General features: G+C 59.0%; 54 protein-coding genes (1 of these 54 running past the window's edge). 29 read left to right on the forward strand and 25 right to left on the reverse strand.

The window, feature by feature from the left end:
• The first annotated feature begins 162 nt into the window (after window positions 1–162).
• Window positions 163–723 (forward strand): DinB family protein, encoded by a 561-nt coding sequence (locus tag HUU60_08385; protein ID NUL82721.1) that lies wholly within the window; start codon window positions 163–165, stop codon window positions 721–723.
• On the opposite strand, the gene HUU60_08390 is transcribed toward HUU60_08385, so the two are convergent.
• Entirely contained in the window at window positions 692–1258 is a 567-nt protein-coding gene (locus tag HUU60_08390; GenBank protein NUL82722.1) for an SRPBCC domain-containing protein, read from the reverse strand. The two genes, HUU60_08385 and HUU60_08390, sit on opposite strands and share 32 nt — an antisense overlap.
• 50 nt (window positions 1259–1308) lie before the next feature.
• On the opposite strand from HUU60_08390, the gene HUU60_08395 reads away from it, so the two are divergent.
• The 3 genes from HUU60_08395 (at window position 1309) to HUU60_08405 (ending at window position 5462) form a co-directional block, all read left to right on the forward strand.
• Window positions 1309–3450: a hypothetical protein gene (locus tag HUU60_08395; GenBank protein ID NUL82723.1), complete on the forward strand. Its 2142-nt coding sequence runs from the start codon at window positions 1309–1311 to the stop codon at window positions 3448–3450.
• Window positions 3451–3693: 243 nt separating this feature from the next.
• Window positions 3694–4515, forward strand: a complete 822-nt coding sequence (locus tag HUU60_08400; protein NUL82724.1) for a hypothetical protein — start codon at window positions 3694–3696, stop codon at window positions 4513–4515.
• A 2-nt stretch (window positions 4516–4517) separates the two neighbouring features.
• Window positions 4518–5462 (forward strand): quinate 5-dehydrogenase, encoded by a 945-nt coding sequence (locus HUU60_08405; protein ID NUL82725.1) that lies wholly within the window; start codon window positions 4518–4520, stop codon window positions 5460–5462.
• Here HUU60_08405 and HUU60_08410 read toward each other — a convergent pair.
• Window positions 5419–6315, reverse strand: a complete 897-nt coding sequence (locus HUU60_08410) for an NYN domain-containing protein (protein NUL82726.1) — start codon at window positions 6313–6315, stop codon at window positions 5419–5421. The genes HUU60_08405 and HUU60_08410 overlap by 44 nt on opposite strands.
• Before the next feature lie 44 nt (window positions 6316–6359).
• Between HUU60_08410 and HUU60_08415 the strand changes: the two genes are divergently transcribed.
• The 5 genes from HUU60_08415 to HUU60_08435 are packed head-to-tail and all read left to right on the forward strand — an operon-like array spanning window position 6360 to window position 11569.
• Complete coding sequence (locus tag HUU60_08415; protein ID NUL82727.1) at window positions 6360–7193, forward strand: 6-carboxytetrahydropterin synthase; 834 nt, start codon at window positions 6360–6362, stop codon at window positions 7191–7193.
• Entirely contained in the window at window positions 7190–7870 is a 681-nt protein-coding gene (locus HUU60_08420; protein ID NUL82728.1) for an SDR family oxidoreductase, read from the forward strand. Before HUU60_08415 ends, HUU60_08420 begins: the two co-directional genes overlap by 4 nt.
• 1 nt (window position 7871) lies before the next feature.
• Window positions 7872–9044 (forward strand): tryptophan synthase subunit beta, encoded by a 1173-nt coding sequence (gene trpB, locus HUU60_08425; GenBank protein ID NUL82729.1) that lies wholly within the window; start codon window positions 7872–7874, stop codon window positions 9042–9044.
• Window positions 9041–9988 carry an alcohol dehydrogenase catalytic domain-containing protein gene (locus HUU60_08430; protein ID NUL82730.1) on the forward strand — a complete coding sequence of 316 codons (948 nt, stop codon included), beginning with the start codon at window positions 9041–9043 and terminating at the stop codon, window positions 9986–9988. The genes trpB and HUU60_08430 overlap by 4 nt, the downstream gene beginning before the upstream one ends.
• 24 nt (window positions 9989–10012) lie before the next feature.
• Complete coding sequence (locus HUU60_08435; protein NUL82731.1) at window positions 10013–11569, forward strand: 4-coumarate--CoA ligase family protein; 1557 nt, start codon at window positions 10013–10015, stop codon at window positions 11567–11569.
• Here HUU60_08435 and HUU60_08440 read toward each other — a convergent pair.
• From HUU60_08440 to HUU60_08460, 5 genes are all read right to left on the reverse strand, one after another.
• Window positions 11566–12639, reverse strand: coding sequence for an imidazolonepropionase (locus tag HUU60_08440; protein ID NUL82732.1), 1074 nt, complete (start codon window positions 12637–12639; stop codon window positions 11566–11568). The genes HUU60_08435 and HUU60_08440 overlap by 4 nt on opposite strands.
• A gap of 1 nt (window position 12640) precedes the next feature.
• Window positions 12641–13102 carry a 5-(carboxyamino)imidazole ribonucleotide mutase gene (gene purE / locus HUU60_08445; protein NUL82733.1) on the reverse strand — a complete coding sequence of 154 codons (462 nt, stop codon included), beginning with the start codon at window positions 13100–13102 and terminating at the stop codon, window positions 12641–12643.
• 26 nt (window positions 13103–13128) lie between these two features.
• Window positions 13129–13692, reverse strand: coding sequence for a c-type cytochrome (locus tag HUU60_08450; GenBank protein NUL82734.1), 564 nt, complete (start codon window positions 13690–13692; stop codon window positions 13129–13131).
• A gap of 17 nt (window positions 13693–13709) precedes the next feature.
• A complete protein-coding gene (locus tag HUU60_08455; protein ID NUL82735.1) occupies window positions 13710–14606 on the reverse strand; it encodes a phenylalanine 4-monooxygenase in 897 nt (298 codons plus the stop codon).
• Between the two features lie 75 nt (window positions 14607–14681).
• On the reverse strand, window positions 14682–15965 hold the full coding sequence (locus HUU60_08460; protein NUL82736.1) for a thymidine phosphorylase: 1284 nt from the start codon (window positions 15963–15965) through the stop codon (window positions 14682–14684).
• 120 nt (window positions 15966–16085) lie between these two features.
• Here HUU60_08460 and HUU60_08465 point away from each other — a divergent pair, with 120 nt between their 5' ends.
• From HUU60_08465 to rpsD, 12 genes are all read left to right on the forward strand, one after another.
• Complete coding sequence (locus HUU60_08465) at window positions 16086–16448, forward strand: 50S ribosomal protein L18 (protein ID NUL82737.1); 363 nt, start codon at window positions 16086–16088, stop codon at window positions 16446–16448.
• Between the two features lie 11 nt (window positions 16449–16459).
• On the forward strand, window positions 16460–17023 hold the full coding sequence (gene rpsE / locus HUU60_08470; GenBank protein NUL82738.1) for a 30S ribosomal protein S5: 564 nt from the start codon (window positions 16460–16462) through the stop codon (window positions 17021–17023).
• Entirely contained in the window at window positions 17016–17216 is a 201-nt protein-coding gene (gene rpmD, locus HUU60_08475; GenBank protein ID NUL82739.1) for a 50S ribosomal protein L30, read from the forward strand. Before rpsE ends, rpmD begins: the two co-directional genes overlap by 8 nt.
• Entirely contained in the window at window positions 17203–17643 is a 441-nt protein-coding gene (gene rplO / locus HUU60_08480; protein ID NUL82740.1) for a 50S ribosomal protein L15, read from the forward strand. Before rpmD ends, rplO begins: the two co-directional genes overlap by 14 nt.
• Window positions 17640–18941: a preprotein translocase subunit SecY gene (secY, locus tag HUU60_08485; GenBank protein ID NUL82741.1), complete on the forward strand. Its 1302-nt coding sequence runs from the start codon at window positions 17640–17642 to the stop codon at window positions 18939–18941. The genes rplO and secY overlap by 4 nt, the downstream gene beginning before the upstream one ends.
• A gap of 1 nt (window position 18942) precedes the next feature.
• Window positions 18943–19581 carry an adenylate kinase gene (locus tag HUU60_08490; GenBank protein ID NUL82742.1) on the forward strand — a complete coding sequence of 213 codons (639 nt, stop codon included), beginning with the start codon at window positions 18943–18945 and terminating at the stop codon, window positions 19579–19581.
• The gene (map, locus tag HUU60_08495) at window positions 19578–20327 is read left to right on the forward strand and encodes a type I methionyl aminopeptidase (protein NUL82743.1); all 750 of its coding nucleotides are present in this window, start codon (window positions 19578–19580) and stop codon (window positions 20325–20327) included. The genes HUU60_08490 and map overlap by 4 nt, the downstream gene beginning before the upstream one ends.
• Before the next feature lie 23 nt (window positions 20328–20350).
• A complete protein-coding gene (gene infA / locus HUU60_08500) occupies window positions 20351–20575 on the forward strand; it encodes a translation initiation factor IF-1 (protein NUL82744.1) in 225 nt (74 codons plus the stop codon).
• 87 nt (window positions 20576–20662) lie between these two features.
• Entirely contained in the window at window positions 20663–20776 is a 114-nt protein-coding gene (gene rpmJ, locus HUU60_08505; protein ID NUL82745.1) for a 50S ribosomal protein L36, read from the forward strand.
• A gap of 14 nt (window positions 20777–20790) precedes the next feature.
• On the forward strand, window positions 20791–21171 hold the full coding sequence (gene rpsM / locus HUU60_08510; protein ID NUL82746.1) for a 30S ribosomal protein S13: 381 nt from the start codon (window positions 20791–20793) through the stop codon (window positions 21169–21171).
• Window positions 21172–21189: 18 nt separating this feature from the next.
• Entirely contained in the window at window positions 21190–21582 is a 393-nt protein-coding gene (gene rpsK, locus HUU60_08515) for a 30S ribosomal protein S11 (protein NUL82747.1), read from the forward strand.
• Between the two features lie 3 nt (window positions 21583–21585).
• Window positions 21586–22218: a 30S ribosomal protein S4 gene (gene rpsD, locus HUU60_08520; GenBank protein NUL82748.1), complete on the forward strand. Its 633-nt coding sequence runs from the start codon at window positions 21586–21588 to the stop codon at window positions 22216–22218.
• A 16-nt stretch (window positions 22219–22234) separates the two neighbouring features.
• On the opposite strand, the gene HUU60_08525 is transcribed toward rpsD, so the two are convergent.
• From HUU60_08525 to HUU60_08560, 8 genes are all read right to left on the reverse strand, one after another.
• Complete coding sequence (locus tag HUU60_08525; GenBank protein NUL82749.1) at window positions 22235–23830, reverse strand: amidohydrolase; 1596 nt, start codon at window positions 23828–23830, stop codon at window positions 22235–22237.
• A gap of 72 nt (window positions 23831–23902) precedes the next feature.
• Window positions 23903–25150, reverse strand: a complete 1248-nt coding sequence (locus HUU60_08530) for an ABC transporter ATP-binding protein (protein ID NUL82750.1) — start codon at window positions 25148–25150, stop codon at window positions 23903–23905.
• A gap of 3 nt (window positions 25151–25153) precedes the next feature.
• A complete protein-coding gene (locus HUU60_08535) occupies window positions 25154–26134 on the reverse strand; it encodes a Gfo/Idh/MocA family oxidoreductase (protein NUL82751.1) in 981 nt (326 codons plus the stop codon).
• A complete protein-coding gene (locus tag HUU60_08540) occupies window positions 26131–26895 on the reverse strand; it encodes a FliA/WhiG family RNA polymerase sigma factor (protein ID NUL82752.1) in 765 nt (254 codons plus the stop codon). Before HUU60_08540 ends, HUU60_08535 begins: the two co-directional genes overlap by 4 nt.
• Window positions 26896–26957: 62 nt before the next feature.
• Complete coding sequence (locus HUU60_08545; GenBank protein ID NUL82753.1) at window positions 26958–27140, reverse strand: hypothetical protein; 183 nt, start codon at window positions 27138–27140, stop codon at window positions 26958–26960.
• 89 nt (window positions 27141–27229) lie between these two features.
• Window positions 27230–28723, reverse strand: a complete 1494-nt coding sequence (glgA, locus tag HUU60_08550) for a glycogen synthase GlgA (protein NUL82754.1) — start codon at window positions 28721–28723, stop codon at window positions 27230–27232.
• A gap of 138 nt (window positions 28724–28861) precedes the next feature.
• Window positions 28862–29764 carry a diguanylate cyclase gene (locus HUU60_08555; protein ID NUL82755.1) on the reverse strand — a complete coding sequence of 301 codons (903 nt, stop codon included), beginning with the start codon at window positions 29762–29764 and terminating at the stop codon, window positions 28862–28864.
• 83 nt (window positions 29765–29847) lie between these two features.
• Window positions 29848–32343: a CehA/McbA family metallohydrolase gene (locus tag HUU60_08560; GenBank protein ID NUL82756.1), complete on the reverse strand. Its 2496-nt coding sequence runs from the start codon at window positions 32341–32343 to the stop codon at window positions 29848–29850.
• A 55-nt stretch (window positions 32344–32398) separates the two neighbouring features.
• On the opposite strand from HUU60_08560, the gene HUU60_08565 reads away from it, so the two are divergent.
• The 3 genes from HUU60_08565 to HUU60_08575 are packed head-to-tail and all read left to right on the forward strand — an operon-like array spanning window position 32399 to window position 35272.
• Window positions 32399–33418, forward strand: coding sequence for a zinc-binding dehydrogenase (locus HUU60_08565; protein NUL82757.1), 1020 nt, complete (start codon window positions 32399–32401; stop codon window positions 33416–33418).
• On the forward strand, window positions 33402–34505 hold the full coding sequence (locus HUU60_08570; GenBank protein NUL82758.1) for a PmoA family protein: 1104 nt from the start codon (window positions 33402–33404) through the stop codon (window positions 34503–34505). The genes HUU60_08565 and HUU60_08570 overlap by 17 nt, the downstream gene beginning before the upstream one ends.
• Window positions 34502–35272 (forward strand): DUF1295 domain-containing protein, encoded by a 771-nt coding sequence (locus HUU60_08575; GenBank protein NUL82759.1) that lies wholly within the window; start codon window positions 34502–34504, stop codon window positions 35270–35272. The genes HUU60_08570 and HUU60_08575 overlap by 4 nt, the downstream gene beginning before the upstream one ends.
• Here HUU60_08575 and HUU60_08580 read toward each other — a convergent pair whose 3' ends face one another.
• Window positions 35273–35740: a flagellar basal body-associated FliL family protein gene (locus tag HUU60_08580; GenBank protein ID NUL82760.1), complete on the reverse strand. Its 468-nt coding sequence runs from the start codon at window positions 35738–35740 to the stop codon at window positions 35273–35275. It lies immediately after the preceding gene.
• Window positions 35741–35845: 105 nt separating this feature from the next.
• Here HUU60_08580 and HUU60_08585 point away from each other — a divergent pair, with 105 nt between their 5' ends.
• The gene (locus HUU60_08585) at window positions 35846–36427 is read left to right on the forward strand and encodes a hypothetical protein (GenBank protein NUL82761.1); all 582 of its coding nucleotides are present in this window, start codon (window positions 35846–35848) and stop codon (window positions 36425–36427) included.
• On the opposite strand, the gene HUU60_08590 is transcribed toward HUU60_08585, so the two are convergent.
• On the reverse strand, window positions 36424–37584 hold the full coding sequence (locus HUU60_08590; GenBank protein NUL82762.1) for an FAD-binding oxidoreductase: 1161 nt from the start codon (window positions 37582–37584) through the stop codon (window positions 36424–36426). The two genes, HUU60_08585 and HUU60_08590, sit on opposite strands and share 4 nt — an antisense overlap.
• Window positions 37585–37588: 4 nt before the next feature.
• On the reverse strand, window positions 37589–38218 hold the full coding sequence (locus tag HUU60_08595) for a hypothetical protein (protein ID NUL82763.1): 630 nt from the start codon (window positions 38216–38218) through the stop codon (window positions 37589–37591).
• A 54-nt stretch (window positions 38219–38272) separates the two neighbouring features.
• Here HUU60_08595 and HUU60_08600 point away from each other — a divergent pair, with 54 nt between their 5' ends.
• Genes HUU60_08600 through HUU60_08610 form a run of 3 tightly spaced genes read left to right on the forward strand, consistent with a single transcriptional unit; the run spans window position 38273 to window position 40995 of the window.
• The gene (locus tag HUU60_08600) at window positions 38273–38947 is read left to right on the forward strand and encodes a (d)CMP kinase (protein NUL82764.1); all 675 of its coding nucleotides are present in this window, start codon (window positions 38273–38275) and stop codon (window positions 38945–38947) included.
• Window positions 38937–40184 carry a bifunctional folylpolyglutamate synthase/dihydrofolate synthase gene (locus tag HUU60_08605; protein NUL82765.1) on the forward strand — a complete coding sequence of 416 codons (1248 nt, stop codon included), beginning with the start codon at window positions 38937–38939 and terminating at the stop codon, window positions 40182–40184. The genes HUU60_08600 and HUU60_08605 overlap by 11 nt, the downstream gene beginning before the upstream one ends.
• A gap of 13 nt (window positions 40185–40197) precedes the next feature.
• The gene (locus HUU60_08610) at window positions 40198–40995 is read left to right on the forward strand and encodes a dihydroorotate dehydrogenase electron transfer subunit (GenBank protein ID NUL82766.1); all 798 of its coding nucleotides are present in this window, start codon (window positions 40198–40200) and stop codon (window positions 40993–40995) included.
• On the opposite strand, the gene HUU60_08615 is transcribed toward HUU60_08610, so the two are convergent.
• The 7 genes from HUU60_08615 to HUU60_08645 form a co-directional block, all read right to left on the reverse strand.
• On the reverse strand, window positions 40992–41612 hold the full coding sequence (locus tag HUU60_08615; GenBank protein NUL82767.1) for an MBL fold metallo-hydrolase: 621 nt from the start codon (window positions 41610–41612) through the stop codon (window positions 40992–40994). The two genes, HUU60_08610 and HUU60_08615, sit on opposite strands and share 4 nt — an antisense overlap.
• On the reverse strand, window positions 41609–42598 hold the full coding sequence (locus HUU60_08620; GenBank protein NUL82768.1) for a hypothetical protein: 990 nt from the start codon (window positions 42596–42598) through the stop codon (window positions 41609–41611). Before HUU60_08620 ends, HUU60_08615 begins: the two co-directional genes overlap by 4 nt.
• An 81-nt stretch (window positions 42599–42679) precedes the next feature.
• Window positions 42680–44263, reverse strand: coding sequence for a hypothetical protein (locus HUU60_08625; GenBank protein ID NUL82769.1), 1584 nt, complete (start codon window positions 44261–44263; stop codon window positions 42680–42682).
• 13 nt (window positions 44264–44276) lie between these two features.
• The gene (locus HUU60_08630; protein ID NUL82770.1) at window positions 44277–46130 is read right to left on the reverse strand and encodes a hypothetical protein; all 1854 of its coding nucleotides are present in this window, start codon (window positions 46128–46130) and stop codon (window positions 44277–44279) included.
• Window positions 46131–46205: 75 nt separating this feature from the next.
• Window positions 46206–50228 carry an Ig-like domain repeat protein gene (locus HUU60_08635; GenBank protein ID NUL82771.1) on the reverse strand — a complete coding sequence of 1341 codons (4023 nt, stop codon included), beginning with the start codon at window positions 50226–50228 and terminating at the stop codon, window positions 46206–46208.
• A 99-nt stretch (window positions 50229–50327) separates the two neighbouring features.
• Complete coding sequence (locus HUU60_08640) at window positions 50328–54431, reverse strand: S8 family serine peptidase (GenBank protein ID NUL82772.1); 4104 nt, start codon at window positions 54429–54431, stop codon at window positions 50328–50330.
• A gap of 141 nt (window positions 54432–54572) precedes the next feature.
• Entirely contained in the window at window positions 54573–57119 is a 2547-nt protein-coding gene (locus HUU60_08645; GenBank protein ID NUL82773.1) for a hypothetical protein, read from the reverse strand.
• Window positions 57120–57256: 137 nt separating this feature from the next.
• Here HUU60_08645 and HUU60_08650 point away from each other — a divergent pair, with 137 nt between their 5' ends.
• Window positions 57257–57671: the 5' end (the start) of a hypothetical protein gene (locus HUU60_08650; protein NUL82774.1), read on the forward strand. It continues 506 nt past the right edge of the window; only the first 415 of its 921 coding nucleotides appear in the window; the start codon lies at window positions 57257–57259; the stop codon falls past the right edge of the window.

Here is a 57671-nt window from a genome sequence, read left to right on the forward strand (position 1 = left end):
GTGCTGAACGCCGCCCAAGAAACCTACCCCGCAGCCGACGACCCCGAATGGGGCCAAGTCCCCCCGGACGAAGTCTGGACCCTCATCCCTCAGCACGAGGGATCGTGAACGAGGCGCATCGCGGGAAGGACAGCCTACAACTTCATCGAACTGAAGATGGCTATGGCAAAGCCCAAGAAGGTGTACGACGTCAAGCCGGTAAAGGGCATGGAGACCGAACTCGGACTTTTGGCCGCGATGTTGCAGGACGGCACTACCGAATGGCGGGGCGAATTAGGCCGCATTGGACCGAACGGCATTGTCTGGCAACCGTTTGAGAACGGCCACAGCATCGGCGCCATCTTGCTGCACATCATCGATGTCGAACTTTTCTGGCTGCGCCAGGTCGGGGCTAGCGAGGAGATCGACCCAGCGGTCTGGAAGCAACTCTTGACCTACGAGACCAATGTGGACGCTGTAAAATGGCCCAAGCCGCCTAAGAAACCGCTGAAGTGGTACTTTGACCTGCACGACCAGCATCGAAAAGAGACGCTGGCCGTGTTGAAAAATTGGCAGGACAAGCCGTCGGCCGTGAGGATGAGGCGGGAGAACGGGTTCACCTTGCGCTGGCTGTTGCACCATGTGATCGCGCACGAGGCGTATCATGGCGGGCAGGCCGTGCTTCTCGCAATTCAGTATCGCAAGGAGCAGGCTAAGCTTCGAGCATCGACTTCAGGCGGTTAAGCGCGTCGCCCCAGGCAACTCGCGCCCCGTCTGCTTCTGGCCGACCCTGCAGGCGGTCGTGGGTTACCATTACATAGGTCTTGCCGCCGCCTTTGTCCTGAAACACCACGTCCACCACGCCGCCCGGCTGACAATCGGGATGCTGCCAATCGTAGCGCAGGTCTTTGTTCTCGCGCTCGCGCTTGATCGCCCCGGGCAACGCGCCGCCCAGCCACCGTTCTTGCGCTTTGGGGTCGAGCCAAGTTTTGTAGGCCGCTGTCAGATCGCAGGCGATGGTCTTGGTAACGCAGATGCTGTAGCCCTTTGGCCGGCCGTCCTTTTCGACCCTGTTATGTCGCGCTTCGTATTCGATGTTGATGGTAGTCGCCCACCAGGCATCAACTTTGTGATTGACATAGAGATGCTCGATGATCTTTCGGCGACCGGCGTCAATGCCGACCTCTTTGTCCAAAAGGTCGAACCAGTCGTCGAGCGCACGACCGGTTTCCTCTTTGATCGCGCTCATCGGTTTGTCGGGCTGGAGTTGAATGTTCATGGGTAATTCTCCGTAAGATAATGTAGACTCTAGCACAGGGGGCGATGGAAATGAAAAGGGCGATTCTTTTGTTAGCGGCGGCGCTGACGGTTGGGCACGGCCAGCAGCCGGTTACGTTGACGGCTCGCGCAGAGCCGCTTCTCCAGATCGTCAATAAGCTTTCGGAGCAGAGCGGCGTCAAAATCTCGGTGCAGGGTCCGATCAAGGACGATCTGCTGTTGGTTCGCGTCAAAGATCAGCCAGTAGAGGCCGTACTGAAGCGTCTGGCGGAGGCGTTGCGCGCCGACTTGATCAAGGATGGGGACGGGTACCGCATCGCCTGGTCGGCCAAAAGCGCGCAGGACGAAGAGCGCGAGATTTCCGAATGGATGATGGGGCAGCTCGGTCAGTATCGCCAGGCTGGCGCGGGTCCGTTCGATACAGCGAAGTTGAAAACCGCCCTGGACGAGTTCATCAAGATAATGGAGCAGTATCGGGGCGCGGGTTCGGCGCTGATGTGGGATCAGTTTGACGAGACGGAGTTTGAGGAGACGTTTTCAGATTATCAGGCTCTCTCGCCCGAAGGCCGGGCGATTGGTTTTTGGCTGGCGAGGGCGGACATGGCCGCCATTGCGCGGATGAAGCCAGGCGATCGGATTGTTTTCAGTTCGGCTCCCACGCGGGCGCAGCGCCCTCTATCTGTAGACCGCTCCACCTTTGCCCAGTATCGCGAGCGGAAAACCGAAGATGCAAAGCAACTCAAGACTCTAGTCGAAGAGTACGAAAAGAAAGTGGCCGCGCTGCTCCCGGAGCTTAGCGACCTAATGGGCGATGCCGAGGGAGGCGCCGAGGCGGCTGCGGCCGCCGAGGAAGAACAGAAGGACGGGGACCTTGTTTGGCTGTGCATAGAAAGAACCGGTCCTTTTCAACTCAATCTTTGGTCGGTCGTTTTTAGGGAGAACGAGGGGTTCGAGCACGAGTTGGTTATGATCGAAGGGCCAAAGCGCCTCCAATCAGACGTGCAATCGATCATGGGCAAGGATCCAAAGCGCGCTATTGCGTTGGACGAAGCGACTTCCGACCTTTATACGTCCGGAGTGCAGAATCTGTACAATCGAACGACCGTCGCGCCCAAAACCGTGCAGAAATTGAGAGAGCGGCTTCTTCGGCCAGCCGATCACGAGCCGTTGAACTGGGTCGTCTCTCCGCTCCTGTTAGGGCTCGCAGAGAGCGAAGATACCCCTGTCGTGGCGCTGCTGAGCGATGAGTTGTTGGCGAATTGCGCGAGGATGAGGCCTGGCGTTGTAACGCCAATGGCCGTGCAGAGCGCGTTCGTCAAGCCGTCGCGCAGAGTGCAGTGGAAGGTGGAAGAGGGTTGGCTGTTGGGGGTCGGGGCCTATCCGAACGCTGTTCGCAACGAGCGAGCGGATCGTTCGACAAGTCAGGCCGTGTGGCTTGAGAGCTACGAGAACGGCGCGCCTGTACTGGCCGATTACCTCAAGTTGGCGAAAGGCTCACTCGACCCGCATCCCTATTACCCGTTCCAATCGTACATCGAACTGTTAGAGTTCTTTGTAGGAAGCGATGTGAACTACCACGGCCAGACGACGCCTCTCGACGCCGTTTTTGCGGCGCTCAGTCCGCAGCAATGGTTGGCGCTGCAGGCAGGCCAGCGAATTTCGATCGGGATGCTATCGCCCGACCAGCGCAGAATCCTGAATCGGTATGCCTATGGCGCTTTAACCGCCGAGCCGGAGTCTCCAGAGTTAGAAGAAATGGACGAAGTCGACACCGACTCGCCCGCATTTGAAATCACCAGTCGCTATCCCGACGGCCTGCCGCCAACCGGCTTCCTTGCGGTCGAGACAATGCCCGAGTTTCGATACGTCGTCGAAATCAAAGGAGACATCCGAAAGACCGAGTGGATCGGTGTCGGACCCGACGAACTAGAGGAACTGATAGAATCATCGTACCGATCTCTACTGAAGACCCACGAAGCCGATTCGGAGTTGGAGGACTCGCGGGTCAAGCGGCAGACGATGAATCGATACTCGGCCAAAGTCGTCTTAGATCCCGAGTTTCAATGGTCGACGGAATTTGCAGGAACAGAAGCCAAGTCCGAATGGGTCCCCTTCAAGTCTCTCCCCCAGCCGGTGCAGGCGGCGCTCAAGAAGATCAGTCGGCCACGGCCAGAGCCTGTGGAGCCGAATTGACGCCCGGTGTGCCACAATGATATTATCCTAAACGTAAGGGGGTGATATGCGGATGGACAACTACCGTAATCAGGAGGGGGCGCGGTTTTAGCCGCCCCGGAGAGGGCTGGCCATGCCTGCTTCGTCAGCGTTTAGCGACGCCTGAACTGGAAGCGGTTATGAACTCAGCTCCCTTCTAAGCTAACGATCGGGCGCCGGCTCTGCTCGGCGCCCCGATCTATCCACAGGGGGAAATCAATGAGAATGCGGCTTTGGAACCAATTCAGCCATTGGTGGGGGTTGACCAAACAACTCTCGCCCAAGGCGATCGAAGCCGAACTGAACGCAACGTTTAAGATCGCGCTGGTGGGACAGCACGATCGAACGGAATCCGTTTGGCGAGTGCTGACCGAAGGCGCAGGGGCGGACGCTCTGCGCAAAGCGGAAGATTATGTGCACCGCACCAGCATCTATGCGAACGGGGATTACGATGCGGTGATCGAGTGCGACCAACTGGAAGTGCCTCAAGACGCCATCGAGCGTCTCATCATCGACCTGCACAAAAAGGAGTTTCCTTTGATCGCCGTGGCGCGAATCTTGCCGGGGACGCGAGAGATCGTGGCCAACAAGGTGATCGAGGAGAGCTCTCAACTGAACGCCGGTATTGCAATGCTCTCGGCCGTGCCGAGCGTAGTGCCGCTGTTGGGGCTTCTAGCGCCGCCCGCCGCGCTGGCCGATATGGCGCTGCTCACCAAGAACCAGTTGATGATGGTGCTGCGCGTGGCGGCCTCGTATGGCAAGGAGGCGGATTGGAAGAAGCGATTGCCCGAGTTAGGCTCGGTGATCGGATCGGCCTTCGGCTGGCGGGCCATCGCTCGAGAGTTGGTCGGCTTTGTGCCGGGCGGCGTCGGCGTCGTGCTGAAGGGTATGGTGGCCTATGCCGGCACGAGCACTATTGGCCGAGCGGCGGCTTGGTTCTATGCCACCGGTCGCGCCCCGGGCAAGGCCGAGCGCGAGCGGCTGTACGAACAGGCATGGCGAGAAGCGCGCGAAAAGAGCAAAGAGTGGAAGGAGCCCAAACCTTAAAAATGAAGCGGATCGTCTCGGTGAGTTTGGGGTCTTCCCGCCGGGACAAACGAACCGAAGCGACGCTCCTGGGCGAGCGTTTCTTGATCGAGCGTATCGGCACAGACGGGGACTTGCGCCGATACGCTCGGATGTTTCGCGATCTGGACGGCCAGGCCGATGCGCTGGGCGTCGGCGGCGCCGACCTTTACCTTTGGATGGACGACCGTCGTTACGTCTTTCGCACGGTCCAAAGGTTGGTGAGCGGCGCGGTCAAGACGCCCGTGGTGGACGGCAGCGGCCTCAAAAACACGCTAGAGCGGGAAACCGTTCGATACCTGACGGAGACAGGCGCTATCAATCGCCAGACCAAAGTCTTGATGGTGGCGGCGGTGGATCGGTTTGGGATGGCGCAGGCGCTGGCCGAGAGCTGCGATCAGGTTGTCTACGGCGATCTGGTATTTGGGATCGGTTTCCCTTTGCCCATTCGATCGTATCGAATGCTACGGATTCTGGCGCGTTTGCTATTGCCCGTCATCACTCGGCTTCCCTTTCAGTGGTTCTATCCGACCGGGTCGAAGCAAGAGAGCCGGAAGCCTCGCGCGCCAAAATTGTTCGCAGAGGCCGACTTGATCGCTGGCGACTGGCACATCATCCGACGCTATATGCCCGACGATCTGAAAGGGAAAGTCGTGCTGACCAACACGCTGCGGAAGGCCGACATCGATCTTCTAAAGGAAGCGGGCGTCGAGAAGGCGATCGCGACAACGCCCGAGTTCGAAGGCGAATCGTTCGGCACGAACGTGATGGAAGGCGTTTTGGTCGCGCTGTTGGGCAGACGGCCGGAAGAACTGACCCCCCAAGACTATCTATCGGCTCTTGAAAAATTGAGCTGGAAGCCAACCGTTGTGAAACTTCAGACGGTTAGCCCGGATTTTGTCGCTGCACGTCCGGGTGGTTCCAGTTGATCAGAATGACCGAATAGTCGTGCGGCTCTCCCGGGCGCTTCTCGACTCGGATCGCGCCGCGATCCTCTAAATCGCTGATAGAGGCTTTTCGCTCAAAATCGGCCAGCAGCGGCGTTTCGGCGCGAAGCTCCCTTAGAAAGTTCGCCACATAGACCTCTGGATAATGCCCAAATCGGCGCATGAGGATGTCCAAGGCTTGCAGGGAGTTCTCATCGTCGATCTCTCGAGGCTTGCTGAAGTCTTCGGGCGCGGGGGGCTTGGGCGGCGTCGCCGGGCGGCTGGCGACCGCGGCCGTTGCGCGCGCCACCGGCTTCTGTTGCCGCGGAAAGTTGAACATGACCTGTTGCGACTGCGGCATCAGCGACTTGGCGTCCAGAAAATGCTCTTCGCCCACGTTGATCAGCAGGTCGCCCGAGACGTTCTTTTGAAAAGCGACGACCAGCACGGTCCGGGCGTGCTTGCGAAGGTGCTGAACGACCGGAATGTAATCGCGATCTCCGGCCAAGAAGACGAACGTGCGAATCTCCGGGCGGGTATACATCGCTTCCATCACATCGATGCAAAGGCGCATGTCGGCGGCGTTCTTGTGCTCGGTGCCCAGCACATTGTGGGTTTCGACCCCCAACAGGTAGAGCGAGCCTAAGACTTGATGGCTGAGTTTCTCGAAATCGGCGTAGGCGTGCTGAAGGATGACGCTCTCGCTGCGCTCCTCCCAAACCCATTGGCGCAGGCTGCGCACCATCTCCATCATGCAGTCGCCCGCGTCCACTCGATCGCCGATCGTGTTCTGAATGTAGTAGTAGATGTTCTCGAAATCGATGAAAACGGCGGCGTAGTTGGTCGAAGAGCTCATCGCTTCTATTATGGCCTACCGGCGCGGCTGGTAAAATTGGGCCGATGCCCCGCGCCCGAATCCATCGCAAGGCCGAGTTCGAATCGTCGCATTTCATGCGCGTTCCGACCTGGAGCGAGGCTGAAAACGAGCGCGCGTTCGGTCGCCTAACCCGCCCTCACGGACACAATTACGTGGTGGAGGCAGGGGTCGAAGGACCGATCGACAAGAAGAACTTTTGGGTTGTAAACATCAAGGATTTGGACGACGCAATGCGCGATTGGGTCGTCGAACCTTTGGATCACAAGTGCCTGAACCTAGACGTGCCGTTCTTTCGAGATAGAAATCCGACCTGCGAGAATCTGGCGCTCTATGTGTGGCAGGCGCTGGATGGGAAAGTTGGAAATTGCACACTATGCCGCACTGCCGCCAAGGAGTACGATTGGCTGGGCGCGTCTTACTTTGGAGAGATTATCGGAGGATTGCCTATGGCCCGCCTGACGAGAACCTACGAGTTCTCTGCCGTGCACCGGTTGCATCGACCGGAGTTGTCCGACGAAGAAAACGAAGCGATATTTGGCAAGTGCAGCTGGCCGAACGGCCACGGCCATAGCTACCGAGCCGAGATCGCGATCAGCGGGCCGATCCACGCCGAGACGGGCATGGTGTTCGATCTCGCTCTGCTCGATCGAATCGTGCAAGCCGAGGTGATCGATCGGCTGGACTTTAAGAACCTGAACGAAGAGGTGCCGGAATTAAAGGGCCAGATACCGACGACCGAAGTACTGGCCCGGTTCATCTACCAGGCCGTTAAGCCGCACATTGCCGCGCCCGCCGCGCTCAAGCGAACGCGGATCTATGAGACGCACAAGAGCTGGTTCGACTACGAGGAAGAATGAGCGAAATGAGAGGCAAGAGGGCGGTCGTAACCGGCGGCAGCAAGGGAATCGGACGGGCGGTCGGGCAACGCCTGGCGCAAGAAGGCGTCGCAGTATGGTTGGTTTCTCGGACGATGGAGGGCGCTTTGCCCGAGGGTTGTCAGGGATTCGCCTGCGACGTTGCCGACTTTGAGGCCGTGCGAGAGATGGCGGCTCAGATAGGACCGATCGACCTCTTGGTGAACGCGGCGGGGGTCGCAGGATTTGAAAGCGTTATGGATTCGGACCCGGCGCTGTGGCGGCGAGTTATTGAGACCAACCTGATCGGCGCCTACCACTGCGCAAAAGTTTTTTTGCCGGGGATGTTGACAAAACGCAGCGGCCATATCCTTAACATTGGGTCGGTGGCATCGTACACCGCGTTTCCCGGCGCGACGGCCTACTGCGCGTCCAAAGCCGGATTGCTAATGTTCTCGCGATCGTTGGCGATGGAGGTGCGAGGCGAAGGCGTTAAGGTCTCTGCGCTGTTGCCCGGCGCGACGGATACGCCGCTATGGGAGACGACCAGTTCTCGCCCGCCCAAGGATGAAATGATGAAACCGGAACATATAGCGGAGGCCGCAATGGCGATTTTGACTCAGCCGGAAGGTTCGGTGATCGATGAGTTGCGAGTGATGCCGCCGTTAGGGGTGCTTTAGCGTGAAGCTTCCAGACGAGCGAGGCTACTTTGGTCGGTTTGGCGGGCGCTATGTGCCCGAAACGCTGATCCCGGCGCTTCAAGAGCTGACCGAGTTCTACTCTGCGCTTGGCCCAGAGTATTGGAGCGAACTGGATTCGATCTTGAAATCGTATGCCGGACGCCCGACGCCGCTCTATCGAGCGGATCGACTGAGCGCAGACGCAGGCTGCAAGGTTTATCTAAAGCGGGAGGACCTGTGCCACACCGGCGCGCACAAGATCAACAACGCGATCGGCCAGGCGCTGATCGCTAAGCGCATGGGCAAGGCGCGGGTGATTGCCGAGACCGGCGCAGGACAGCACGGAGTAGCGACGGCGACCGCCTGCGCGCGGTTCGGTCTGCAGTGCGAAGTCTATATGGGCGAAGAGGACATGCGCCGACAGGAGCTGAACGTCGTGCGAATGCAGATGTTGGGCGCAAAGGTTCTGCCGGTCTCCAGCGGATCGAAAACCCTGAAAGACGCGACCAGCGAGGCGATCCGCGATTGGGTAACGAACGTTCGCGATACCTACTACATCATAGGTTCTTGCGTCGGGCCGCATCCCTACCCGATGATCGTGCGCGATTTGCAGTCGGTCATCGGGCGCGAAGCGAAAGAGCAGATATTGCGTTTGGAAGGACGATTGCCCGATGTGGCCATTGCCTGCGTGGGTGGCGGCAGCAACGCAATCGGCCTCTTTCATCCATTCCTCGACGACCCGGTGCGGCTGATCGGCGTCGAAGCGGCGGGAGAGGGCGTGGAGACGGGCCGCCATGCCGTTAGCATCGGCGCAGGCAGGCTGGGCATCTTGCACGGCAGCGCGAACCTGACGCTGCAAACCGAAGACGGTCAGATTCAGGAGGCGCATTCGATCTCTGCCGGTTTGGACTATCCGGGCAGCGGGCCGGAGCACGGATATTTGAAAGAGACCGGTCGGGCGGAGTATGTTTCGATCACGGACGACGAAGCGCTGGCGGCCTTTGCGCGTCTGGCCGAAACGGAAGGGTTGATCCCGGCATTAGAATCGGCGCACGCGATCGCTTACCTATACAAAGCAGGCTTCGAACAAAATCAGTTAGCGATCGTGAACCTTTCTGGGCGGGGCGATAAAGATGTGGACGCAGTCTCGCGCCGTCTTGGCTGGAGAGCATGAGGGCGTTTCGCCTGGTCGGCCCCGGCCGATTGGCCCTGGTCGATATGGAGCCGCCTGTTGCGACTTCAGGCGAGGTTATCGTCAGGGTTTTGGCCTGCGGTCTGTGCGGCACGGACGTTCACATCAAGCAGAGCGGCCATTATGGATGGGACGGCGGCGCCATCACGCTGGGGCACGAGATTCTGGGCGAGGCCGATGGTCGGCGCGTCGTCGTGGAGCCGCAACTTTTCTGCCGATCGTGCCGATTCTGCCTGTCCGGGCGGCCCAACGTTTGCGAAAACTTGAAGCACTTGGGCATCGGTTGCGACGGCGGATTTCAGGAACGCTTGGCCATTCCCAAGGCGAATCTACACGACGCGCCCAAAGTCGAGAATTGGCAGGCGGCGCTGGTCGAGCCGGTAGCCGGTTGCGTCGCCGCGCTCAAACTGGCCAAGATAGAAGACGGGATGACGCTCGGCATCGTCGGTCTTGGGTTCTTTGGGCAAACCATCGCGCAGATCGCGCGAATGCGGGGCGCGTCCAAGATTATCGGCGTCGATCCGAGCGAAAGGCGACGGCGGTTGGCGGAAGAGTGCGGCGCGATTTCACGCTCATATGCGCCCGAAGATGCGATCGATCGCTTGGCCGATGTCGCGATCGATGCTGCCGGATCGACCACAGCTCCGGCAACGGCCCTTAAATTGGCCGAGAAAGCGGGCACGATCGTCGTTTTTGGCTACGACCGGCAACCGACGACGCTGAACTGGTACGACATTCTGAGCAAGGAACTGACCGTCGTTGGTTGCAAATCGAGCGCCCATGCGTGGCCGGAAGCATTGCGCCTGACGCCGAATCTCGACCTGGCGCCGCTTGTTAAGACTTACCCGTTCGAACGGGCCGAAGAGGCGTTTGCCGACATGGAACGCGGCGATGTTTTGAAGCCTGTACTCATGTTCGATGGGTAGAATTGCCCCCAAGGAGGCCCTCCAATGATATTCAAAAGCCCTTATCCTCAAATAGAGATACCGAATCAATCTCTCACCGACTACGTCTTTGCCCATTCTGGGAGCTATCTGGATCGTCCAGCGCTGATCGATGGTCCGACCGGGCGCGAACTGAGCTACGGCAAGTTGATCGGGATGATCCGAATGGCGGCGGCAGGATTGGCGGCAAAAGGGTTTACCAAGGGCGACGCCATCGCCATCTATAGCCCTAACATTCCTGAGTATGTGGTCGCCATTCATGCCGCGGCCCGTTTGGGCGGCATCGTTTCGACCGCTAATCCTCTCTATACGGCGGACGAACTGGCCTTTCAACTGCGCGACAGCCGGGCCAAGATGCTCTTCACCATTCCACAGTTGATGGACAAGGCTTCCGACGCGGCTAAACAGGTCGGCGGAGCGGAGATCGTCGTATTTGGCGAGGCGGAAGGCGCAACGCCGTTCGCAACGCTCTTTCAACACGGCGATCAGCCGCCCAACGCCAGCATCGACCCGACGGGGGATACCGTCTGCCTGCCCTACTCCAGCGGCACGACCGGTATGCCCAAAGGGGTGATGCTGACGCACCGAAACCTGGTCGCCAACCTGGCGCAGACCGAGGCGACCATCGGCGCTTTCGAGTTTCAGAAGATGCTCGGTCTCTTGCCCATCTTCCACATTTACGGCCTGGTGGCGGTAACGCATCTAGGCTTGCGCATGGGCAAGACCCTCGTTACCATGCCTCGATTTGAATTGGAAGGCTTTCTTCAGATTTTGCAAGATTACAAGATTGAACTGGCGAACTTAGTGCCGCCCATTATCTTGGGGCTGGCCAAGCATCCGGCAGTCGCACAATACGACTTGTCTTCTCTTAGGTTAGTGCTCTCCGGGGCGGCGCCGCTCGGGGCCGACGTCGTGGGAGAAGCCTCAAGCCGGATCGGATGCGCGGTTTCTCAGGGCTATGGCTTGACTGAGACCTCGCCTGTAACGCACGTGCTTCCGTTCGACTATCCCAAACCCAAGCCCGGCTCGATCGGCCCACTGGTTCCAAACACCGAGGCCAAAATCATCGACGTTTCGACCGGCGAGGAGTTAGGCACGGATCAGGACGGCGAACTGCTGATCCGCGGGCCGCAGGTAATGAAGGGCTATCTGAACAACCCGGAAGCGACCGCTCAGTGCATCGATTCGGACGGTTTCCTTCACACCGGCGATATGGCGCGGGTCGATTCGGACGGCTGTTTTTACATCGTGGATCGGCTGAAGGAGCTGATCAAATACAAGGGGTATCAAGTTCCTCCCGCCGAGTTAGAGGCTTTGCTATTGACTCATCCGGCGGTTGCAGACGCCGCGGTCATCCCGGCGTTGGACGAAGAAGCGGGCGAGGTGCCCAAGGCGTTCGTCGTCAAGCGGGCAGAGGTTTCGGCAGAGGAGCTGATGGAGTTTGTAGCGGGCAAAGTCGCGCCCTACAAGAAGATTCGGTATGTGGAGTTTATCGACGCGGTGCCCAAATCGCCTGCCGGCAAGATTTTGAGGCGAACCCTGATCGAAAAGGATCGCGCTTAGACTGGATTTTCGCAGACGACCTGGCCGTTCTTGATCACAAAGCGGGGCCTGGCGACCGACATGTTGTAAGCGATGTGCGCGACCGACGGGTACGGCCAGATCGTCGCGTCGTCAGCTCCGTGTTCGGGCGGCAAGGCAAGCGCTTGCAAGGCGTTCGCAGTAACCGCCGCCAGCGCCTCGTCGGGCGTCAGCCCCATGTAGAGCACGGCCAGCCCCATGACGAACGGCAGCGAGATAATGGGACAAGAGCCGGGGTTAAAATCGGTGCCGATGGCGGGCTTTAGCCCCGTCTCGATCATGCCGCGCGCGTTGGCATACGGCTCTTTTAGCGTGAAGGCGGTGCCCGGCAAGAGCACCGGCGTTACGCCGCCCTCTACCAACATGCGCCAATCGTCTTGGTCCGATTTGAGCAAGTGTTCCGCGCTCACCGCCTCCCAATAGCCCGCCAACTGCGATCCGCCCAAGTTGTTAAACTCGTCGGCGTGGATTTTTAGCCCAAAACCCAATCGCGCCGCCGCTTGAAACACCTTGCGCGACTGAGCCAATGTGAAGGCTCCCTTCTCGCAAAAAACATCGACAAACTTGGGTTCGGCGGGATGCTCCTTCGCCGCGGGAAGCATCTCTTCGCAGACGTGATCGATATAGGCGTCGGCGCTCGTCTCGGGGGGCACGGCATGGGCAGGCATGAACGTGGCCACAATCTCGACCGGCTGTAACTGACGAAGCTCAAAGATCGCATCCAACAACTTCAGCTCGTCCTTCAGCGTCAGCCCATAGCCGGTCTTGACCTCGACCGTCGTAACGCCAAAGGAGAGCATGGTCTTGAGCCGCGATAGCCCTAATTCGACCAGTTGGTCTTTGGTTGCCTGGCGGGTCGCCCTCACCGTACTGAGAATTCCGCCGCCGGAAGCCGCGATCTCTTGGTAATGGACTCCCGCCGCCCGCCGAACATACTCCTCTGCGCGCTCTCCCGCAAACAGCAAATGCGTGTGAGGATCGACAAGCCCCGGAGCCGCAAAGCCGTTGGGAGGAGTTAACTCGCGCAACAAGGCTTGCGTTTCGGGGCTCATCTCATTCGATGACGCTGTTTTCTAACGCCGTTTTAGTTTGCTCGTCTCTAAAACGCTCCAACGCATCGCGCACGTCCGGTCTATATCGCGCTAGAATGGCCGCAGCGAACAGAGCCGCGTTGGCAGCGCCTGCCGCGCCAATGGCAAAGGTCGCGACAGGAATGCCTTGAGGCATCTGGACGATGGACAACAGCGAATCGAGACCCTTGAGGCTGGGCGATTCGATCGGAACGCCCAACACGGGCAAGGTCGTCTTTGCCGCCAGAACGCCAGCCAGGTGTGCGGCGCCGCCCGCGCCCGCTATGATGGCCTCCAAACCCCGTTCCACCGCAGTCGCCGCATATTCAAACGCGGCATCAGGCGTCCGGTGAGCAGACAAAGCGCGGGCTTCGTAAGGAATGCCTAGCTTCTGGAGGGTCTTTGCAGCCCGCACCATGGTCTCCCAGTCGTTCCGGGAGCCCATGACGATACCGACCAGCGGATGGCCGTTCACTCGCCGCTCTCGGCGGGTTGATAGTCCGGCGCAACGTTGTGGATGGGTTTGATCGACATGAGATAGGCGTAGACGGCCTTGAGGTCGGCGTCGGTCATGTGTTTGTAGGCGGTCCAAGGCATGGGCGGCATGATGGGGCGGGTCATACCCAGATGCTTTCCGGTCTTGATGGCCTTGACGAAGTTCGCCTCGCTCCACTGAGGCGCGCCAAGCCCGCTGATTTTGTGCGGCGTGATGTTCGGCGCAAAGGTAACGCCCCACGGACCTGCGAACGCCGTGTTGGAAGCCGCGCCTGCCCAGATCCAGGGCATTTCCATCTTGGGCGGAGGGGGCAGCTTCATCTCTTGCGGATGCCCCGACATATATTTCGTCATGTCCGGCTCGGGGCCGTTCTTTCCCATCTTGAACGGCGTGTGGCAATCGACGCAGCCTCCGATATCGACAAGGTACTTTCCACGGGCGATCTTCTGCTTCTGAGCCTGAGACTGTGCGGTCGTCTGCCAAACGAGTCCACCTATTGCGAGCAAGCAAGCAGATACGGCGATGAGTTTGAACCTCATTGGTTCCTCCGGGTTGATTAGTGTTCGGTCTGTAAAAAGCTATCGAGGTCCTCGGGGCTGATCTTCGGCTCGCCCGGAGAGACGTTGTTCAATTTGCCCTCTTTCATCCAAGTTTCGAGTTCGCCGACGAGTTCGAACAGGTGGTCGAACGAATCGACGATGAAAAGCAGCGGCTGGTAGTGGTGAATCTCAAAATACTGGTTGACGACCCATTCTAACTGGATCGGGAAGCGCTGCACCTCGGGCGATTCGATACAGTGCTCGATCTCGCCGCGAGAGCTGAGCAATCCGCTGCCGTATACCTTAAGGTCGCCGTTCTTGCCCCGCATCAGGCCAAACTCGACGGTGAACCAAAAGAATCGCGCCAAAGCTTTCTGGATGCTGGTGAGTCGCCGGATCTGTTCGTCCTTGTCCTTAATCTGTCGGACAATATCGGCCGCCGTGTGGGCGCAATCGCCAAACCGCACCAGGGTGTCGGCAAAAGCGCGATCGGTGTGCATCGGCACATGGCCGCTGATGTCGTGAAAGATGTCCGGCTCGGGCAGGTAGTCCAAATTGTTGATGTCGCGGATGGTGATGGTGGTGGGAAACTCGCGATTGCGCAGACAATCGAAGAAGATAAACGCCGGCACGTACCCGCTGACTGCCTTGGCTTTAAATCCGGTGAGCGGGCTAAGAAACTGATTAACATCCTCTAATTTGGGGATTCGGTCCGGGTCGAAGCAGAGGCTCTCGATGCCTTGTTGGAACTTCTCGTTGGCGTACTTGGCCCACTTTTCGTGCATCGATGCATAGAGGCGGCGCCAAGCCTCGTGGTTCTCTTCCGAATAAAGCTCATAGGGTTGATGGATGTAAAGTTGGCCGCTGCTAACGGCGTCTTCGATGAAGGGGGCCTTGGTCGTCGTGAGGCCCATGCCGGGGCGATAATCGGTTGCGCTAGACATCATTCTGCCTCCATTGGCGGCCTGCGCTCGCCGATAAAATTATACCTACGCTCGTCGTTCAAAGATGATCGGATTCGGGTCGGACCGGCCGAACTCGATCGCGCTCAGAACGGCTCGTTCGGCTTCGACCGCGGTCGTCTCGTCCTTGGCATGGACGACGGCAAACGGCTCGCCTATGGAGACTCTATCGCCTACTGTCTTGAGGAGTTCGAATCCGACCGAATGGTCGATCTCTTCCCCAGCGACTTTTCGCCCAGCGCCCAGCCGCACGGCGGCTTCGCCCAATGCCCGGGCGTCGATGCTTGCGAGGGTTCCTTCCGCTGTAGCGACAACTTCCTTCTTTATCGTCGCTTGCGGCAAGAGGTCTGGATCGTCGCAGACCGTTGGATCGCCGCCCTGCGCTTCGATCAGCTCTCTCAGTTTTCGCAAGCCAGATCCATTGCTCAATGCTGCTTCGGCTGCTTCGCGTCCGCCTTTTCCGCACAACGAGAGCGCCTCTCCGGCCAAGGTTGAGCAAAGCTCAACAAAGCGGGCATCCTTATCCGCGCCGGGAGTCAAAGTCTGGATCGCCTCTTTCACTTCGATCGCGTTCCCGATCGTGCGTCCCAAAGGCTGCTCCATGTCGGTCAGATAGGCGACGACCTTCCTTCCCGCGCCTGTGCCGATGGCGATCATCTTGTCGGCCAGTTCCCTCGCTCGCCCTATGTCGGACATAAACGCGCCGCGACCGAGCTTTACGTCCAACACGATGTTCTGTGCGCCTGCCGCCAGCTTCTTGCTCATAATGCTGGCGGCGATCAGCGGGATGCTATCGACCGTGGCCGTAACGTCTCTCAAGGCATATATCTTCTTGTCGGCAGGAGCCAATTGGGCCGTCTGACCCACCAAACAACATCCGATCCGCTCGACCTGAGCCAAAAACTCCGTTGGCGACAGCTCGGTTCGAAAACCGGGAATGCTCTCCAACTTATCGACCGTGCCGCCCGTAAAGCCCAACCCTCGTCCCGAGAGTTTGACCGCGCGCGCCCCCGCCGCGGCGATCAGCGGCACGACGACTAGGGTCGTCTTGTCGCCCACGCCGCCCGTCGAATGTTTATCGACATAACCGCTCGGGTCGCCCGGCAACGAGAGGCGCTCGCCGCTGTCGGCCATCGCGTTGGTCAGCGCAAGAGTCTCCGAATCGCTCAGGCCGCGTATAAACGCCGCCATCAGAAAAGCGCTCATCTGGTATTCTTTTAGTCGACCGTCGACGTAAGCGGCGACCAGTTGTGCGATTTCGTCTTGGCTTAATTCGAGACCGTCTCGCTTCTTGGCAATCCAGTCGATCATTCCACGGCGATTATACTCGCGCGGGGCTGAGCCTTGCGCCGCGATCAATGTGGTATCCTATTTGTCCTGTGCCAGAGGTCGGTCTGGCTGATCAGAGTTGTAAAACGAGGTGAGGTTGAGATGAAACGGACGTCAAAACAAAAGAGAGTGCGGCGCCATTTTCATATTCGAAAGCGCATCGAGGGCACGGCTGCGCGTCCTCGACTTTGCGTCTTTCGCAGCATCAAGCACATATATGCCCAGGTTGTAGACGATACGGAAGGCAAGACGCTCGCATCGGCATCGACCTTGGACAAGGATTTGAAGGGCAAGGTAGGCTACACAGGCAACGTATCGGCCGCCAAGGCGGTCGGTCAATTGGTGGCCGAGCGCGCCAAGGCCAAAGGCATCGAATTGGTTGTCTTTGACCGCGGCGGATTCCTCTATCATGGAAGGGTGTCCGCGCTGGCCGACGGAGCGCGAGAGGGCGGCCTGAAGTTCTAAGGAGATTTTGAATGAGCGACAATCGAATTGAGCGAATCGATCCGGACCAGTTAAACCTGCACATCGAGCGGGTGGTGCATACGAACAAGGTTTCGAAGACGCACAAGGGCGGACGGACGATGAGCTGGCAGGTGATGGTGGTGGTGGGCGACGGCAAAGGGCACGTGGGCTGCGGCATTGGCAAGGCGTTGGGCGTGCCGGACGCGATTCGCAAGGCGATCGAAGCGGCGAGAAAGAATTTGGTGAAGGTGCCTATCGTCGGCTCGTCCATCCCCCACGAAGTTTCCGTCAAGGTCGGCGCGACGCGAATCGTCATGCGGCCGGCTTCGCCAGGTACCGGCGTCGTGGCGGGCAGCACGGTTCGCGCCCTGCTAGAAGCGGCCGGCATCCATGACGTTTTGGCCAAGCTGGTCGGCTCGCGCAACTCGATCAACGCCGCTTGGGCCACCATGGAGTGCTTTCGAGAGATTCGCTGGCCCGAGCAGACCGCCGACCTGCGCAACATGAAACTGTCCAAACTGGCGCCCTGGTACGTGAAGAAGTATCTGGACGTGGAAGAGGCCAAACATGCTTAAGATCACATTGAAACGAAGCCCGATCGGCAACAAAGAAAACCACAAGCGCACGGTGCGAGCGTTGGGATTGAGAAAGCTCAATCACAGCGTCATCCAGCCGGACAACGAAAGCGTGCGCGGCATGATCTTCGCCGTCAAGCATTTAGTGGAGGTCGAGACGGTCGACAAGGAGTCCAAAGATGCGACTGCATGATTTGAAACCGGCCCCCGGCAGCAGAAAGAAGCCCAAACGAGTAGGACGCGGCATCGGCTCCGGACACGGCAAGACCTCGACCCGAGGACACAAGGGCCAACACGCGCGGAATACCGTGCCCCCCAGATTCGAAGGCGGCCAAACGCCCTTGCACCGCAGACTGCCCGTTCGAGTCGGCTTCCGCAACGTCAACCGAAAGGAGTATGCGATCGTCAACGTCAGCACGCTGTCAAAGCGGTTCAACGCCGGCGACGAGATCACGCCCGAAACGCTGAAGAAGATGAGAATCGTCCGAAAACTGTTGGACGGCATCAAGATATTGGGCAACGGAGAGATCGACAAGGCATTGAAGGTGTCGGCGCACGCATTTACCGGCAGCGCGGAGGAGAAGATTAAAGCCGCGGGCGGAGAGGCTATCCGCCTATGATGAGCATCAACTTCATGGAGGCTGTGGGCAGCGCGATCAAACTGCCCGAGCTCCGACAGCGAATCCTGTTCGTTTTCGCCATGTTCGGGGTTTATGCCGTCGGCCTGCACATCCCTGTGCCGGGCGTTAACCATGAACGACTGAAAGAAATCATCGAGAGCAACGCCGCTTGGCAGTTTATGAACCTCTTTACCGGCGGCGCGCTAAAGCGATTTGCCGTGCTGGCTCTCGGCCTAAACCCTTACATCACCTCGTCGATTATCATGCAGGTGATGTCGTACACGCTGCCCCAATTGCGCGCCTTGCAAAAGGAAGGCGGCGAGGCGGGCCGGCGCCAGATCGCCAAATACACGCGATACCTGACATTGGTCGTCGCGTTCTTGCAAGCGCTAGGCCTGATAACCGTATTTAGAAACAACGGCGCGCTGGAAGCCGGCGGACTGTGGATTACCCTTTACGTCATTCTCGCCCTGATCGCGGGCGCAATGTTCTTGCTCTGGCTGGGCGAGCAGATCACCGAGAAAGGCATCGGCCAAGGCGTATCGCTGATGATCTTTGCAAGCATCGTTGCCACGATCCCTGGGCAGATCGCCTCGACCGTGGTCTATCTGCAAGCCGGCACCTACCAGGCGTACCAGATCATCGCCCTGTTGGCGATTTTCTTGATCACTGTCTGGTCGGTCGTCTATGTAACCCAGTCTCAGCGGCGCATCCCGATTCAGCACGTCCGTCGCATCATCGGACGGCGGCAGACGATGGGCGGCGCATCCTACTTGCCGATTCCCGTTAATGCTGCGGGCGTCATGCCGATCATCTTTGCGATGGCGCTCCAATCGATTCCGGTTACGCTTGCCAGCGCCTTCACGGGCCGCACGGGCTGGGTAGCGGACGCCGCCAATTGGATCGCGCAACACTTATCGCCCGGCTACAGCTGGTTTGGGGCGTTCTTCTTTGCCTTCCTGATCTTTGCCTTCACCTACGTCTACATCTCGATCATCTTCAACACGGACGAGATCGCGGACAACCTGAAGAAGCAAGGCAGTTTTGTGCAGGGCATCCGGCCCGGCAATCCGACCAAGGACTTTTTAGACGGGGTTGTGTCGCGCATAACCGTCTTTGGCGCGTCGTTCTTGGCGATTATCGCTCTGATGCAATACATGGTGCCCAACTGGACCGGCGTGCAGACATTCGCCTTGGGCGGCACCTCTCTGCTGATTATGGTCGGCGTCGGTTTGGACTTCTTGCGTCAGATCGAATCGCAGATGTCGATGCGCCAGTACGAGGACTTCCTGCGATAGTATGAGATTGGTCTTTATAGGGCCGCCCGGAGTCGGCAAGGGCACGCAGGCCAAGCGCCTTCAAGAGATCACCGGTTCCAACGTATTCTCCACAGGCGATATCCTGCGCGATGCGATGGCGAACGGCACGCCTTTGGGGCTAGAGGCCAAGCGATTCGTCGAATCGGGCGAATTGGTACCGGACGAGGTCGTCAACGGTCTCATCCGAGAGACCCTCGCGCCGCTGGAGAGCGGCTTCATTCTGGACGGCTACCCTCGGACGGTTGCCCAAGGTCGCTTTCTGGAATCGCTTTTGACCGAGTTAGAAAGGCCGTTGGACGCTGTCATCGAATTCGTATTGGACGAAGAGACGCTCGTGCGACGATTGAGCGGGCGGCGCACCTGTTCTCAATGCGGGGCGATCTTCCATATCGAGGCATCGCCCAGCGCCAAGGGCGATCTCTGCGACAAATGCGGCGGCAGTCTGACGATCCGAAAGGACGACGAGCCGGAAACGATTCGTAAGCGTCTGATCGTCTATCGAGACCAAACGGCGCCTTTGGTAGGGTTTTATAAAGAGCGAGGCGCGCATCGGGCCGTATCCGCCGAAGCCTCGCCAGACCAGGTCTTTGCCAGCCTGAAGGAGACTCTCGGGCTGTGATCATCATTAAGAACGAATCGCAGATCGCCAAGATGCGGAAGGCGGGGCAGATCGTCGCGAGAGCGCTGCGAGAGTGCGCCGAGGCGATCGAGCCGGGCAAGACGACCACGCTCTCGCTGAACTATCTGGCCGAACGCATTACGCTGCAGATGGGCGGCTTCCCTGCTTTCAAAGGCTACCGCGGTTATCCGGCGTCGCTGTGCGTTTCGGTAAACGAAGAGATCGTGCACGGCATTCCCGGCCCGCGAGTGCTGGAAGAGGGCGATATCGTCGGCCTTGACATGGGCGTGGTTTACGACGGGTTGATCGGGGATGCGGCGATCACTGCGCCCGTGGGCAAGATCGACGAAGCGACGGAAAAGTTGTTGAAAGTGACTCAGCAGGCTCTGGCAGCCGGTTTGGCCATGGCGACGCCCGAGTATCGCGTGGGAGACATATCGAACGCGATCCAGCGCACGGCCGAGAGCCAGGGCTACTCGTTGGCCGAAGGTTTGCAGGGCCATGGCGTGGGAGTCAACGTTCACGAGGAGCCGAGCGTCCCCAATATAGGGCGCCCCGGCAAAGGCCCCCGGTTGCGGCCCGGCATGACGATCGCGATCGAACCGATGGTCTGCATGGGCAGGCCCCAGACCGTTTGTTTGCCAGATCAATGGACGGTCGTAACCAGAGACGGGTGTCCTTCCGCCCATTTTGAGCACACCGTGGCCATCACGGAGACAGGCTGCGAGATATTGACGATAGAGTGAGGAGCGCAAGCGAGAGGTAACGAATGGCGCGACAAGAAGACAAAGGCATCGAAGTCGAAGGCACGGTGATCGAGTGCCTGTCCAACCTGAAGTTCAAGGTCGAGTTGGACAGCGGACACACGATCATCGCCCACATGTCGGGCAGGATGAGGATGCACTACATTCGCATTCTGCCGGGCGACAAGGTCAAGATTCAGATTTCGCCTTACGATTTGTCGATGGGCCGCATCGTCTATCGATACAAATAGAAGATTCGCTCGGGTATAATCTCCAGTCCCGGGTTCGGAGCGGGCTTTTTTGCGCCGCGGCTCCGGATAGATCGAGGAGAAAACGATATGAAAGTACGAGCATCGGTGAAAAAAATGTGCGTGAAGTGCAAAATCATCAAGCGAAAGGGCGTGGTTCGGGTCATTTGCGAAAACCCGAAGCATAAGCAGCGCCAAGGCTAAGGAGGATTTGAGGATTGGCACGAATTGCTGGCGTTGATCTGCCCCGAGAGCGAAAGCTCGAGTTCGCATTGCCCGCCATATACGGCATTGGTCCCACCACCACCCGACAGATTTTAGCCGCAACCGGCATCAGCGGCGACAAGCGCGTCAAGGACCTCGCCGATACCGAGGTCGCCAAGTTGCGAGAAGAGATCGAGCGCAATTATCGAGTCGAGGGCGACTTGCGCCGAGAGATCGCGATGAACATCCGTCGCTTGATCGAAATCGGCTGCTACCGAGGCATTCGGCACCGGCGCGGCTTGCCGGTCCGGGGTCAGCGCACCCGCACCAACGCGCGCATTCGCAAGGGTCCGAAGCGCACCGTCAGCACTGGACGACGACGCAAGACCAAGTAAATCTCAGGAGACGCATTTATGGCGCGAAAGGCAAAAACCACACAAGCAAAGAAAGAGCGCAAAAACATCGTTCACGGCGTCGCTCACATTCACGCAACGTTCAACAACACGGTCGTTACCCTGTCCGATGCGAGCGGGAACGCCATCGCTTGGGCGAGCGGCGGCACAGTCGGCTTTAAGGGCACCAAGAAGGGGACGCCGTTTGCCGCTCAACTGGCCGCGGAGAACGCCGCGCGCAAAAGCATGGAGCATGGCGTGAGAAAGATCGACGTGCATGTGAAGGGGCCGGGGCCGGGGCGAGAAACGGCCATCCGAGCCTTGTCCGCAGCGGGCTTGGAGGTCATCGTGATCAAGGACGTAACGCCCGTGCCGCACAACGGATGCCGCGCTCCGAAGCGCAGGAGAGTATAAAGGATGTCGGTTATTTGGGAAGCAAAGTGCAAAATGTGCCGTCGAGCCGGCGCCAAGCTTTTTTTAAAGGGCGATCGATGCTTTAGCAAGAAGTGCTCGTTCGAGACGCGGGCTTTTCCGCCCGGACAGCACGGCCAGCGCAACAAGGATAGGAAGATCACCGAATTTGCCACACAGCTTCGAGAGAAGCAGAAGCTTCGACAGACCTATCACCTGCGCGAGGGCCAGTTCCGAGCCTATGTCGAGGAGGCGCAGAGACAGCGCGGCGTTACCGGCGAAGTTCTGGTTCAGTTGCTGGAGATGCGGCTGGACAATGTGATTCATCGGATCGGCTGGTCGCCGTCTCGCGGCCAAGCGCGACAGATGGTCGATCATCGCTTTTTCACGGTCAACGGCAAGCGGGTCAACATCCCGTCCTATGCCGTGAGGCCGGGCGACGTGATCGGCATTCATGAATCGAAAAGAAGCACCGCGCTCGCCCAGGCGAATGCGGGCAACCTGGTCGACCAGAACCAGCCCAAGTGGATCGCGATCAATCCTCAGACTTTTGAGGCGACCGTAGTTCGAACGCCCGAACCGGACGAGGTCTCGTCGGAGATCGACGTACAGAAAATCATCGAGTTCTACAGCCGATAATCGATCGGTTGCGGTCTCAAGCGTTCGGCAAGTGTTCGCCCGCGATGACCACGCCCAGGCATCGAGACTTGAGTATCTCTGCTTCGGGGATGGCCATGATGTCGCGGTCGAAGACCGTCATGTCGGCCAACATGCCTGGAGAGAGCCTGCCGCGCAAGTTTTCTTCGAACGCCGCATAGGACGCCCACATGGTAAACATCTTGAGGGCTGTCGTTCGATCGACTTTCTGCTCGGGATGCCATCCCGGGCCCGAATAGCCTTTGAGGTCCTTGCGAGCGACCGCGGCATAGAACTCAATCAACGGGTCGCCCTTTTCCACCGGCGCATCCGATCCACCGGCGATGATGGAGCCGGTCTGGAGGAACTTCTGCCATACGTAGCCGCGTCCCATTCGCTCAATGCCAATGCGACTGGGGGCGAAGTGCAGATCGCCGATAGCGTGCGACGGTTGCATGGAGGGGATGATGCCCAATCTCTTGAATCGCGGCACGTCGTCGGGATGTACGATCTGCGCGTGCTCTATTCGCCAGCGCGGGGCCGCAACTTTGCGGCGCGATCGGGGCACAGCGGCCAAGGCCTCTTCGTACCAGTCGAGAATGGTGCGGTTGGCCAAGTCGCCAATGGCATGGGTTTCGATCTGGATGCCTTTTACCAGGGCTTCCTTCAAGAGCGGCAGAGCAGTCTCCTTGCGCAACGTCAGAAAGCCGCTCGTATCGTGGTCGGCATAAGGTTCTAGCAAAGCAGCGCCCTTTGATCCTAGGGCGCCGTCGATCACTAGTTTGATCGTCCGCAAGGTGAACCTGCGGCCGGACTCGCCTATAATCGCGCCCTCCTTTAACAACCGGCCGGCCTCCGATTGTCCGCGCACCGCGTTATAGATGCGCAGTTTCATCTCTCCCTTGCGAATCATGTCGCGGACGATATCGACTTCGGCGTAGCTGTTGCCAGCGATGTGGACCTGCGTCCAGCCCAGTTCGACGCTCTTTTGCGCGCCGATCGCCAGCGCTTGGCGAGGGTCCACGCTTTCGCTTCGGACCCTTACCAGGCTCATCGCGCTGTCCAGCAACATGCCGGTCGGCTCGCCGTCCTTATCCCGCATGATCTCGCCGCCAAAGGGATTCGGAGTCGATTTCGTAACGCCGCTCAATTCCAGCGCCTTGCTGTTTGCGACTCCGCCGTGCCCATCGGCGCGCGTCAGAAAGACCGGAACGTCTCTCGAGACGGTATCCAGCTGCTGTCGCGTCGGGAACGCCGGCGGCTTCCAATGGGTTTCGATCCATCCGCGTCCGGTTACCCATTCGCCTGGCTTAGCGCGATCTATGCGCTGTTTCAGCTTCGACAAAAGCTCCTCGATACCGGACAGGCCTTCCAGATTGAGCGTCAGCTCGCGTTCGCCCACGCCGGACAGGTGGTAGTGGCTGTCGGTAAGGCCGGGCACAACCGTTGCGCCCTTCAGGTCGATCATCTGGGCGTCTCGTCCTGCTGCGCGTCGCGCGTCGTCGTTCGATCCAATTGCCAGAACGCGGTCGCCATCGACGACCACCGCCTGTACTTTTGGTCGGCGCGAATCGAGCGTGTGGACGACCCCGTTGACAAAGGCTTTCCTGGGCATGGTTATCGCTTTCCCTCTGCTTTGAAAGGTTCTGCGCCCGCGCCTCCCAATCCTGCCGGGAGGGCAGCCGTCCTATTGGACGCTCCTGGTACCCAACAGCCCCAACAGTTCGGAGAGGTTGTGGGCGGTTTTCATGCCCCCGGACAGCAGGCGGCGCCAGGTCTCGGCCGCTTTGCCCTGGCTAAAGTCGCGCTCCTCGATTTGGTCGCCGTCTATTGCGATGCAGGGCTTCCCTTGCTCCAAAGCGGAGAAGACGAGGCTTAGCGCCGAGAGATTGCCCGAGCCGAATGGGACGGGCGCGACGACGACGGCGATCGCTTTTTGGATCAGTTCGGCGGCCCGCTCAAGAGCCTTGTCCGAGTAGGGCTCAAAGGGCGTTTCGGTCGCGACCTCGAGACCGAGCGAACGCGCCGCTTCTTCATCCGTATCCATCTGATTGAGCGGTCCGAGCGTTACCTGGTATCCGGCCTCAAGCAAGGGGTAAATGTATCGCGATCCCGTTCCGCCGCCGCATATCAGATGCACTCTGGGCGCGCCGGGGTCGATTTCGGCTCGCCACTGACCGGCCAAGGGATAGACGAGCGGACGGGCGGTGATCGGATGGGCGCGCACCAGCACCGATCCGCCATAGGCCTGAGCCAAGCGCGATTCGGTCAGCACGCTCTCAGGCTCGCCGGTCTCGACAATCTGGCCCTGGTTCATCAGCGCGATGCGGTCGGCAAACTCGGATGCCAGATTCAGGTCGTGAATGGCGGCCAGCGCGCCAATGCCCTGCTCTCGGGTCCAGCGCCGAACTTTCGAGAGTATTTCCGACTGTCGGCGAAGGTCGAGACTTGCGGTCGGCTCGTCCAAAAGCAGAATCTGCGCTTGCTGGGCCAAAGCGCGAGCGAGGATCGTCAATTGGCGCTCTCCGCCGCTGAGTTGCGAGAAGGGTCTATCGCCCAGCGCTTCGATGCCTGCTTCTTGAAGGGCTCTCGATACCGCATGGGCGTTTTCTGTCGCCGTCGCATTGTGGGGATAGCGGCCCATGGCGACCATCTCGCGAACGGTGAAGCCCAAGTCGTTCGGCAACAATTGGGGCACATAAGCGACTTGCGTCGCAAAGCGTTTTGGCAGAATGTCGTCGATGGCTTGATCCCCGAATCGCACTTTGCCCGTTATGGGCTTAAGGGCGCGGGCAAGAAGCTTGATCAGGGTCGATTTGCCGCTGCCGTTGGGCCCGATCAGGGCTACAAACTCGCCTTGGTCGACCGAAACGGAAACCGAGCGAAGAACCGGCTTATCGTCGTAGCCCGCGCTCACCTCTTCGGCGCGAAGCATCGACTATCCTATCGCTATGGCTTGGCCGGATTCGAACGACTGGACAGCCGCCTCGATGATTTGAATCGCCGTCCGCGCTTCTTGAGGCTTTACCGCCAGATCTGCCGTGCCCGCTATGGCGCCGGACAGGTTGCGATAAAAATCCTTCCAATCGCCTTTGATCATCTCGACCTGCATCTCGCCGCGGACGCCGCCGAACTCGCCTTTGAGCGTCGCCGAGTCCCATTGCCCGACCAGCGCGGCCTTTTCGCCCCGAACGATCCATCGCGGCTTGCTTTGCCAAGAGACGCAGCCTACGTCCACGGTTGCGGTCGCACCGTTATCGAACTGGCACATCACGGTCGCCTGAGTTTCGGTATCGACGTTCCAGACGCGATGCTGAAGGTCGGCGAAGACTCGGACCGGGCGCGCGGGCGCCAGCAACCTTGCAATCTGATCCCAAAGATGCGCGCCCCAGTCGTACAGGTTGCCGCCTCCGTGCTTTTTCTCTCGTCTCCAGCCCATCGGCTCGCCAAACCCATTGACGGTGCTTTCGATCAAGAAGACGTTTCCCAACAGCCCGCTCTTGACCACGTTCGAGACGGTCAGATAGTCCGAATCCCAGCGGCGATTGTGAAAGACGGTCAGTATTCGGCTTGAATCTTGCGCAGCGGCGATCATTTCGTCGGCTTCGCGGAGGTTCATGCACATGGGTTTTTCGGTGGCGCAGTGCTTTCCGGCTCGCAGCGCTTGGACGGCGAGAGGCGCGTGCGTATCGTGCGGCGTAACGAGAACGACGAGGTCTATCGATGGATCGGCGAGGAGCTGCTCGTAAGTTTCGGGCGTGTTGACTTGAAGCTCGTTTCGGGCGGCCTCTCTGCGCGCTGGATCGGCATCGTAAACGGCGGTCAGATCGAGTCCTTCGACGCTGCGGATGGCCTCTGCATGGAACTTGCCCATGCTATAGGCGGCGCCATATCCGACGACGGCACAGTTTGCGCTCACGCAGCTTCCTCCCAATCCGTCAGCCGAGCGCGCATTCGGGCAACGGCTTGGGCATGAAGCTGATAAACGCGAGATTCTGAGATGCTCATGACTTGACCGATCTCTCGGAAGGTCAGGCCTTCGTAATAGTAGAGCGCGATGACGACCTTTTCTCGTTCGGGCAGGGCTTCGATCGATCCGACAAGGGATCGCAGGCGTTCTCGCTCTTCTACCTCGGCGGTCGGATCGCCGCCGGCCGAGAGACAATCGGAAATCAGCACCTGATCCTCTTCTTCGTTTTGGATCAGGATATTTTCGAGCGACATGACGTTTGCGCGCGAGCCGTCGGAGAGAATCTTGCGATAGTCTTGGACGTTCACTTCCATCTCGGCGGCGATTTCATCCTCGGTCGCCGGTCGTCCCAGGCGAGTCTCCAGAGCAAAGCATGCGCGATCGAGGGTTTTCATCTTGTCGCGCATCGAGCGCGGCACCCAGTCTTCGTTGCGCAGCATCTCTAGAACGGCGCCGCGTATGAGCGCAATGGCGAAGGTCTCAAACTTAACGTTTCGGGTGGGATCGAACTGATCGACCGCCTTAACAAGGCCAACGACGCCGGCGCTGTACACGTCGTCCCACTCGAGGCTGTTGGGCAGGTGGGCCACGACGCGACCTGCCGTGATTTTGACCAAATGCGAATATTGCTTTATGAGTTGGTCGCGCGACCGCTGGTCGCCCGCCACCTTGTACTTACGCCACGCTTCTTGAGTTGCGACAGTGCTCATTAGCGTCCTCCCCGGCCTATATGCAGACTATACTTCAACAACGGTTCTCAATTCCCTTCAACTTACTCTTGCCCAACCTCAGGCTCCTTCTTATCGACCGTTGGTTCCGGGGGGCGCGTCAGCATCACGGCCCACAGCGCGCCCGCAACCCATCCGATGCTTCCCGACACCAGCGCTCTTGCGATACAGATCGCTGGATCGACTCCTCCCATGATTCCTGCGGCCAATGCTGCGAGACAAGCCAAGCCGCCGACTATCTTAGGCGCCGCCTGCCAGTTCATTTGGATTCATGAGAGGGTTGGACGGCGACAGCGCCGTCCAACCTGTGTATCGATTAGCGATACGCCAACTCGGCAGCCTTGCGCTGATCTCGCGCATGTTGATAGAGATTGACATAGGCGTCCGCCGATGTCTTCCAACTCCAGTTCGTGGTCATTGCCCGCTGAACCAGCTTTGGCCACTTGGTTGGCGATTGGAAGGCAGTCGTAGCCCTCTTCAGCGCTTCGGTCAAGGCGGTCGGCGTAAACTCCGTAAAGGTAAAGCCGTTGCCCTTGTCGAACCGGGCGCCCGCATCGGTAACCGTATCGGCCAGACCGCCGGTCGCCCTTACGACCGGCAGCGTACCGTAGCGCATGGCGATCATTTGCCCCAAACCGCATGGTTCGAATTGCGAGGGCATCAAGAAGAGGTCTGCTCCGGCATAGATCTTTTGCGCCAGTTTCGGATCGAATCCGATGGTTGTGCAGACCTTGTTGCGGTTCTTCTTGTGCTGCGCGGTCAGGAAGCGCTCGAATGCCGGATCGCCCGTGCCCAAAATGACAAACTGGACCGGCAGCTGCAGCATCTTGGCAAAGGCGGTCTTGATGAGGCCCATGCCCTTTTGATCGGTCAAACGACCCACCATGCCGATCACGATCGCGTTAGCGTTGGGCTTCCAGCCGCAGGTCTTCTGCAGTTCGGCCTTGCACTTTTGCTTGCCGGTCATCTTCTTGGTCGAATAGGGAGCGGCGATCTGCTTGTCGGTCTCGGGGTTGTAGAGATCGGTGTCGATGCCGTTGAGGATTCCGGTCAGGCGCTCGCGAGAATTGAGCCAGGACAGTAATCCGTTTAGGCCTTCTCCAAAGGCCTCGGTCTGTATCTCGGCGGCATAGGTCGGGCTGACGGTGTTGACCATGTCGGCAAAGACGAGGCCGCCCTTCATGAAGCTGAACTGGCCGAAGAACTCTAACTGATCGGGCGCAAAGAGATGTTCCGGCAGCCCGGCCCAGTGCAGGGTTTCGTGCGGGAAGAGGCCCTGGAACGCGAGATTGTGGACGGTGAACACGGTTGCAATCTGGTCGAGGAGAGGATTCTCCAACGTCTTAAGGTAGACGGGGATAAGCCCTGTGTGCCAGTCGTTGCAGTGGACCACGCGCGGAAGCCAGTGCTCGGAATAGCGCTCGATAAAGCTGACGACCGCTCGATTGAAGAAGATGTAAGGCTCGGCGCCCGGTCGGTAGATGGTCTCGGAACTGGTGGATTCGTTGAACCACCGATTGCAACCGACCAGATAGACGGTTAGGTTGTTGTCGAGCGTTAGGGTTCGCACGTAGGCGCGCTCGGTCCAAAACGGATTGATCTGGACGTCGAACTCGAGCAGCGGAGCGATCTTGAGCGTTGCGTTGTTCTCGATCATGCCGTAGTCGGGCATGATGATTCGGACATCGTGGCCCATTGATTTCAGGGTTTTGGGCAGCGCGCTGGCTACGTCGGCAAGGCCGCCGACTTTGGCCAAGGGCGCCACCTCTGCCGAAACAAATAGGATCGGTGATGCGCTTCTTTTCGCCATTCTTTCCCTCCTTGTTGGGACGCTGGTATCGCATTAGGACGGCGGGGCCCTTTCTGCGGAGATGATGCAACGACCGCCCAGGACGGCTTGCGGCCTCTGCTTTCCCAGCAAAATTATTGGCGCTTTGGCACGTAAACTTCAGCGAACGTTTGAAATTTGCCGCACTGGGCGCCTTCTCTTCGACTTCTGGCGGTACATGGCCTGATCCGCTTCGCGGAGCAGGTCGTTTATGGACAGGGTCTCGCTCGGCTCCATCAGCGCGCCGCCAATGCTCAGCGAGAGCGCCGAGTGTCCATTGCAGAGTTCGTTGTGGAGCGCGACCTTCTCTTGGATTCTTGCGATCAGACGGTCGCGAAAGTCGCCCTCTCCCATGGCGATCACGGCAAACTCGTCGCCGCCCAGCCGAGCGATGGCATCGGACTGACGAACCGCGCCGCGCAAGATTCGGGCAATGGTGCGGATGCACCAATCGCCCTCATCGTGGCCGTGCTTGTCATTGACGGCCTTAAGGCCGTCCAGATCGATGAACAAGACCACGATCGATAGGCCGCTCCGGCGAGCGAGCGAAACCAGTTGGTCGCCCATGATCGTCAGACCTCGGCGATTGTGGAGGCCGGTCAAATCATCGATGGTGGAGAGCTGCAGCCAGGCGTTTCGATGTTTCTGTCGCTCGATGGCGGCCGATACGGTCTTGTGGAGCTGTTCAGAAGTCATGCGGCGGCGAAGCACGTAATCTTGCGCGCCGGACTGAATGGCGCGCTCGCCCAATTCATCTCTCGGCGCGAGAGCGACAACGGCTGCCGACGGATGAGTTTTGCAGAGTTCGTCGCAGGTTCGCGCGCTCTTGGGCTCGTCCGCGTCCAAACCCAAGAGAACGGCGGCGTACCTGCGCCTTTTGAGTCTCTGTACTCCTGTTTCGAGCTGCTCTACGGTATCGACTTGGTAATCGGCATCGCTCGAGGCGGACAGCCTTTGGCCGACGATCTGCGCGGCGGCAGCGTCGGCCTCGATCAGCAACAACTTTCTCTTTAAGTTCTTCATATCGATAATCCTAAAGGGGGCCCGGACAAACGGGCGCTCCCCCATAGGATTATCGGATTCTTGCCTCGTCTCTTTAGGTTTTCTTAGCGAGGCGGCTTCACAAAGATTGGATTGGTGAACGAACGCGGCTTGACGCTGGGGTAGAGGGCTGTGAAGCGCGAACCCAATGCGTCGGCAATGATCCATCCCTCGGTCGGAGGGTCGATTTCTGCGGTAATCGTCCAGTCGAGCGGACCATCGGCCTGAGGCACGGGAGACGACCAGGCTTCTTTGCCGTTGACGATCAGTTTGACCTGTTCGACCTTGATCCAACTGGCGGCGCGAACGGTGAGATCGAACGCCAGCTTTCGACCAGACGGAACGGTTCCGCCAGGCCGCACGCCGGCAATGGAGAAATCGATCATTGGACCAGCGCAGACGATCACATCGCCCGATCGGAGCGCCTCGACCAAGTTCTTTTCGTTGACTCGCCTTGGATCTTCGTGTCCAAACCGGATATAGGTCCGCGGAAATCCGGCTTCAAAGTTGTAGGCTCGATGACTATCCGTGTTGCCCATCGCCAAGAATCGCTTGCCCTGATTGAGAAAGTTGAACCAATCGGTCATCACTTGGACCAGCCCGCCGCCCATGCCGTTGAAAACCTCGATCGCGTCAAAGTTGTCCGAGAACTCTTGCGGCTTGCCGATCTCGCCGGTCTCTTTGTGCATCCCGATCCAATCGAACCAACCCATGTTGCCGCCTCGCGGATGATTGATTTGCACGATGACATCGCCGTCAAAGTTCTTTCGCGCGTCGGCGAATATCTGGGCGGCGCTCTTGTCGTACCAGGCGATCGCTCCATTGTTCGGTTCGCTGGGATCGTATCGCTGAGGATAGGCGTTGAAGTGGCCGAGGCGATTGTTCGGCGAGATTTCGGTGCCGGTGATGGCGGCAATTCGATTCTCCAATCCCAGACGTTTGACGACCGGCTTGTAATCGGTGTTGACGTCGTGATCGGTGGCGACCATGATGCTGACGCCCGCACCCGCGTAGGCCAGGACTTTATCTTCCAGCGCGTCGTTCGAATCGGGCGAGGGCATGGCATGAATGTGAAAGTCGCCGCTGAGATAGCCGGGCATTCGCGCCGATCTCGCGAGACTGGTTCGCCGCTCGATGGTTTTGCCCGGCTCGAAGGTCAGTTCGGCGGCGTCTACCTCGTACTCAAAGCCACGGCTAAAGGTTACAAGGTATTTTCCAGGCTCGACGGGAATGGTCTCGTTTCCGGTGCGGCTGAACCAGACTCGATGAAAGCGGCCAAACTGCCCTTGCTCTCCATATTTTGCGCGCTCGGAGTTGGGTATCGGCCCGCTGATACGCTCGAAGGTAACGGTACAGGGGGCCGCTTGGCTCTTCTCGTCGCCGATCTGAAAACGCAGGTTGGCGGCGGGCGGCATCGAGATTCTGAGGCGGTCGGCTGGGACTTTGGCATCGACCATAATCGGCGCTCGCCCCTCGGCAAAGGCGGCGACCTGGTAGTCGCCAGGCTTAAGCGTCAAAGAGAATGCGCCTCTATCATCGGCTTTGACGATGTTTGAAAGGGCGTCCGTATCCTTGTTTATAAAGTAGAGGCGAGCGTTTGGCGCAGCATCGCCGGATATTTTTGCGCCTCGCTCGTCGTCGCCCATCGCTGCGAGGATCGGTTCGAGCGATCCATTGGAAAGGGTCAGCGCCCAAGTAACGGTTCGAGATTCGCCAGGCTGTATGCCGGACCAAGTCGCAAGGTTCGCCTGAAAAATCTGCTCGGCGCGCATGATCTCGCCCAATTGGCCATCGACTCGATAGAAGCCGTAGCCAATTTTCTGCCCAAGGCCTGCCATCAGATTGTGCGGTCCTTTGAGCGAATCGACCAGACCGAGCATGGTCTTTGTGCCTGCGGTTCGGAATGCGTGATCCATCGCTCCAATGGGCGGGATGTAAGTTTCGATGCCGTCGCCCTGCACCAACCCCAGGTTCATCGCGTAGGTCTGCGCTCTGTCGGTCGTGTTGATCGCGCGCATTTGAACGGTCAGCGTATGGGAGTCGGGCGCTAAGGCGTAGTCGATTTCAACGCGCATCCCGATCGGAGCGCTGGGGATGTTGAGCGTTTGATCGACTATTGGAAAGCGATCATCGACCGCAAAGACCCTCAAGACAGCGGTCTGGCCCCGTCCGCCTGGATTGACGATCTCGGCTCTCTCGGCTCTGAGCGTCCGCAGATTGGGCAGCCCCTTTGCATCGGTTGCGCTGATAAAGAGCTCGCCCAGAAAATCCATATCGCTCCCCTTCTCCGGCATAACGGCATCCAAGATTCGACCGCCATAGCGAGCATATCCCGAGGCCGGGCGCGGGCGCGAAACGACAAAGACGGAACGGGAGTTTCTCAGGATGTAATCTCCCGCCTGGCCTTCGGCTTTGGGGCCGCCTGGCAGGTCCTTCTCGGTGGCGATCTTGAGTTCGGCCATTCCGTCTTGCACCTTGGGCAGCGGCTCGGTGCGGATGCGCCCGACATCGTGCCCCCATGCAACGGAAACGAGAAAGAGGGCGATAAGGATTCGAATCATGTATCAAGATTTTGCCAGGCAGGAGTTCGCTCCTGCTTTAACGAAGGGTTAAGCCGTGATCGCGGTCGTTAACTTCTCTCCCGAACCGGGTTCCGTCGAACTTCGCGAGATTGCCGAACCCACTGCGGGATTCGGCGAGGTCGTCGTCAAGGTGCGGGCGGTCGGCGTCTGCGGTTCGGATCTGCATCAGTTTCATGGGACGCATTCTTGGCCCGTCAACTATCCGGTGGCGCTAGGGCACGAGTTTGCCGGAGAGATCGTCGAACTGGGCGAAGGGGCGATCGATTGGAAAATCGGCGAGCGCGTCGCTTGCGAGACGGCGGCCTTCATTTGCGGCCATTGCGCGATGTGCCGCACCGGGCGATACAATCTCTGCCCAACCCGGCTCGGATTCGGGTACGGCACGGACGGCGCAATGACGCGGTTCGTCAGGGTTCCGACGCGAATAGTGCATAGGATCCCTCGGAACGTGCCGTTTGAAGACGCCGCCATGACCGAGCCGTGTTGCGTGGCGGCAAACGCTGTGGTCGAACTTTCGAACGTCAAACCGGGCGATACGGTCGCGGTGATCGGCACGGGTCCGATCGGCCTGCTGTGCGCTCAGATGGCCCGGCTGTTCAATCCGTCGCGATTGATCGTGATCGGCCTGGCGAGCGATGGTCCAAGGCTGGAGGCTGCCAAAGCGTGCGGCGCAACGGAAGTTTGGACGACCGATTCGATGAGCATATCGCCGATAGCGGACTTGGCGGTCGATGCGGCGGGGGCGAGCGAGTCGCTAAAGCCTGCGCTAGAATTGGTGAAGCCGGGCGGTCAGATCGTTAAGGTAGGCTGGGGGCCAGAGCCGCTGGGCTTTTCGCTCGACCCGCTTGTTCAGAAAGCGGCTAATCTGCAAGGCGCTTTCAGTCATACTTGGGCAACATGGGAGCGCGTCCTTGCCCTCATGAGCGCTCGCAAGCTGACATTGGCTCCGCTGCGGCGCTGCTTTCGGCTAACCGAGTGGCGCGAAGCGTTTGAAGCGATGGAGAGTCGACAAACGGTAAAGAGCATCTTAATACCTGATGAAGATAACGATTAGAACCGACGAGCGCGCGATCTTAGAAGAACCTCTGGCGGCCAAGCTGACGGGGCGACTGCCCGCCGAGCCGTGGATTCTGTCAGACGGCAAGGCCTCGATCCCGGCACAGAAGGACGGCGCTCTCGTTCGCTGGATTCAGCCCGCACTGGGCAAGAACTCATCGGCAACCTATGATCTGAAGACGGGCAAGGCGGCTGAGGGTTGGTCGTTCCGAGAAGACGGCGATGCAACGACCATTGAGCTTCGCGGGCAAATGGTTGCTCAACTCTGGCACAAGAACGTGCCGAAGCCGTACATCTACCCGCTCATAGGTCCCAAGGGCAAGCCGATGACGCGCAACTTTCCCATGAATCGCGTTGCGGGCGAAACGACCGATCATCCTCACCATCGCTCCATGTGGTTTACACATGGGGATGTTAACGGCCTAGATTATTGGACGGAGGGGCCCAATCGGGGCAAAATAGTAGCGCGAGCGATCGAGGAGCGCGCGCATGGCCCGGTCTTCGCGAGATTCGTTATCGTAAACGATTGGATAGGGCCAGATGGGAAGAAGGCGTGCGAAGATCGGCAGTCGTTCGCGTTCTATTGGGGCGAGCGGGGATTGACGATAGACTTCGAGACGATCGTTACAGCGTCTGAGGGGGATTTGAAGTTTGGCGACACGAAGGAGGGCAGTTTCGGGATTCGAGTTGCGAGCGCGTTGGAGGTTTCACGGCGGCAGGGCGCGGAGATGATAAACTCGAACGGCGAAAAAGATGCCGCAGTATGGGGAAAGCGCGCCGCCTGGTGCGACTATAGCGGGAAGATCGACGAGGTTGCGATGGGGATCGCGATCATGGACCATCCTGAGAGTTTTCGGCACCCGACACATTGGCATGCGCGGGACTACGGGCTGTTTGCGGTCAACCCGTTCGGCATTCACGATTTTGTGCCGGGCGCGGCACGGAACGCTGGCGATCACAAGATGGCGAAAGGCGAGACGATGCGGCTTCGGTATCGAATCTGGCTGCACGAGGGGAACGCGCAACAGGCCGGCGTTGCAGAGAGGTGGTCGCTGTTTGCCCATCCGCCGCGGATTGGCGGATGAGCCTGTACGAGGCGCTGTTAGGGCTGGGCGCGTCGCTCGGCTTCTTCACTTTGGTCTGGATCGTCAGTCTGCCTTTGCGCAATGCTAGCATCGTCGACGTTGCGTGGAGCCTGGGCGTTCTATCGCAGACTCTGCTCTATGCCAACTTGCAGGCGAATCTGACTGTAAGGCACTGGCTGCTGTTGACCTGCCTTGCTGTTTGGGGCGTGCGGCTGTCGGCTCACATTCTGGTGCGGAATTGGGGCAAAGGCGAGGATTTTCGTTACGCCGCCTGGCGCCGGCAATATGGCACAGGCTATTGGTGGATCAGTCTCTTTCAGGTTTTTTGGCTGCAGGGAGCGGTGAATTGGGTCTTGGCGCTGCCCATTCTGGTCTGTCTTTCCGATTCGAGCGGTCTGTCGGCTTTGGACGCCTTAGGGGCGATCGTGTTTGCGATTGGATTTGGTTTCGAAGCCGTAGGCGATTGGCAACTGCTCCGGTTTAAGTCGAAGCCGGAGAACAAGGGCCGCGTGATGGATCGGGGATTATGGCGATATAGCCGACATCCCAACTACTTTGGCGAGGCGACAATCTGGTGGGGAATCTGGCTGATGGCGGGACGCGGCCTACCGTGGAGCCTCGTCAGTCCCGTTATGATGACTCTTCTGCTGGTCAAGGTGTCCGGCGTCAGGATGCTGGAAAAGAGCCTGGCGGATGCAAAGCCCGGATATAGGGAATACATCCGGCGCACAAGCCCTTTTGTCCCCATGCCGCCAAAAGCCGACTGACTACTGCGTCATGAAGGTGTCGAAGTAGACCTCTAACACCGCTTCCTTGTTCTTCGTCTCTTCGTACAGAAGTTCGTTCAGCTTCTTGGTCAGCGTCTTTTTGAGCGCTTCTTTGCCTTCCTTGCTGATTAGTTCGGCTCGGTCCATGCCGGTCAGCGTCATGATGACCGTATCGGAGATGGCCGATTCTTTGTTCTTGATGGCGTCTTCTTTGACCTTCTCGTTAAGGCCGAGGGCGATGCCGACTTTGAGGTAATGGTCGTCATCAAGATTTATCACGTACTCGCTTCCTTCGCGAAGCTTAACGGTGTGCCCTAACTTCGCTTCTTCGTGCACTGTAACGTTCTTACCGCCGCCAAACAGCGTTTTGCCGGCAAAGACGCCGCCCGCAAGCCCCAATACGAGCACGATTACCACGACCATGTTCTTGCCGCCCTTCTTGGGGGCCTTCTCTTTCTCTTCTGACATGAGCCATCGCCTCCGTCCTCTTTATTCCATTATTGGCAGGATTGTTAACGAAGGGGCGCAGGATGGAGAGGCTTCGACCCCGAACTAATCGTCAGGAGAATTAGAATGAAACCCTTAGCCCTGATAGCAGCCGTCTCTCTATTTTGGACGGTCGCCGCGCAAGACGCCAAGCCGGCAACGAGCGAGGTGGACGCGCTGTTAGTCGCCATCGCGGAGATCCATTGGTTTGAAAACGTCCGACATCTGAAGCTGACGGATGTGCAGTTGGATAAGTTGATGGCCGCTAACAAGAAGGCGCGAGAGCGCGAAAACGAGCAGTTTAAGGCCGAAGCTAAGGACCTTCTCGCGCTGAAAGAAGATGTCGAAAAGGCTCGACAGCAAGCGATCGCCGGTCGCCCTGCGCCCCAAGGATTGTTGAACCGGCTGAAGGAGTTGGAAAAGAAGGCCGCCGAGGATCGAAAAGCGCTGAGGGTCAAAGCGGTGAAGGAACTGGCCACCGAACTGAGACCGATCTTCACCGATGAACAGTTTGCCGAGATGGCGCGCAAGAGCAAAGAGGTCTTGAAAGAACAGAAGTTCAACGTGGAAGGGTCAGAGGACGTTCAGCTCTATTGGTTCTATGTCGAACACGTGTTTTTGCCGGAACTCGCGGTCGAGATGATGAAGAAGCTGAAGGATCACAATTAGGGGAAGAAGCGCCCGGGCTCGAAGAGACCGCTCGGGTCGAACCTCTGTTTGATCGCTTTCATCAGTCCGGCAGCATCGCCCAACTCGGGCCAGGCTCTCACGGTGGCCTTCTTCTCTGGCGGCAACGACCAGAACATCATTTTGAGGCCCAGTTCGCTGCGCAGACTGGCCAACAGGTCTGCGGCGCCCTGATCGTCCGAATAGGCGTAGACGATGCCGCTGCCGGCATGGGCAAGGGTATCGACCGATGCTGTTTGGGCCAGTTTCTGAGCCACTTCGATCGTATCCGAGGGTCTGCATACGATTTTGGCTAAGACCGGGCTATCAGTGGGCACGACCGGTTCGTCGCCCGGTGCAAGATCGATGCCTAAGTTCTTGATCGCTTGCAGCTGCCAATCGACTTCTTCTTCGAATCCCGAAAGCGCAACAGCCAAGGTCTTGGTATTGATAACGTCGATCGCGTCCGGCTGGGCCGGGGATGATAGGATGTTGGCGATCGCCTGCTCCGGTTCATCCGTCTTGGCCACGAACCATGCTGACCTCTCTGGTCTGGGCGAGGTTTTGAGCGTAACTTCCAGAATGACGCCTAAAACGCCCCACGAGCCGCAAAAGAGGCGGTGGAGGTCGTATCCCGCGACGCTTTTGACAACCTTGGCGCCGCTTTTGATCAAGTTGCCGTTGGCGAGCGCCATGCGCATAGCCAGCAGGCGATCTCTCGGGGTTCCATGACGAAAGCGCAGCGATCCGGAGCGGCCCGTGGCGATGATGCCGCCAATGGTCCCGTTCGACGCCGGGGGATTCCATGGCAGCCAATGTCCCGCCTCGGCCAACGCCCGCTGCAGTTCTGGAAAAGCAACCGAGCACGAAACGGTTACGATCATCTCTTCCGGCTGAAAGTCTATAAGGGGCTTGAGACGATGGCCGCTGAGGGCGAAATCGTATGGGGAGAGCGAATTGCCCGCGTTGCGCATACTGCCTGATCCGAAAACCGAGCATCCCGCGCCGCTTGCAGAGGCGTGTTTGAGGGTTGCGGCCAACTCCTCTTCGTTGACTGGCGCAATGGCAAACGGGGGCGATTGGCCGCCAACCGCGAACTCGTGGGGCGAGACTCGGCCTTCCTCGCCAACCAGCGCGCGAAGGCCGATCTCAAGACTCATTCAACTAATAGCGGAACTCGCCAATGAACGCGCTGTTTTCTAAGGGACGCTGCCAAGAGAGCGCGAGTTCCTGAACGCTGCATCGATTCTGGTTGGCCAGGCCGACCGAGACCGAATCGATGGTCGCTAGCGGCTGATACCAGACTTCGTGCGGCATCGGACAACACGGCTTGGTAACTCGACTAACATCGAGAGAGACGATCTGACCCTTGTCGCCGACGCTGACTTTGACGACCTCGCCGTCGTCGGAGTATCGGACCGGCTGGTGCGAAACGACCACGCTCTTGCCCAGCACGTTGGAAAACTGGGCGCTGAGTTCCCTCCCGAAGGCCTCGTCCGCATCCGCATCGCCCGTGCGCTCAAAGTAGAGCCAACTTTTTCTGGCTGTGCCTTCGGCCAAGTTGGCGTCGGAAACTACGATGGCCGCTGCGGCTCGTCCGGCAAAGCGCCCGGTGTCGAACTTCCAGGCCAATGCGGCCTCTCGACCGGCGGTATCGTATTCGCCGTTAAAGTGGCAGGCGCCTACATAAACGCTGCACGTCCTGCTTTCCAGATAGGTGCCCTTGGTTTGAGCCATTGCGCTTGCGCAGACCAAAATCGCGGTCAGCCAGAGAGCCAGTTTCATCGTTATCACCTCTGCTCAGATTCTACCGCAACTTTTGCGCTTTGGCTGGTATATTCTTTGCGCATGGAGAGGATCATCGCGATCGACGGACCGGCGGCGTCGGGCAAGAGCACCTTGGCTAAGAACTTATCCAGAGTCTTGGGTTTCCTCTATTTGGACACTGGCGCGATGTATCGCGCGATCGCGCTGAAGGCCAAGCGATCAGGAATTGCAAGCGATGATGCGCCCTCTCTGAGCCAGATCGCCGAGACGGCGCGAATAGAGTTGACGACTGAAAACGGCAGCCAACGCGTGTTGCTGGACGGCCAAGACGTTACCGACGAGATACGCCTGCCAGAGATCTCGACTCTGGCCTCCGAAGTTTCTGTTCACAGCGGCGTTCGCCGTGCGATGGTCAGGCTACAACGACAAATGGCTCAATTGGGGCGCGGTCTTGTGTGCGAGGGCAGAGACACGACCACGGTCGTCTTTCCAAAAGCGCGGCTAAAGATATTCCTGACGGCATCGGCCCAGGCACGGGCGATGCGGCGGTGCAAGGAACTTGAAGAGCGCGGGACGCCGATCAGTTATGAAGACGCCTTGTCGCAGATCATCGAGCGAGACCGGCGAGATTCTACGCGAGCCGATTCGCCCCTTGTGAAGGCGGCAGACGCGGTTGAGATCGATACGGACGATCTGTCTATCGAAGAGGTGCTGGCCGTCGCGCTGGAGCATTGGCGGCGCCGCGATGTCGATTGAAGAGGCGCTGCGCTATCTCGCCAGTCTGAACGTTTATGGCTGGCGCATGGGCAATGCCCGTATGACCGAGTTTCTGCGCCGTGCCGGCAACCCGCAGGATCAGGTCCGCAGCTTCCACGTCGCGGGCACGAACGGCAAGGGATCGGTTACGATGATGATCGCCGAGTGCCTGCGGGCTGCGGGCTGCTCGACCGGCGCCTACTTTTCCCCTTACGTCTATCGAGTGAACGAACGGATACTGCTCGATTCTGAACCAATCTCCGACAGCGACTTGGCAAGATGGATTACAAATTTGAAGCCTATCGCCGATTCATTGAGGGACACCGAATATGGCCAGGTTACGGAATTCGAGATGAAGACGGCGGTCGCTATGTGCTGCTTTGCCGAGCACAACGTAAACTTTTCTGTGCTAGAGGTCGGTTTGGGCGGTCGCTTGGACGCGACGAATGTGATTGTGCCGCAGGCGTGCGCGATCAGTTCGATCGGCCTGGACCACATGGATCGGCTGGGTCCGACTTTGTCCGACATCGCGTACGAGAAAGCAGGCGCAATCAAGCCGGGGCGTCCTGTGGTTATTGGGCCGTGCGGGATCGAGGCCGAGACGATGATTCGGTCGGTGGCTCAGATTCGCCAGGCTCCCAGCTTCTTTGTCGGCCATGAGGTTGAGACGGAAGACGATGGCAATTCGAACGAATATGTAAAAGTTTGCTTTGACAAACATGAACTTATTGTGCGTCCTGCGATGGTGGGACGCGCCCAAAGAAGCAATGCGGCAACGGCTGCGGCGACCCTGTGGGCTAGCGGGATCGGCGTTACGGACCAGGCGATAGCTGAAGGGATCGGTAAGGCGAGATTGCCTGGGCGTTTCGAGACGGTCGGCGATCCCGTTCGCCTGATTCTGGACGGCGCGCACAATGCCCAGGCGGCGGAAGAGTTGGCAGCCAATCTGAAAGGGTATGAAGTTGTCTTTGTCGTAGGAATGAGCAAGCCGCACGATCCGGTAGGGTTTCTGGAGCCTTTGACTCGCATTTCAAGGCAGTTTGTCTTTGTCGCGGCCGATCATCCAAGAGCCTACTCGCCCGCTGAACTTCAAGCCGCTGCCAAGCAACTCTCTGTTGAAGGCCGAGTCGCCTCTTCCGTTAGGGATGGCGTCCGCTCGGCGCTCTCGGAGGGCATTGTTGTGGTTACGGGCTCATTCTACGTGGTTGGCGAGTGCGAAGAGTTTCGCAACGGGTAATATTCGATCAATCATGGCGCGATGGGAGCTGACGGCGACGATTCTTGAGCATCGTCGAGCGTCGCCCGGCCAGTTCGAACTGATGCTCCATGCCCCGCCCATCGCGGAGGTGGCTCTTCCTGGCCAGTTCGTTCAGTTGAGGGCTATGGACAGCCTCTCGCCCTATCTGCGCCGCTCTTATAGCATCTTGCGCGCCAATCCAGACAAGGGGTTGATCTCCGTTTTCTACTCTGTGCAGAGCGCCTTCACGGAATTGCTGTCGATGAAACCGGTCGGCTCGTCGGTGCGAGTTCTCGGGCCGTTGGGCAATTGGTTTCAGCCCGTTCGCGAGGCAAAGCGACATATTTTGGCCGCTGGGGGTTTTGGCGCCCCGCCCTTGTGCTATTTCGCTTCGAAGTTGGCTCCCACGCTCGGCAAAGATGATGAGTTGGTCATCCTGATCGCCGCCCGCAGTCGGGACCTGTTGGTGGGTTTGGACGAGTTTCGCGCATTGGGCGCAACGGCATTGGTGGCGACGGACGACGGCTCATCGGGCTACCGGGGCCAGGTAACGGATCTGCTGAGAGAGAATCTAACGACTGGGTCGGCGGTCTACGCTTGCGGGCCGAACGGAATGCTCCGTTCGATCGCCCGCGAGTGCATCTCGCAGAGCATTCCGTGCCAAGTCTCGATCGAATCTCCCATGCCGTGCGGTCTCGGAGTCTGCTTGGCTTGCGCGGTCAAGACGCCTTTGCCCGATGGCGGCACTTGGTACAAGCGAGCCTGCGCAGACGGTCCGATTTTTCAGGCCAACGAAATTGTTTGGGATTAAAGATAGGGGTTATCGCGCTTTTCGTCCCCGATTGTAGTCGATGGACCGTGGCCGGGATAGACGATCGCGTTGTCCGGCAGCGCCTTCATTCTCTCCAGCGATCGCATCAGTTTGTCTCGGTCGGCGCCTGGTATGTCGTATCGACCGATGCTGCCTCTAAACAGAACATCGCCCGAAAAAACGCAGGGCGGATCGCTTTCCATAACAAACGCGACATGATCGGGCGCATGGCCGGGCACGGACATGGTTCGGAAACGAAGCTCACCAATCGAGAACTCGTCCGGCTCGTTAATGAACCGGTCGGGTTCAGGCAGAGGTTCGCCAGCGGGCAGTCCGATCATGGTCGGATGAGTATGGGTTTCGTGTCCGTAAAGAAGCCATTCGTCCTTTGGGAGCCAAAAAGGCGCGCCGGTCGCTCGCTTCAGCTCGGGCACGGCCAGAACGTGATCAAAGTGCGCATGGGTCGCGATGATTGCGATGAGTTGCCGCCCTTCGATTGCGCTCAGGACTTTGGCCGCCTCGTCGCCCGGGTCGATGACGACGCATTGATTGGTCTTATCGCAAGTTACGATGTAGCAGTTCGCCTGAAGAGGGCCGAGCGGCACCGTTTGGATCAAATGCGCATCACTCCTGGCGCATTGGGCGCTAATTGGTAGATGCCCGCGGCCTTGCCTTGCAGCGCATCGGCCAATCGTTGCGGGTCTGGCGTCAGCGCGATTATCGTGCCGCCTTCGCCGCCGGCTCCGGCTAACTTGGCCGCCCAGGCGCCGCCCGCCTTTGCAGCGTCTATTAGTTCATCCAGCACTTTGCCCGACGCGCCTAAATCGCGAACGATCGCATGGTTCTCGTTCATTAGGTCGGCCATCAATTGCCAGTCGCGCTCTATCATTGCTTTCTTGGCGCGTTGCGCTAGGCTTGCGATCTCTCTCATGCCTTTGACCACCGATTCGTCGCCTCGCTCCCAGCGCGATCGAAGGTCGGAGTGTACGGCGCTGCTGTCGCGCTCGAAGCCGGTAAAGGCCAGCACAAACGGGAGTTCTTGACGGCGCGGAAGCAGTCGGTCGATCGGTTCTACGGTGGCAAACGGCTCGTTGGCGTCGGCTCGCAACGTCTCCTTGCCCCTAAAGTCCATATAATTGACGCCGCCGAAGGCGGCCATGTGATGGTCTTGATAGCCGCACACCACGCCAAGGGCGTCGGCCTCTATTCTGCGAACCTGCTCGGCCAAGTGATAGGCGCTGACCCAGCCTTCTTTCAGCGTGAGCAGACAGGCGACGACGGCCGTGAGCATCGCGGTCGAACCGGCCAAGCCTGCTTGCGCGGGCACGTCGCTTTCGGCAGAGAGTTGAAATCGAGACTTGTCGAGAGAGAACCCGGCACCGACGATAGCCGACTTGAGAAGGTCGAATCGGTCGCCGGTCAGGTTCAAATCGGTTGGAATCTGCTTTTCGTCCGAACTCTTGAGAGTCAGGCGATCGGCTGGGTCGAGGTGGCATCGAGCCCGCATGGCCAGGCCGCAAGATATGACGACGCCGCCGTACAGATCGCTGGGGTTGCCGATTATGCCCGCTCTACCGGGCGCAGAGTAACGAATCGAAGCCAAATCGCCGCCTCCCTCAAAGATGAGAGAAGTTTACTCTATGGAAAGGTTGGGAGCAGGCTGAGCCTGCTCCCGATGATTGGATCAGTTTGAACCGATACGAACAATACCGCTCGATCCTTGTCGGCGCAGCGTCATCGGACGCCACAGCGTGAACCTTTCGTTATAGTTGGCGGGCGTGATGTTGACGGAACCGCCGCCTGGAACGCAGAACGTCGCTTCGTAGACGGTATTGAACGGGTTGGCCGAAGTGCCGCGCTCGCTGCTGCCATTGTTATTGCCGCCGTCGGTTCCGGCTCCCTGAACCACATAGGTAGGATTGGCCATGTTGAACAAGTAATACTGAACGTTAACATAGGCCTCCGACAATCGGCCGTATCGAGACGTAGCACAATCGTTCGGCCCGCCAGTCAGCGTGCCCCGCACCTGCCTATTGCCGTCCATCAAGGGCGAGCCCGACGATCCCGGCGCAGTAAAGCCGACGTTGTAACTAACGCTCCACACATCGGCCAGAAAGCAGCCTTGGTTGGTGTCGCAGGTGGTAACGCCTGCCGGACAGAAGCACCGATCGTTGTCGGCCTGCAGCAACGATCCAGAGGAGAATCGCTTGAACGTTCCGCCTGGATGGTGGATGCCAAATGCGGACGATCCGCCGGACCACGATCCGCTACTGGTCCAGCCCATGTACCAGCTAGCGGCGACTTGTTCGTAGGATCCTAGCAGGTTCCAGTCGCTGCCGCTGTGGCGTTTGAGCAAGATCGCTCCCACGCTGCGGGGGCACGAGTTTGCGGCTGGCGGCGTGCCGTTGCAGGTTGTGTTCTGGAAGTTCCAGACAAAGGTCGTGTTGTTGGCCGATCCTTGGGTGCCGATGCAGTGATTGGCCGTCATCACGATAGGCGCCAGGTCGGACGGGCTTCGATTGAGGGTACCGCCCGAGCAAAAGCCGCTGACGTTGTTGCCGCTCAGAGTCGCCAACATACAGACGGCCCGAGCTTCCGTATCGCGCCAGGAGGCTTCGCAGGCTACGTCGCGATGCGTGCATCCTTGAATGCCCGCGTCTTCAAACGCTTTATCCCAATCGGGGCCGGCAAAGAAGTAGTTGATGCCATCGATAGGCGGCAATCCGGCCGGAGTCGCGCCCGGAGGCAGATAGAACTCTAGGCCGATCTGATCGCCAAAGATGATGGTCGTCCACCAAGTCTGGTCTTCGTTCATGATGGGCAGCGTGTACGGGCCAAACGAGTAGCCGCCCACTGGATCGTAGACGCGGACCACTTCGCCGTTTCGCCCCATGTCGCCCTTGAACCGCACCCTAAGCGCCTTGGCGCCTTCGGATCGAAGTTCGACCGCAGCGACAAAGCCGCCTTCCGGATGCTCGATCCAGCGCAGGCCTTTGAGAATGTCGGGCGGCGCATCGACCGCGTAGCCCGCAGGCATGAAGTCGGGCGCGTCTTGATAGCCGTGCCAATGCATGGGCGGGGTTTCCGTCTTAGGCAAGTTAAAGGGCAGCGCAGGGCTGCCCGGCATTAGCCTAGGTCCCGGGAAGCCTGCCTTCGTGACTCTATGTTGCGGAGCGCCGTCGACGGAATGTTCCTCCGACGGTTCTGGCTCTTGCGCCCAGGCATAGGCGAGGCCGACGCAGGCGGCGATCAATAGCAATCGTCTCATTGGTTTGCCTCCTTTACTGCAGGTTGACCAGTACTAGAACCATGCCGGTCTTACCCTTCTCCAGACTCGTCATTGCCTTGCCGATGATCGCGCCTTGCGCCTTTGCATAGTCGCGGACGCTCATCGCATGGCCGGCCATGTTGGACGTAGTCAGAAGGTCGCCTGCTTCGATGGCTCGTTCGGTCGCATCGGCCTTTACCCACACTCGACCGCTCATAGCGACGGGAACCGCATCTTCCATACCGGGCAGGTGGCCCAGCACCACGCCTACCGGAAGCTCGTTTGCGCCGCTTACGATGCCTGCGACCTTGCGGTTGTAGGCGCCGCGGGCTAGGCAGAGTTGACCAGCGTTCTTGGAATCGATGGCTACTACCGTTCCAGGCTCTACGGTTTCAGAGACCGGGAATTTCTCGGCCAAGTCGGCGCCGACGATTTCAAGAATGTCGGTTCGAGTGGTTCCGTTGACATGGAGTTTTGTAACGGGAGACGCCGTGCCGATACCGACGTTGCCGGTGCCGGACTGGATCAGGTTCACATTGCCGCCGCTGGCATTTAGCGCGAGCGTTGCGGTGGCCGCATTGTTTCGCGCCATGATCTCGTTATCGTCGATCGAGATGTTAAGCCCAGCGATTGTACCAACGGTCAGAAAACCGCCGCCCGCGGGCGAGCTATCGGAACCGCCCTCGACATGGAGCTTTGTCGCAGGCGAAGTAAGGCCGATGCCGACATTGCCGGCACCGTTCAGACCATTGATCAGAACATCGCCTCCGTTATGATTCAGGAACAGCGTAGAGATTGCGCCATTGTTTCGCGCCATGATCTCGTTGTTGTCGATGGAGATGTTCGTTCCGATCGCAGAGCCGCTGACAATATAGCCTCCGCCGTCCGGCTCGCTATCGGTGCCGCCGTTGACGTGCAGCTTGGACTCCGGCTGCGTTGTGCCGACGCCTATCTGAAAGGCGTAGACGCGCTGTGAAAAGTATCCGGCATACCCGTCTGCGCTTGAAGTAGATCCAAAGACGCCAAAATTAACCCCAGTCGCATCGCTCGCATGGCCATAAACGCCGCGACCCGCTGGCGACGTCCCATAAACGCCATAGCCCGAACCGGCCTGAGATCCGTACACTCCGATGCCGGCAAACCCGGTGCCCCGATTGATACCGCGAACTCCGGCCGAAGAGCCTCCAGGAGCCGTCGACGTTACCTCGCCCACTATTGCGTTGGCGCTCGAATCGGTCGAGTTAGTCTGTCCCCAGACGCCTGGGTTTGTGCCTGACGTTGCGGAATGGATTCCGAACACGCCGGTGCCCGCAGAACTGGTCGAAGCGCCATAGATTCCGTAGTTTGAGCCGGTTGCGTGCTGGGCTAGACCATAGATTCCTCTGCCCAAATCCGAGTCGGATCGGCCGAACAGTCCGTAGGCGTTGCCAGTGGCCTGATTGTTGATGGCACCGAGCGCCGTTCCAACTGTGGTGGCGGACCCTATCCATGGCAGCGCGAGAGCATTCGCTACCGCCGTGCGAATGGCGTATGGGGTCGACGTAACGGCGACCCTTGGAGCGAGCGTGGTATAGGCTCCGCCGCTGGCGCCAGGCCTCACCCTAATCTCGATTTCCTTGTTTGCGCCGGTGAATGGGCCGGAGCCAAAGTTGAGCGGGGTTGTGAACAGCCCGTTGGTAACCTGCAGATCGCCAACGTTCACGGTGATGTCGTCTGGGAAGAGGACGAATTGAAAGTCGTACTGGCCGTTAGCGGGGGAGCCGGCGTCCCTTAACTGGCCCTGAAAGTTGATAGTCGACGTTTGACACACAGCGAGCGAACAAAGGACTGCCAACGACGCTGTCGCAAGCGCGCGCTTGAAAAGCATGGTAAGCCTCCTTGCAGCGTCGGATCTATCGATCCGCGTCTGCTATGCTAAAGTATACAGCGGATTCCGGCAATTCTACTGAGGATCGCCCGAACGGCCGAACGAACTGAGCACGATGGCAAGGTCGGCATCGTCCACAGCGCTGTCTCGATTCAGGTCGGCGGATGAACCTGTGCCGCCAAAGTTGGTCAGCACAATCGCCAGGTCTGCGTCTTCTACTTGGTTGTTCCCGTCGGCGTCGCCATTTATCAACGAGAAGTTTCTCGTTGCAACTCCGCCCAGGACTAAGCCCGTGTGCCTCTGACGAAGCCAGCTGCCTCCCAGAACACGAGCACTGAGACTGGCGTCGGCGCCAATGAAGTCTGTGCCGACTGCGAATGCCCCTCCAGGGCCGAGCGTCATCGTCTTGCTCTCCGTGTTGGCTCCCCGCGTAAATGCATATTGCACCGAGATGCCGAACTCGTCGCGCGCAAGGCCTTCAAGATCGAGCGTTCCCGTTACAACCGAACGGTGGACATAGAGATTGGCGTTGCCGACGCCGCCGAAGTAGAGATCGTCTCCGGTGAAGGTGCCCGTGATGGGATAAAACCCAAGACCGAGAGCGGCTGGAACCAGGTAAGTCAGCGTGGCGATGCCGTTCGAGTCGCTTTGAGCGGTCCCGACGAGCACTTGGTTGACTTTGAACTGAATCGTTCGACCCGCCAAAGGATAGTTATCGGTGTTGCGCCTTACTTGCGCTCTCAACGTTGTGAGACTGCCGGCCACGGCGGCCCATTCCAAGGGCGCGACTACGGTACCGGGCTTGTTGACCGTTAGGAATCCGTTTGCGCTCGAAGACTCGTACGCCGAATCTTGATCGAATTGGGCCGTGAAGGTTTTCTGGCCGAGACCTAGCGATTCGGGAACCGGATAGAGAAAAACCGCCAAACCGCTGCTGTTGGTCTGGGCTGTGCCTACGAACTGGCCCTCGACGAGGAATCGAACGGGTCGCCCGGCGATGATGCCGTTATCCGTGTTTCTTCTCAACGTAGCCGAGAGAGCCGCTGTTGCGCCGATGCCTGCCGCAACGTTGTACGGCGTCAGCGTTGTGGGCGATCGGTTGACGAGCACCGTCGACTCTCCTTCTCCCGGTCTATAGCGGTCGTTGCCGCCATACGTTACGGTCAGCGGTTTGGTGCCTGCTTGAAAAGTGTCTTGCAGCGTTACCGGTCTCTGCGCAAAGCCAGAGGCATTGGTCAACGCCGCTCCAACGAAAATGCCGTCAACAAAAAAGTTCAAGGACATGCTGCCTAATGGCGCGTTGTCGGTACTTCTGCGGAGCGTGGCCGAAAGCGTCGTTTGAGCTCCGATGGTTGCAACGCCTGGATCGACAGAAACTCGAGTTTCCGCTTGAACGACCGTAAGAGTCGAAGTCCCAGAGCCGGAACGGTAAACTGCGTCGCCCGAAAACGACCCTTGCAAAGTTCGGACGCCCATTCCCAGGCTGCTGGGCACGACGTAGCTGACGGTTGCCTGGCCGTTCGCGTCGGTAATCCCGGTCCCAACGATCGTCCCCGAGACGATCATGCTCATGGTTTTGCCCGGAATTGGGGCGGAATCGGTGCCTCGCCTGAGGGTGGCGCGCAGGCTGACCGATTCTCCCGTTGCGCCGGTCGCCGGCTCGACAGAAATGCTGACGTCCGTTTGCGATACGTTCATTGTAACCGTGCTAGAAGAAGGCGCATAGTTGGCGTCGCCCAAAAATTCGGCCAGCAACGGGCTCGCGCCAATGGGCCAGCTCTCTTGCACGGTGGTCTGCAGAGAGGCGACTCCCTCGCTATTAGTAACGGCCGATCCGACGATTCCGCCATTAACCGAGAATCGTATCGATTTGCCTGCGACCAAGCCGTTGTTCGTCGTGCGGCGCATGGTGGCGACCAGCGAGATCGGCTCGCCAATTCGGCCATAGGCATTGTTGGCCTGAAGCGTGCTGCCGGTTTGACGGATAGTGAGCGGGGCTGCGCCCTCAGAGGGCGCAAGGTCCGCCTCGCCGGCGAATCGAGCATAAAGTTGTATCTCTCCAGAGCCCAGTTCGTCGACCAATCGATAGTAAAGGGTCGCCGTGCCGTTTCCGACCGTAACGGCCTCGCCAAGGTTCAGCCCAGAGGCATGGAAGGTAACCGTTCGATTGCCAAGGGGCACTCCGTCTGCCTGACGCCGCAAGACAGCAGTGAGAGGGATCACCTCGCCTATCATTCCGGAGGTTTCGCTAACGGTGATGACGGTTCCCGCCTGGCTTAGAGAGAGCGCAGAGAACCCGACCGTTGGGTGATGATCGATGTCCCCAGGAAACTCGGCGCGAATCTCTCGATTGCCGCTGGGCCAGTTGGAGGGGACCGCAAACACGGTGGAAGCCACGCCGTTTGCATCGGTAACGCCAAATCCAGCGTACATCTGACCGATAAAGAAGTTCACATCCTTGCCGACCAAAAGTTGTTGCAGATCGCGCGTTTTGAGCGTGGCGGTCAAGGTAACGTTGGACCCGGGCGCCGCGTTCTTGGGATCGACGATGAGTTCAGTTCGGATATCCGTCCATCTGACTTCGCAGATCCAGTTGGCCCAGGTGTTGACCGTGGCATACTGGCCGACGAACCAGACTGTGGCGGCTGGATTGCCTTGGAAATAGTCCAGCTGGGCAGCCATGTAACGGCCCCATGCTGTGCCGCCGAACACTCCCGTGCCGGCCTTGAGATTCTTGCTCGATTCGATTACGCCGCCGGCAGGCCACCCAAAGAAACGCGCAGAGAGATATTCGCCCAATACGTTCGAAGAGCGCGTAAAGACGGTCAACAGGTCGTTTTCTTCGGTCGCTTGAAGGCTGGGGAAGGCATAGTCGTATCGATCCTGGCCATAGATCGCGTCCTTTCGCACCAAGGTTGGCGTCTGGTTGATGTCCAAGACGTACATCTTGATGTTGGCTCGTGGGCCCGTTCCGCGGTCGAGCGCGACGTGCTGCGCTGCGTACAATCGACCGCCGACAAAAGCCACACGGTCCATCAGCCTGGCGTCGAGCGTTGCGATAACGGGTTGTCGGCCCGGCTCTGCAATGTTGGGGGGAGGCACATAGGCGCCAACCGGCACAGATTCGGTCGTTACTGTAGGTTGGCCGCCCGAGAAGCCTGCTAGAGGGTTTTGGACTCGAAACAGCGCAACCGAACTGCCCCCCGCGGCATTGGCCGAAAGCCACAGCGCGGGCATCGCGACCGACCAATCGTTCATCTGTGCGGGGGCTGTGCAATGCGGCATCTGCCAAATGTCGTAATAGCCTGCGGCTTGGTTGGCATAGACATCGGCCGAGCGGATGATTCGGATCTTGGAGTATCTGAAAGTTCCGTTCCACTCGCGCATGTTGGCTGCCAGAAACAGCGCGTTGCCCGTGTATCCGAGGTAAGGATCGTCCGCCCATTGTGCGACCAAGTTCGATCCGTCGCGGCGGGCGTCGAAGTTGTAGACGTACCATGTCCCGTGAGGATCGCCATCGTCGGAAACGCAAAGCGTGTGCCAACTGAGCTGCGTTTGGTCGTTTCGCCTTAGCACATAGATGACGAATCGGCCGTTGTGACGATCAAAGAGCGCCTTGGGGCTGAAAAAGAGATCGTCCGAAGCGAGCCAAACGTTGAAGTCGACTCGATACTGCTGCTGGCCATTTTTGGAGTAGATCGCCCAGTCGTCGTTAGTCGCCATCACCAAATGGTTCTGTCCGACCGCTAGGTTGGGATCGGGGGGCGAGGCGCCGTTCGGCCCTATTCCTGCAAAGTGTCGAAAGAACTGGCTCTCGGCTTGAATGCTTGGGCCTTCCTCGTCGGTCAGGATTTCCGGCGCCCAAGAGTTACCGACTTGCGGCTCGAAGTCGCTAATCGGGGTCGGCGAGGCGAGAAATCTAAAGGATTCCTTCCAAATGGGTTCGATATCGGTGGTTGTAACGAATGGTTGGACTTTGCCGCTCGCCGCTCCCATCTCTTGTGCGGTTGCAACGACAGTCGAGCCTGCAAGGCAAAGTGCAAAAACTCCAAGAACGAACCGAGACGCCATGACTAACCCCTTTCCTAAGTGGATCATAAGTTCCTACAGCCTGCCTAAAGATTATACTTCGGAAACTGAAAAAAATGGCCGGGCTTGCAAGCCCGGCCATTCAGCAGCACAACGTACTCGACAGCCTTAGCAACCCGTGCCGAAGTAGCTCAGCACGATCGCCAAGTCAACGTCGTCGACTACGCCATCGGCGTTGACGTCGGCCGCCAGGCCGTAGGCGCTGGCGCCGAACTGCGACAGCACGATCGCCAAGTCCACATCGTCCACACAGCCATCGTTGTTGATGTCGCCCCAGATCACCGGGCGACCGATGGTCTTCCACATCGTTCCAGCGACATAGTTGCCGGTCGGAATGTTGTTGTAACTCCACTGGAAGCCCAATGTTGCGTCGAAGTTCATCGATGGCGACGTCGCATTGGCGAGCGTGTCGGCAGACGTATTGAGCAGTTTGGTCCGAAGGCTCGCAAACGGCGCGATCTCCCAGAAGTTGGGATGCGGCCTAGCGGTCAACGTGGCAAAGAGGCTTCCCTCGGTCTGTCGCAGCACGCCCGGCGCGATGTTCGCCGCGCTATCGCCTCCTGCCGTTCCAGAAAGATCGAAGTCCGTGTAGTTGTAGAAGTGAACGGTTCGGGTGACGCCCGTCAGGTTCTCAATGTAGTGGTCTATCTGCAGGATGGCGGTATCGCCTTCCGTTTTGAACAGGTTGTAGTCCAGCCAGAACCTAATGATGCGCGTCGAACCTTCATCGTCCGGCTCATCGTAAACTAGCAACATGCGATTGGGGGCGGGCTGATCCCAGTAGATCAGGTTGCTACCAATCCCATACTCGCGGTTGTTGCCCTGCACGCGGTAGAACCACCAGTTTTGGAACAACTGGTCGCCTACGCTGCCACTGGGCCTGAAGTTTGCCAAGCCTACGAAGTTATGCCTATTGCCCGATCCAAAGGCGCTCGATTCGGAATACTCTGCGCCTCCGTCGACCAGTGTGAAAGCGCTGGTCGTTCGGATGACCATTGGATCGCTGTATCGAGCGTTGCCCGCCATGTCCTCAACATAGAACTGCATGAGGTTGTTGGTCGCGCTGGCGTTGGGGAACGGGATGTTAGGCGCCGTGATGGTTTCAACGGCCGTCGTGCCGTCCGCTCCGGTCGTTACCGTGTTAACCCAGGCGGACCAGGTTGCGCCGCCATCGGTCGAGTAGCGATACCAGGCGCTAGCCCTACGGAGACCGCTCAGAACGTCCTGACAACTGGCTACCACCGTTACGCGATTGCCAAACACGGTGGCGCTGGGGGTATAGGTTGTAAAGATCGGCTGAGTGGCATCGATGTTGAACTGCACGTTGGGCATGTCGCTCCAATTTCCGGCGCGATCATATGCCCGGAAGTAGAGCCAGTGCGTTCCTTCTGAGCCGAACGGCACAGTATTCGCGTAGATGCGCTCTAAGGCCGTGCTGCCCATGCCGGCGCCCGTTGTGCAGTTGGTCGGTCCAACCCAGGTCGATCCGTTCCAATACCAGTAGTACAGCGCGGTGGTATTGAGACCGGAGAGCACATCCTGAACAACGACCGAGCAGGTTGGCGTGAGGCTGTTGGCCCATGGCGTCGGCAACGGGCTGCCCCAGTTGGTAGGAGGCGTGCCGTCGATAATGACGCTCGCGTTTGCCTGCCTCGTGCCGCCATTGCTAGAGGTCGTGGTTACTCGGAAGTTCTTGACGCCTTCGGTCGTGCCGCGCATCGAGAAGTTCATCGTTCGGTTCCAACCGCTCGCGTGAGCGTTCCCCATGTTCATGGCGTCGACTCCAGCAAACCAGTAGCTTTCGTTGGAGCCGCTTGGCGACTGACGGTTGTAAGTCAGGCCGTTGTAGACCGTTCCGCCGGTCAACAGGTCGAAGTCGGCATAGACGCCCGAAGCGACATGCGAAGACGCAATGGCGGTCGCATTGATGTTGAAGTCCGCGTTGGGCGGATAGGCGACCGGGTAGTTGACTTGCAGCGCGTAGTTCTCGGTCGGCGCGCCGGCGATCACTTTGTAGGTAACCGCCCAGTTCTGGCTGCCGCCGCTTGCCATGCTCCACGTGTCGATCTTGATGCGATAGTTGCCGGCAGGCGCGTTGTTGACCACGATGTACTCGACCGTGTCGAAACTGGAGCGCGAAGCCCATTGTCCGGACCGATCGGTGGTCAGCGTGCCGTGCTGCAGCCATAGATCGATGTCGTTGACTCTAGCCGAGCCGGCGCCGCCTGCGGCGGGAGGATCGGGATAGGTCATGACGACGACCAGTCTTGCGACCGGCGCTCCAAGCGTAAAGTCGCGGACGCTCATCGAGCCTGCGCCGCCGTTCGTGCCCCACCACGCTTGCCATCCGCCGTCCATGCCATAGTGAGCCAGCATGCCGTCCACTTTTCCGGCGCCATAGTTGTTGTTACGGCTTCCACTGTTGGCGATGGCCGTTGCCATGATCAGGGTCTTGTAGAACCAGGAGGGCCCGCCCGAGCCGGCGTAGTGCTGCACGAGACCGGTCAGCAGACCGGCAACGTGCGGCGTCGCCATCGAGGTGCCCGTCCATCCCGTGTTGTAGCCGGTGGTCGAACCGTTGTTGCCGACCGAGTCGATGAACGCGCCCGGAGCCGCAACGTCCGGCTTGACGCGCCCGTCCGCCGTCGGCCCGCGGGACGATGAGGGGTAGACCACGTCGGTGCTTGTCCCATTGTCGTAGACGCTTCCGACGGTAATGGCGCCTTTGCTATCTCCGGGGATCAGCACCGTGCCCGAGCCCGAGCCCGAGTTGCCAGCGGCCACCACGTACATCATGTCGGCTGCGAACAGTTCGTCAAGCCTTCGGGACTGTGTGCTCGTGCCGGATGTCGTGCCGCCGCCGCCGCCGGAGTAGTTGACGATTCGGCGCGTGTACTGGGCCCCGCCCGAACCGGCTTGCGAATTGATGCCGTCCAGCACAGAGTTGCCCTCTGAAAACCCATTGGATCGAAAGACTTTGGAAAGGAGAAAATCCCAGCCTGGGTCGTTTGAATCTCTTCGGCCTTGCGCAACGCCTCGGTAGCGAGATTGCGCGACGCCTTCGCCAAAGAAGGTGCCCGAGACATGGGACCCGTGCCCGTGAGCATCGTTCCAAATGTCGGGGTCGGTCGTGTGGTTGTAGCCCGCGGTTCCACCAACGATATTCGTCCAGTCTTGGTGCGCGGCGTTCCAGCCAGTGTCCATCACGCCGATTTTGACGAGAGGCAAACTGGTGTGATTGCCGTCGTAAGAGCCCCACAGGCGGTCGGCGCTGATCGAGGCCATCGATTCGGTATGCTGAACCGAATGGACCGGGACTTGCTCGATGTAAAGCACGCTGTCCATTTCTAGCAAGCGCGCGACTGTTGCCGAATCGGCTTCGATGTAGTAGGAGAAGAGGCCCTTCTCGTACGAGCCGACGGTAATGCCGTTGGCTTGCATGAAGGCCTTGAACGCGCCCTCGGTATCGGGGCCGAACAGATTCAGGTAGAGCGATCTTTTAGCTGTCGTCGCCTGATTCATAAATGGCGCCAAGAGCGGCTCTAACTTCTGAACAGCGTTGGGCATTCCGACCCAGCGCACTTCGTTGCGAGAGGCGATCGTCTCCAACCGATTGGCCGGGATCGATGCCGTGTAAGCCGAATAGGGATAGTAATTGAAAACGGTAACGCCTTGATTGGCCAGCCATTCCCTCAGTTCGTCGGTCATCCAGCCATTGAGCAGAATCATGCCGTGCACAACCGGCACGACGCCCGACTGCACGCCTGAACCCATTCGAGAAGCGGCTAAGCGATAGATTTCAGGCTGAATCTTTTGCCCTGCTGGGGGCACAAACTCGCCCGAAAGGTAGTTGATGGCGACCTTTTCGCCTTTCTCTCCAAAGCGAGAAACGTGCCTCTTGGGGACCACTTGGCCGTCAAAAGGACCCGCTATGCCTGGCTTCAAGTCTCCCTTTGGCTCCAACGAGCCTCCGGGCGTTCCGACTCGATGATCCATGCGCTGAATGAGCGACTTGCCATCGGGTCCGATGGGATCGCGCATTTCGGGCGCTTTTGGTTCTGGTTTGGCTGGCTCGACTTGGGCCGGCGGAGCGACCGGCGGTCGTTCCGGCTCGCCGATCGGTTGCGCAACGCTGACAGCAGAGACCGCCACAACGACAGACAGGGCAACGGCGCGCAGCCAGCGAAGATTAGGTTCCTTTCGCTTTTGCATCCTACACCTCCATGAAGTTAAGCAGGGGCGAACGTCGCGGTTTTGGGCCAACGCCCAATGCCCTCGCTTTCCACTATAGTATACTGTGGAAAACCCGTACTTGGAAGGGACTTACGTCCTTTTCTTTTTTGGGGAAGCCGATTACTCCGTCGTAACCGTAACCTTCTTGACCAAAGCAACGTCGCCCGATTTGAGTTCGACGACATAGTCGCCATTGCCGGCCGCGCGCCGCCCGGCGCCTCCGCGGTGGTTCCAGGCAATCCGATAGAGCCCCGGCTTGGTCTCGCTCGTGGCCGTCATGTACGATTCGCCCAGAGCATCCCGGATAGCGATACTTGCGCCTTCGGCCAGTTCTTTGCCCACGTAGTACCAGATGGCCGCGGAGTTGGACGGGTTGTCAAAGCGAACTTGCCTCGGCCCTTGCCATTGATTGCCTCGCATGGGGCGCATGACCGTAATGCGCTTTTGCTCGAACAGGTGGACGCTCGACTCCTTGATGCTTTCGGTCAAGTAAGGCAACGGACCAATATCCATGATGTAGATGCCGCGCCCATGAGTAGCGATGACGAGTTCGCTTTCGGCGGTGTTGATCTGTAGATCGTGAACGGGCACAGTTGGAAATCCGCCGCGCACGCGCTCGTAATGCTCTCCGCCATCGGTCGAGACGTAAAGTCCGATCTCGGTGCCGACAAAGAGCAGGTTCTCGTTCTGCGGGTGCTGGCGAACGACATAGACGGAACCGTTCGCGGGCAGATCGCCGGTAATGTTCGTCCAGGTTTCGCCATAGTCGGTCGTTTTGAGCAGATAGGGCTTGTAGTCGTTGTTGCGATGTCGATCGACGGCGACAAATGCGTGTTCGACGTTATGCGGCGATGCGGTTACGCGGCTGATCCACCGCTCGCGAGAGACGTTCGGAAGCTTATCGGTCAGATCGGTCCACTCCTGGCCGCCGTTCTTGCTGAGCCAGAGATTGCCGTCGTCTGTGCCAGCCCACAGAATGCCAGGACGAACGGGCGATTCGTCCAATGTCGAGATGGATGCCGGCGCGCCGCGGGTCAGATCCTCGCTGATGGTCTGCCACCGGTCGCCGCGGTTGACCGAGCGATGCATGAAGTTGCTGCCCACATAGAGCGTGCGCGGGTTGTGCGGCGAGATGATAAACGGCGTGGACCAATTGAATCGCCGCCCTTGATCGCCGGTCGGGCGAATGCTGACTCCTGCGCCCGATTCGAGATTCACTCGGCCCAAACCGCCGTTTTGCGATTCGGCGTAAACGGTCGTCCAATCGGTCGGATCGACGGCAGTGTAGAATCCGTCGCCTTCCCAGATTTTGATCCAGTGGTACCAGTAGACTCCGCCGAATCTAGTTGCCGTTGGACCGCCCCATGTGCCGTTGTCCTGCAAGCCGCCGTACACCCAGTAGGGCTTTCGGCTGTCGAAGGAGACCGCATAGAACTGGGCGATGGGCAAATTGTTGAAGAAGTCCCAAGTACGGCAATTGTCGTAGGTTACGTTGAGGCCGCCGTCGCATCCCAAGATCGCATGGTTCGAATCGTTCGGGTTGATCCACATGGCATGGTGGTCGGGATGGACGCTAGACGCGGCGTTCGACCGAAACTCTTTGCCGCCGTCGGTCGACTTGTGCAGGCTGACTCCCAACACATAGACCGTCTTGTCGTCGTTGGGATCGACGCGAATTTGGCAGTAGTAGAAGGGTCTGGGGCACAGGATGTTGGACTTCTTCCAACTCTCTCCGCCGTCGTCCGAGCGGAAGATGCCGCCCGTAGCAGGGTCTTCGTCTGCGCGCGAGGTCGTTTCGCCCTGCAGCGCGGAGCGAGTGCGCTCGGTCTGGATAACGGCATAAAGGATCTTCGGATCGCGAGGATAGACCGTCAGACCAATGCGCCCCATCTTGTTCTCGGGCAATCCCTTGCTCAGTTTTCTCCAATTCTTTCCGCCATCGGTCGTCTTGTATAGACCGGCGTCCGGATCAAACTGATATTCGGGCGTATTGCTGGCGAATCGGTCGCGTCGGACGCCGTATGCGGCTGCCCACAACGTGTCTGGCTGCGTCGGATGCATCGCAATGTCGATAACGCCGCAGTTTTCGCTCAGCGCGATAGAATGGGTCCAAGTCTTGCCGCCGTCGGTCGTCTTGTACAACCCCCTCTCTTTGTTAGGCCCCCAAAACTGTCCGACCGCCGCAACATAGACTACGTCGGGGTTCTTGGGATGAATCACGATCCGGCCGATCTGCCGCGTTTCGTTGAGCCCCATGTGCTGCCAGGTCTTGCCGCCGTCCTCGCTCTTGAAGACGCCATCGCCCCAGCTGACGCTGTTTCGGGCGTTGCCTTCTCCCGTTCCGACCCACACGACATCGGGATTGGATTGCGAGACGGCGACGGCGCCGATCGAGGCGGTCGATTCGTTGTCGAAAACCGGCGCAAAGGTAACGCCGTTGTTGGTCGTCTTCCAAACGCCGCCGCTAGCGGCGGCCACATAGTAAGTGCTTGGGCTCTTATCGACCACGGCCAGTTCGGTGATCCGTCCTCCCATGCTCGTTGGGCCAATGGCGCGGGGAGAGAAATGAGCGAGCATCTCGGACGTCAGCCGAAATCCGGGATCGGCATGGGCGATCGCGACAACCGTCAGACAAACTGAAAGGACCTTCATCGAAAGCGTTTTCATCGGGCGATACCTTCTTTTTATAGAGTTCAATTGCAGGATTCGACGCGACCCGCGTGGAACCCTGCAATTGAAAGGCTCGGTCTAATCGTCAGGCTGGCTTTGTGGCCAGCCTACCAAAACCGAGAGGAGGTTTAGAGATGATTCGCTTGATGAGCGCGCTCTGCGCGATGGTCGTCGCGGCTTTGGCGATGGCCGATTGTACGGTTCAGTTTGCAACAGGCGAGGGTATGGCCAGGGGAGGCGATCGGGCGGGCCACTTTGCATTGGGCGCCCGCCGAGTCGACTGCGACGGCGAAGTTCGCATCGGCGGCAGTTTTCGCTTTACCATGGCGACCAGCAACGTGATCGGCACCGACCTTGTGCTGCCAGCCGTTCAACGGATGAGCGTCCATGAGCGTACTGCCGAGTTAGGCGGCCCTGCCATCTTGCACGTTCGCGAGGGCGGTATTGTGCGCCGCATCGAGGGCCACTGCGGCGTCGTAGCGGTGGACAACGGGCCGCCGACTGCCGCGCATCGCGACACATTGGCCATTCGATTCGTCGCTGCTAACA

The sequence above is a fragment of the Armatimonadota bacterium genome (genome assembly GCA_013359125.1).
Taxonomy (GTDB): Bacteria; Armatimonadota; Fimbriimonadia; order Fimbriimonadales; family GBS-DC; genus JABWCR01.

Excerpts from the sequence above, each read along its gene's own strand:
- HUU60_08635 (NUL82771.1), bottom strand. The coding sequence starts at position 50,228 with ATGATCCACTTAGGAAAGGGGTTAGTCATGGCGTCTCGGTTCGTTCTT.
- HUU60_08630 (NUL82770.1), bottom strand. The coding sequence starts at position 46,130 with ATGCTTTTCAAGCGCGCGCTTGCGACAGCGTCGTTGGCAGTCCTTTGT.
- HUU60_08605 (NUL82765.1), top strand. The coding sequence starts at position 38,937 with ATGTCGATTGAAGAGGCGCTGCGCTATCTCGCCAGTCTGAACGTTTAT.
- HUU60_08540 (NUL82752.1), bottom strand. The coding sequence starts at position 26,895 with ATGAGCACTGTCGCAACTCAAGAAGCGTGGCGTAAGTACAAGGTGGCG.
- HUU60_08560 (NUL82756.1), bottom strand. The coding sequence starts at position 32,343 with ATGATTCGAATCCTTATCGCCCTCTTTCTCGTTTCCGTTGCATGGGGG.
- HUU60_08570 (NUL82758.1), top strand. The coding sequence starts at position 33,402 with ATGAAGATAACGATTAGAACCGACGAGCGCGCGATCTTAGAAGAACCT.
- HUU60_08450 (NUL82734.1), bottom strand. The coding sequence starts at position 13,692 with ATGAGGTTCAAACTCATCGCCGTATCTGCTTGCTTGCTCGCAATAGGT.
- HUU60_08460 (NUL82736.1), bottom strand. The coding sequence starts at position 15,965 with ATGATCGACTGGATTGCCAAGAAGCGAGACGGTCTCGAATTAAGCCAA.
- HUU60_08555 (NUL82755.1), bottom strand. The coding sequence starts at position 29,764 with ATGAAGAACTTAAAGAGAAAGTTGTTGCTGATCGAGGCCGACGCTGCC.
- HUU60_08390 (NUL82722.1), bottom strand. The coding sequence starts at position 1,258 with ATGAACATTCAACTCCAGCCCGACAAACCGATGAGCGCGATCAAAGAG.
- HUU60_08625 (NUL82769.1), bottom strand. The coding sequence starts at position 44,263 with ATGAGACGATTGCTATTGATCGCCGCCTGCGTCGGCCTCGCCTATGCC.
- HUU60_08575 (NUL82759.1), top strand. The coding sequence starts at position 34,502 with ATGAGCCTGTACGAGGCGCTGTTAGGGCTGGGCGCGTCGCTCGGCTTC.
- HUU60_08465 (NUL82737.1), top strand. The coding sequence starts at position 16,086 with ATGAAACGGACGTCAAAACAAAAGAGAGTGCGGCGCCATTTTCATATT.
- glgA (NUL82754.1), bottom strand. The coding sequence starts at position 28,723 with ATGGCGAAAAGAAGCGCATCACCGATCCTATTTGTTTCGGCAGAGGTG.
- HUU60_08490 (NUL82742.1), top strand. The coding sequence starts at position 18,943 with ATGAGATTGGTCTTTATAGGGCCGCCCGGAGTCGGCAAGGGCACGCAG.
- HUU60_08405 (NUL82725.1), top strand. The coding sequence starts at position 4,518 with ATGAAGCGGATCGTCTCGGTGAGTTTGGGGTCTTCCCGCCGGGACAAA.
- HUU60_08420 (NUL82728.1), top strand. The coding sequence starts at position 7,190 with ATGAGCGAAATGAGAGGCAAGAGGGCGGTCGTAACCGGCGGCAGCAAG.
- HUU60_08530 (NUL82750.1), bottom strand. The coding sequence starts at position 25,150 with ATGCTTCGCGCCGAAGAGGTGAGCGCGGGCTACGACGATAAGCCGGTT.
- HUU60_08640 (NUL82772.1), bottom strand. The coding sequence starts at position 54,431 with ATGCAAAAGCGAAAGGAACCTAATCTTCGCTGGCTGCGCGCCGTTGCC.
- HUU60_08645 (NUL82773.1), bottom strand. The coding sequence starts at position 57,119 with ATGAAAACGCTTTCGATGAAGGTCCTTTCAGTTTGTCTGACGGTTGTC.
- HUU60_08440 (NUL82732.1), bottom strand. The coding sequence starts at position 12,639 with ATGAGCCCCGAAACGCAAGCCTTGTTGCGCGAGTTAACTCCTCCCAAC.
- HUU60_08600 (NUL82764.1), top strand. The coding sequence starts at position 38,273 with ATGGAGAGGATCATCGCGATCGACGGACCGGCGGCGTCGGGCAAGAGC.
- secY (NUL82741.1), top strand. The coding sequence starts at position 17,640 with ATGATGAGCATCAACTTCATGGAGGCTGTGGGCAGCGCGATCAAACTG.
- HUU60_08400 (NUL82724.1), top strand. The coding sequence starts at position 3,694 with ATGCGGCTTTGGAACCAATTCAGCCATTGGTGGGGGTTGACCAAACAA.
- HUU60_08525 (NUL82749.1), bottom strand. The coding sequence starts at position 23,830 with ATGCCCAGGAAAGCCTTTGTCAACGGGGTCGTCCACACGCTCGATTCG.
- HUU60_08430 (NUL82730.1), top strand. The coding sequence starts at position 9,041 with ATGAGGGCGTTTCGCCTGGTCGGCCCCGGCCGATTGGCCCTGGTCGAT.
- infA (NUL82744.1), top strand. The coding sequence starts at position 20,351 with ATGGCGCGACAAGAAGACAAAGGCATCGAAGTCGAAGGCACGGTGATC.
- rpsE (NUL82738.1), top strand. The coding sequence starts at position 16,460 with ATGAGCGACAATCGAATTGAGCGAATCGATCCGGACCAGTTAAACCTG.
- HUU60_08410 (NUL82726.1), bottom strand. The coding sequence starts at position 6,315 with ATGAGCTCTTCGACCAACTACGCCGCCGTTTTCATCGATTTCGAGAAC.
- HUU60_08435 (NUL82731.1), top strand. The coding sequence starts at position 10,013 with ATGATATTCAAAAGCCCTTATCCTCAAATAGAGATACCGAATCAATCT.
- HUU60_08580 (NUL82760.1), bottom strand. The coding sequence starts at position 35,740 with ATGTCAGAAGAGAAAGAGAAGGCCCCCAAGAAGGGCGGCAAGAACATG.
- purE (NUL82733.1), bottom strand. The coding sequence starts at position 13,102 with ATGGGCTCCCGGAACGACTGGGAGACCATGGTGCGGGCTGCAAAGACC.
- HUU60_08385 (NUL82721.1), top strand. The coding sequence starts at position 163 with ATGGCAAAGCCCAAGAAGGTGTACGACGTCAAGCCGGTAAAGGGCATG.
- HUU60_08395 (NUL82723.1), top strand. The coding sequence starts at position 1,309 with ATGAAAAGGGCGATTCTTTTGTTAGCGGCGGCGCTGACGGTTGGGCAC.
- rplO (NUL82740.1), top strand. The coding sequence starts at position 17,203 with ATGCGACTGCATGATTTGAAACCGGCCCCCGGCAGCAGAAAGAAGCCC.
- rpmD (NUL82739.1), top strand. The coding sequence starts at position 17,016 with ATGCTTAAGATCACATTGAAACGAAGCCCGATCGGCAACAAAGAAAAC.
- HUU60_08455 (NUL82735.1), bottom strand. The coding sequence starts at position 14,606 with ATGGGCCTCACGACGACCAAGGCCCCCTTCATCGAAGACGCCGTTAGC.
- rpsD (NUL82748.1), top strand. The coding sequence starts at position 21,586 with ATGTCGGTTATTTGGGAAGCAAAGTGCAAAATGTGCCGTCGAGCCGGC.
- HUU60_08585 (NUL82761.1), top strand. The coding sequence starts at position 35,846 with ATGAAACCCTTAGCCCTGATAGCAGCCGTCTCTCTATTTTGGACGGTC.
- HUU60_08590 (NUL82762.1), bottom strand. The coding sequence starts at position 37,584 with ATGAGTCTTGAGATCGGCCTTCGCGCGCTGGTTGGCGAGGAAGGCCGA.
- HUU60_08415 (NUL82727.1), top strand. The coding sequence starts at position 6,360 with ATGCCCCGCGCCCGAATCCATCGCAAGGCCGAGTTCGAATCGTCGCAT.
- rpsK (NUL82747.1), top strand. The coding sequence starts at position 21,190 with ATGGCGCGAAAGGCAAAAACCACACAAGCAAAGAAAGAGCGCAAAAAC.
- rpmJ (NUL82745.1), top strand. The coding sequence starts at position 20,663 with ATGAAAGTACGAGCATCGGTGAAAAAAATGTGCGTGAAGTGCAAAATC.
- HUU60_08610 (NUL82766.1), top strand. The coding sequence starts at position 40,198 with ATGGCGCGATGGGAGCTGACGGCGACGATTCTTGAGCATCGTCGAGCG.